Origin of the sequence: Corynebacterium sp. HFH0082 (assembly GCF_000411235.1) — a bacterium.
In the GTDB taxonomy this organism is placed as follows: domain Bacteria; phylum Actinomycetota; class Actinomycetes; order Mycobacteriales; family Mycobacteriaceae; genus Corynebacterium; species Corynebacterium jeikeium_D.
This window is the reverse complement of the sequence record NZ_KE150404.1, coordinates 485,098-542,159: the sequence shown is the minus strand read 5'-3', so window position 1 is coordinate 542,159 and position 57,062 is coordinate 485,098. Positions and strand designations below refer to the sequence as shown.

Below are 57,062 nucleotides of genomic sequence, written 5' to 3'. Positions count from 1 at the left end.
AGCGCGTCGCCGTCATCGGCGCTGGTGTGGCCGGACTCGCTTTCGCGGAAGCCGCAGCTCAGCGCGGTCACCACCCGGAGATCTTCGAGGCCGCCGACCAGATTGGTGGCCAGTTCAAGCTCGCCGCAAAGATTCCGGGCAAGGAGGACTATGGCGAGACGCTGAAGTACTTCTCCCGCCGTCTGGAGGTACTCGAAGTTCCGGTTCACCTGAACACGCGTGCCGACGTCGACGAGCTCAAGGCCAAGTTCGACCACGTGATTGTGGCCACGGGTGTTGCACCGCGTATCCCGGGCATTGACGGTATCGACCACGAGAAGGTCATTCGTTACGACGAACTGCTCTCGGGTGCGAAGCAGGCCGGTAACAAGGTGGCCGTCATCGGTGCTGGTGGTATCGGTGTGGACGTGTGTGAGTACCTCACTCGCAAGCCGAACCAGACCATCGAAGCCTGGAAGGACGCCTGGGGCGTCGGTGACCCTGCGGAATTCCGCGCGGGTCTGACCAAGCCGGGCACGGTCTCTGGCGCGGCTGAGGAGTTTGAGGTTGAGCGCGAGGTGCACCTGCTGCAGCGCAAGACCTCCCGCATCGGTAAGGCCCTGGGCAAGACCACTGGTTGGGTTCACCGTGCGGAGATCAAGAAGGCCGGTGTCAAGCAGTACACCGGCGTGACCTACAACCGTATCGATGACGAGGGCCTGCACATCACCATCGACGAAAAGCCACAGGTCATCGCGGTTGACAGCGTGATTGTCTGTACTGGTCAGGTATCCAATCTGGACTGCCTGGGCGGAAAGGATCGCGAGAGCGTCACCGGCGATAACTCCAATGTCACCATCATCGGCGGCGCGGACGTGGCCGCTGAGCTGGACGCAAAGCGTGCCATCCGCCAGGCCGTTGAGGTAGCGCTCGCGCTGTAGGGCTAGGGCTGCTACGCCTCGTAGCGGTCGGTGTAGGCGCGCTGCTCGAACTCGAAACGGCCCGGGTGAGCCGGGAACTCACCCGGGACACCGATGGCCAGCAACAGCGCTACCGCCACATCGGTGTCACCGGCACCGATAGCTTCCTTGACCTTCTGCTCACTAAAGCCCGTCATCGGGGAGCTAGCCCAACCAAAGGCGCTGGCAGTGACCATAGCGAAAGAAGCGGCAATCATGGCGTCGCGGATTGCGAACTCGCGGGAGAGACCCTTTTCCTCGCGGACCTTATGGAAGGAGGTCATCGAGGCTTCCCGCTCGGCAGCGGCAACTTCGTCCCACAGGCCAGTCGCCTTGTTGGCCTCAACCAGGCGCGGAATACCGCGCTTCCAGCCGGTCGGCTCACCAATGAAAGCGAGTAGCAGCGGCGCATTGGCAACCTGCTTCTGACCGCCGGCAGCTTCCACTACCTGCTGGCGCACCTCAGGGTCCTCGATACGCACAATCGCGCGGGACTGGATGTTAAAGGCGCTGGGAGCTTCCAAAGATAGCTCCAGGAGGCGGCGCACGTCAGCGTCGTCAAGAGGTTCGTCAGCATAGACGCGTGTGGCACGACGGTTGCGGACGATGTTCTCAAATTCGGTGGCGAACTGGTCGCGCGGAGAATGTGAAGTCATGCATTAGAGATTAGCGGGTGGCCAACCTTCGAGTTCGAGTAGCCAGCGCTTCATTTCCCGACCGCCGGCATAAGATCCGAAAGAGCCCGCTCCCCCACTGGCGGGAACGACGCGGTGACAGGGAATCAGAATACCCAGCGGATTGGTGGCACAGGCCGACCCGGCAGCCCTGGCGGCACGGGGTGAGCCGGCCATCTCGGCGAGCTCGCCGTAGGTGACGACCTGGCCATACGGCACATCGCGCAGTGAGGTCAGTGCACGAGCGCGGAAAGAATCCTGGGTGAATACGTCGCAGTCCAGCGGCAGCGCAAACTCACGGCGCTGCCCGGCAAAATACTCGCGGAACTGCTGCGCCGCCAGTTCCGCCACCGCCTGCGCTTCGTGGTCGGCGGCGCTGGGGTCGTCGTCAAGCACGGGACCTAAGAGATTGACTTCGACGACCCCGCGAGCGGAGGTGGCGATTCCAAGCGCGCCGAAGGGCGTTTCCACCTTGGCAATCGCCATGAAACCTCCTACTTAGTCCTTGTTGGTCTGGAACCAGTCCAGCAGCTCGTCCCACTCCTTCTCGTGACCGGAGCGGAAGTAACCACCGTACCCCACACCCTTGCCGCCAGCCGGCTGAGCCTGACGCTTTTCAATCTTTTCAGCAGAGCTCATCACATTGGTAATCAGGTCTGCCGAGGACTCCTCAGTCCAGTAATCATCCGGAACGCGGATGGACAGGAACGGCTGCGGAGCCTTGGAGAAGCGATTAGCGAAGTCGAACTCGGAATCGTCGAAGAAGTAGCCTTCCTTGCGAGCCCAGCGCGCCCACTGACGCATGACACCGTTCGGTGGCTCAACAGCCAGACGCCACGCCGACGCCGGAATGTGGCCAGTAATGAAACCGCTTATCGGGCCCAGAATGTTAAAGATGAAGAATGCGCGGACCTTGCCCGCCACGGACGGCACCTTGGAAATACGCATACCGCGGCAGTTGACCAGCGCTGCTGCGTCATAGGTGCCCTCGGAGCCGGCGTAGGCGATGCCGTGACCACCAACCGCGTGGCCGACAGCGAAGTGCGGCACGTCCGGGTAGGTCTCCTTGGCCCACTCGATCACACCCGGAATATCCTTGGTAATCCAGTCCGACATCCGGATGTCTTCATTGTTCTGGTCAGTCTTCAGAGCGGACTGGCCAATTCCGCGGTAGTCATAGGTGATAACGCCGTAGCCCTTTTCTGCCACGGTCTCAGCGAAACGGTGGTAGAAACCCTGCGGCACACCGGTACCGGAGTGAACGGTGATGATGCCGTTGGGAATGTTCTCTGGGTTCTCCTTCGGGCGGAACATGGTTCCGCGCAGCAGGACGCGGTCATTAGCCGGGATAATGATGTCCTGCCGAGGGCACGGCTCCGGCAACTTCGGGCTCTTCGCGGAAAAACGGCTATCCCCAGTGGAAGTGGTTGAGGCTTCGGAGGTCATTTATGCAGTTCCTTCGAGTGGACTTAAACAGTGCATGATTTTGTATTCACAATCTTAAAGTGTAAGGCTCATCACTTTCAGCGCTTTCGTGGAATTTGGCCCACTTTGGGTACTGCGCGTTCTTTTAGCCTCTAACGAGCTGCCTCACGCGCGTTACAACTGCACATCCCCATAGGCGCGTTCGTCCTCGATCGGCTCCAGATGCGAGGAAATATGCACACCCGGGAAGCGCTCCCGCAGCTCATCCTCCATCGCAGTGAGCACATCGTGGCCGCGCTCGACGCTCCACGCGCCCGGCACCAGCACATGGAACTCAATGAACTGCTGATGCCCCGACACACGAGTGCGAATCTCGTGAACGTCAATGCCCCGACTCCGATTGCGGTGCGAGGCCAAAATCTCGTCCACCGCCACGCGGTCCTCGCCCTCCATGGCCTTGTCCATCAGGCCGTTACCGGAATCGCGCAGCAGCTTGAAACCGGTGACCAGGATGTTTACGGCCACCGCCAGCGCGATAATCGGGTCGAGCCACCACAGGCCAGTAATCCACACCAGAGCCACACCCGCCAGAACACCGGCGGAGGTCCACACATCGGTCATAAGATGCTTGCCGTCGGCGGTCAGCGCCAGGGAGTTATGCTGGCGCCCGGCTCTAAGCAGAATCAGCGCCACCGCACCATTAACCACCGAGGCAATCACGGTCACGATGAGGCCCAGGCCGATCTGCTCAATCGGCTGCGGGTGCACCAAACGCTCGATAGAGACATAAATAATCGCCGCCGCCGCCACGAAGATCATGGCCCCTTCCAGCCCGGCCGAGAAGTACTCTGCCTTGGAATGGCCGAACTCATGGTCGCGGTCCGCGGGCCGCGCGATAACCTTGAGCACAATAATTGCGACAACTGCCGCAACCAGATTGACAATCGACTCCGTCGCGTCGGAAAGCAGGCCCACCGATCCGGTCAGAGTGTAGCCCCAAAACTTCAGCGCGATGGTGACGACCGCCGCCCCCACTGAAAGCCAACCAAAACGAGATAAGTCCTGCATATGCGGGCACTTTACCCGCCTGTCCGGAGTTACTACCAGTTCTATGAGCACCGATTTCCAGTTCAATTTGCAGAACATTTCTGCAGGCCTGCCGTTCGCATCGCAGCTCGCCTCGCTTGCCGACGCCGTGCGCGACCACGACGTAGTAGTCCAGGCCCCACCGGGTACCGGCAAGACCACTTTGGTTCCGCCGGCGGTAGCCAACACCCTGGGCGGCCGCATTGTGGTCACGGCTCCCCGGCGTGTGGCGGTGCGCTCGGCAGCGCGGCGGTTGGCGCAGTTGTCGGGCACGAAGCTCGGTGGGGAAGTTGGTTACTCGGTGCGTGGCGACGCCAAAGTCTCCCGCGCCACCCGCGTGGAGTTTGTCACTCCCGGTGTGCTGCTGCGTCGACTGCTGCGCGACGGCGACGTGGATGCCAGCGCGGTGCTCATCGACGAGGTGCACGAGCGCGGCTTGGACACCGACCTGGTGTTGGCGATGGTGCGCGACTTGCGGGATATCCGCGATGACCTGCGCCTTGTCGCTATGTCTGCGACGGTGGACGCACCGAAGTTCGCGGCCTTGCTCGGTGGCTCCACCCCGGCTCCCATTGTGGCGGCGGAGGCGGCAATCCACCCGCTGGATATTCGCTACTCGCCCTTCCCACAGCGGCTGGATGCGCGCGGTGTGACCGACGATTTCCTGCAGCACGTGGCAGCGCAGACCAGGACAATGGTGGAGGAAGCCGCCGGTGATGTGCTGGTTTTCCTCCCCGGCGTCCGCGAGGTGGAACGCTGCGCGGGTTATATCGCGGATTCCTCGGAGGTGGCGGTGCTGACGCTGCACGGCCAGCAGAGCTCCGAGGAGCAGGACCGCGTGTTTCGTCGGCAAGCGGATGGTAGACGCGTAATTGTGTCCACCGCGATTGCGGAATCATCCGTGACTGTGCCGGGCGTGCGCGCCGTTGTCGACGCCTGCCTCGCACGCGGACCGCGACTCGACATTGCGCGTGGCTTCTCCGGCCTGGTCACCAGCTCGTGTGCGCAGTCCTCCGCGAACCAGCGCGCTGGCCGAGCGGGACGTGAGGGCCCGGGCATCGTGGTGCGTTGTGTCTCCCAGTCGGAGTTCGCGTCCCTCCCAGCCTGGCCCGCGCCGGAAATCGAGGTCGCCGACCTGACACAGGCACTCCTCGACGCCGCCGCGTGGGGCACGCCTGGGATGCAGGGACTGAAGCTTCTCGACGCCCCACCACCCCACCACGCGGAGGTCGCAAACCGCATTCTGGCTGGCCTGGGCGCTGTTGATGAGGCCGGTGACATCACGGAACTCGGCCGCACCCTGGCTACCCTGCCGGTGCATCCGCGCATGGGACGCGCGCTGCTGACCGCCACGGCCATGATGCCGCAGCACGCGGACGCGGTCGCACGCGCGGTGGAGAAACTCACCGACGCCCGCGGCTTGGCCAAGCAGGTGCGCCGCATTGAGCTGGATACTGAAGCCCCCGCCAACCTGCTGTCCTCGGACATCCCCGCGCTGGTCACGGCCCTGGCCTGGCCGGATTTCATCGGGCGACGGCGCAGTGTGAACTCCGACGAGTACCTCTTCACCGGCGGCACCGCAGCGGAACTCGCCCGCGGTTCTGACTTGCACGGCCACGAGTGGATCGCGGCCGCCGACATCTCGCGGCTCTCCCACGGTCGTGCGCTAATCCGCGACGGCGAGGCAATCGACCTGGAAATCGCCATGCTCGCCGCCGGCCACCTCGTCCGCACGGAGACCACGGCGCGCGTCGAACAGGGCCGCGTTCGCGCCCGTGAGCGCGACCTGCTCGGCGCCATCGAGCTGTCCTCCCGCCAGGTCTCCCCGACGCCCGAGCAGTGCATTGCCGCCAACTCCGCCTGGCTTGCCGGCACGCTTGCCGACGCCAGCCCCAACCTCGACCGCGACACCGAACAGCTCCGCCGCCGCATGGCCTTTCTCCACACTCATCGCGGTGCCCCATGGCCGGATGTCTCCCCCGCAGGGCTTGCGGCCCAGGCCGAGCTCCTCTTCGCTGGCGAGCTGGACCGCCCGACCCCTCCGACTTTGGATGCCGAGCACCTCCGCCGCCTGCTGCCCTGGCCGGAGGCCACGGACTTCGACCGGCTGGTACCCGAACGCCTGGAGGTCCCATCCGGTTCGAAGATTCGCCTGGAGTACCCGGAGGACCCCACCGACGAAGAGGCGCAGATTGTCCTGGCTGTGAAGTTGCAGGAGTGCTTTGGCCTGGCGGAGACCCCGCAGGTATTGGAAAAGCCGGTGACAATGCATTTGCTGTCACCGGCTCAGCGACCACTCGCGGTCACTGGAGACTTGGAAAGTTTCTGGAATGGCGCCTACGCACAGGTTCGCTCCGAGATGCGGGGCCGTTACCCCAAGCATCCGTGGCCGGAGAACCCGTGGGAGGAGCAGGCTACTGCGAGAACGAAGCGCCGTCGTTAAGCAGGCTCGTCGTTAAGCAGCTGCCTGCGCCCGCACGCGACTGGGTTTGTACCAGAGGTAGATTGCGTAGCCCAGGCAGGTGAAGAAGAGCACGCCGCCCATGATTCCCTGCATGTTGCCGTAGAACCACTGCCCCACGCCCGCAGCATGGCCGAAGTCGTTGCCCACGAAGACCTTGTACGGCGCCCACCAATGGGCGATCATGAACAAGGTGCCGACAACGATGTTCCCGATCTCGCGGACGAAGAGCACCAGCGGCACAAAGACCATGACAATCGACCAGTGGTGGCTGACCGCGTACGGTCCAGCAAAGCTGACCGCCAGCGCGACGAAACCGAGGGCTGCGACCTCATAGCCATCGCGATGGTAGACCCACGCCACGAAAGCGGCAGCGATGGCGCCAAAGAGGAAGAAACCGTAGATGCCAATATCGAGCGCAGTGCCCTCCACCCCGGCGCGGGCGAGCAGACCACTGAACGCCTGGTTGGCCTCGTAAGCCGGGGCGCCACCGCGGTTGCCGGCGAAGAACTCATCGGTCCAGAAGTAAATCGACTCTTTAAAGCGCACGGCGAAACCAATGGCGACGGTCACCAGGAACCAGCAGAAGCTCTTGGCCACGGCCGCAAAGTCACGGCGCATGAGGAACACCAGCGCATATGCCGCAGGGGTGATCTTGATACCCGCCGCGATACCCACGCCCAATCCACGTAGCTTCTTGGGCAAAAAGCCCAACACATCGGAGACCACCAGCAGCGCGAGGAAGACGTTGATCTGCCCGAAGAGCACGTTAGCGCGCAGCGGGTCGAGCAGCATCACCACCCCGAGCAGGCAGGTAGCCATCAGCTTCGGACACTCAGAGCCGAGACGAGTGAAGACCATCCACAGCATCGCCCACACCGCCGCCAGCGTGGCGAACGTCCAGATGATTTGCAGGGTAACCGGCCCCGCCCAGGTCAGCGGGTAAAATAGCAGCGCTGCAAAGGGTGGGTAGATGAAGCGGAAACCCGATCTGGTGGGAAACTCTGGTGAGTAGAGATCCTGGTCTCGTCGTAGCGCCCAGCCGGCGTCTTGGAAGACCTCGAGGTCCATCATGTAGGCAGTTGCCGCATGATAGATGAAGTCGATGACAACGACCAGCGACACCAGCCCAAATACAATTGCCAAGATCCGTCGCTGCATGACGGAAAGCGTCGAGAGTCTGTCCATGAGCATGATTCGACACTACCGCACTGTTCTTCCTACTCAGGCCTTAGAGTGGGAGGTATGTTCGTGGAAAACTATCGCAAGGTTCGCTCCGAGATCGACGACGCTTGCCGACGAGCCGGGCGCCAGCCCTCCGAGGTCCGTCTGCTGCCCGTCAGCAAGACTGTGCCTGTCGACGCCCTGGTGGAATCCTGGCCGGAGCTCGCGGCAGCCGGCTGCGCTGGCCTGGCGGAAAACCGCGTCCAGGAAGCGGTGGCCAAGGCGGAGGTATTCCGGGAGGCCTTTGGCGAGAAAGCACCACATATGGCCATCATTGGTCCACTGCAGACGAATAAGGCCGGCCATTTAGTCAGCTGTGCTGATGAGTTTCAGGCGCTGGATCGCCCGAAGGTGGCCGGGGCGCTACAGCGCCGCTTGGCCGATTCCGAGCGCACACTTGATGTGCTGATTCAGGTCAATGTCTCCCGCGAGCCGCAGAAGTCGGGCCTGGCGCCGAGCCACGCAGCGGAGTTTGTCCGCATGTTCGGCCCCGATGGCGAGTACCCGAACCTGCGCCTGCGCGGGTTTATGACCATCGCGGCCCAGAATGACCCGAATGTCCGCGAGACCTTCGCGGAGCTGCGCGATCTGCGCGACAGTCTGCTCGGGGATTTGCCGGAGGGTGTCAGCCTCGACGAACTGTCGATGGGTATGTCCGGCGACTACCGCGAAGCCATCGCCGAGGGGGCGACCACCGTGCGTGTGGGACGCGCTATCTTCGGTGAACGCTCGTATAAAAAATAAAAGTAATCAAATGAAGGTAATCTCAGTGCCATGAGTTCTGATGTCTCCCCGTGCTCCCGTCGTCGTTTCCTCCTGGGAACTGCCGCCACTGCAGCTGGCGCACTCGTAGCCGCTTGTGCACCAAAGTCTGCGGTGGAGAAGGTTGACGCTGCCGACATTCCGGTTGGCGGCGGTGTGGTTATCGGCAATTACGTCGTCACGCAGCCGGAGGAGGGCAAGTTCGCCGCTTTCTCCAGTTCGTGCCCGCACCAGAATGGTCGCATCACTGAGGTCAGCAATGGTGTGATGATTTGCCCGAACCACAACTCCCACTTTGATATTGCTACTGGTCAGGTTGTTTCTGGCCCCTCACGTAAGCCCGCTGGCCAGGCTCCGCTGTCGGCCGATGGCACTGAGCTGATTGTGGGTCAGAAGTAGATTCCGGAAGCAGATTCATGGTCGGCGGGTTCAAGGCCTAAGAGATCTAGTCCCGCCGGTGCCAGCTGGAATCGCAGCGGGCGGCGGCTCGTGGGCATTGCCAATCCTGCCGCCTCTAACTCGGCGAGATACTTTCGCGCTGTCCGCTTTTCCTTGCCGACGGTGTCAGCGACGTGTTCGAGCTTGATTCCATATTCGGGCCCGAACAACCGAACCTGTGCCAGGACGTATAGCGTGCCAATCTCGTTTCCTGTAAGCGACACAGGCAGCACCCGCTCGGGCGAGTTAGATAGCTCAGCTATCCGCTGTTCAAGCCTTTCGCACTGGTAAGACTTCATCTGCAGCTCTTCCAGCAAATACTGCTGTGCATTCAGAATGACATCAGCCATCGCCTCGACGAAGAAAGTGACTTCTCCCCGGTTCATTGGGTCTTCCGTAGTGGTAAAAGCCTTGTAATACTTCGCTTTATCCTCAGCGAGTTGGCGGGAAATAGTCAGCGCAGTTGAGGTCGAGAGTGCCTCCCGCAAAGCCACGGACAGTAGAAAACGTCCCATCCGGCCGTTGCCGTCATAAAACGGGTGAACGAATTCGAACATGAAATGGCTTGCCAAGATTCGAATCAGCCGATTGTCCTCTGCGGAATTCACCGTTGCCAGGAACTCATTGAGGAGTTGGTGAATGGCAGCTTCGCTTTCAACACCTCGATGAACCTGTTGTTGCCCATCGGTAATCGTGACCGTTGTTGCCCTGAAGAGTTCACCGTCTAACTCATCTTCGGCGGCAATCTCATCGCCGAGAAGCTGATCGTACTGCTGACGGATTTCTGTGAGCGTTGTCGGAAACTCAATCCGCTCATCGTTGGCCAACCGGAAATAGAGCTGACTGAATTCATGGAAGCGCTTGTGCTGGGTTCCCGAAGTGTTGTCCAACGCCTCCGCGACTTCTCGCCGTGTGGAGTGAATTCCCTCAATTTCATTGGTGGCTACCACCTCGGTCAGGAGCAGATTGAAAAGATAGTGAGTCCGCGCGGCATCCGGCAGGCGATTCCACAACTGTGAGATCTGTAGCTCTAGAGACAGAATCTTTTCAATCTTGGCCGCGAGATCGCTTGTAATGCAGCAAAAGAGCGGCCACTGCCCCAGCGGAAAGTGCCACTGAATCGTCGACGGGGAGTCTTTGCGTGACTGGTATTCGCCTTCCACTGTCTGTTCCGCATCATGTGCGGACATGTGGAAGATCCTCTTAAGCGGATAGTGCTTCACGGCGAGCTCCCTTCTTTCCCCGGCGTTCTTTACATGATGCTTTTTACATATAGTGCCCTAAAAACTAACCCTTAATGTAAAAAATCACTGTTTTTTACATTAAGGGTTCTTTACGCGGTGCCTAAATGCGCTATGTTGCCGATATTGCCCCTACCGCCGCGGCTTCAGCCCCGCCACAGCACACGCGCCCGCGACGAAGGACAGCGCCACCAGCCACGGAATCAGCCCTGCCCACTCAAAGCGGCTGAACACCATCCCGGATACCCAACCGACAATGGACGAACCCGCATAGTAGCTGAACAGGTACATCGATGATGCCTCGGCGCGGTCGCGCTGCGCCACCAGCCCCACGCCGGACGAGGACAGCGAGTGCGCCACGAAGAACGAGGCCGTGAAAATCAGCACGCCCACAATCAGTGCGGGCAGCCACGGCAGCAGCGCCAGCCCCAGGCCCACGCACGCGGCCAGAGTCGCAATGGCGATGAGGCGACGGCGGCTCACCGTCTTCGCCCACACGCCCGCGCGTGCCGACGACCACGTACCCGACAGGTAGAGAATAAATACGAACCCTGCCAGTGCCGGAGAGAGCCCGAACTTATCGCCCAGTCGGAAGCCCAGGTAGTTGTACAGAGAGACAAACGACCCCATAAACAGGAACGCCAGGGCGCACAGCGCGAGAATGCGCGGGTCGCGCAAGTGCCGCGCTATGGCCTGCCCCTCCCCTGCAAACGACAGCTGCTTCGGCTGGAACCTACGCTGTTGCGGCAGGAAGTACCAGGTCAGAATGGCGAAAACAAACGCCACCGTCGCCGAGACCGCAATCGCCATCCGCCAAGAGGCGAACTCCAACACAATGGACGGAATGATACGGCCGAGCAGGCCACCGACTGTCGTGCCCGAGATATACAGCCCCATCACGCGACTGACATGGTCGGCGTGGACTTCCTCACTGACATAGGCCATGGCCACTGCGGGAACACCGGCAATGACAATGCCCTGCAGCAGGCGCAGAGCAATCATCGAACCGATGCCCGGCGCGATTGACACCACGAGCCCCAGTAGCGTTGCCACAAATGCGCTGATGACGATCACGCGTCTGCGTCCAAAGCGTTCCGACAAAATGGACACCGGGATAATCGCACAGGCCAAGCCGCCGGTGGTGGCGGATACCGTCAGCGCGGCGGTGGCGGGGTCGACCGATAGCTCGTCGGAAAGCGTGGGCAGCAGCGCCTGCGTTGCGTAGAGCGCTTGGAACGATGCCAGGCCGGCGAAGAGCACAGCGATAAGCGCGCGGCGGAATCCGGGATCTTCTGGCCGTAGTCCTTCGATCTGTTCGGGGTTTTCGTTAGCGCTAGTCACTTGTCCTACGTTAGCCCTCCCGCCAAACCCATCGCTGAATACACGGATCTAGAAAAACCTTTTTAATTCGCGCGCGGTATCGCGTTCGTTTTATTAGTTTCGTAGGCATGACTACTTTTTCCGCACAGCCACAGGGTCGCAATCACGACCGCGAGTACGACATCGTCGTCTACGGCGCCACGGGTTTCGTAGGCCGCTTGATTGTGGACTATCTGGCTAAACACGCCGGTCAGACGAAGGTGGCGCTCGCAGGCAGGAACGCCCAGAAGCTTGCCGACGTCGCGGAGAACGCAGGCGTATCGGACTGGCCGGTCATTGTTGCGGATGCCGCCGACCAACAGGCGGTGGCTCAGCTTGCAGCCAGCACGAAGGTGGTGTTGACCGTTGTGGGGCCGTACGCGAAGTACGGTCGCACCCTGGTGGCCGAGTGTGCCAAGGTCGGTACTCACTACGTCGACCTGTGTGGCGAAGTGCTGTTCGTCCACGACTCCATTGCAAACAACCACGAGGTAGCGCAGCAGACCGGAGCGAAGATTATTCACTCCTGCGGCTTCGACTCAATTCCCTCCGATGTCGCTGTCCGTGAGCTCCACGAGGCGGCCCACACCAAGCTCGGTGAGACAACCCTGCTGTTCAAGCATGTCAAGGGTGGTGTCTCCGGCGGCACTATCGATTCGGTCCGCGTTCAGCTTGAACAGGCCAAGAAGGATCCCAAGCTGCGTCGCATCATCGCCGATCAGTACGCGCTGGCTGAGCCGGGACCCGACCAGGGTAAGTTCGGCGTCGACCTGCGTCCGGCGCGCTTCCGCCGCCACTGGCGAGCCCCCTTCTTCATGTCGCCTTTCAACACCCGCATTGTTCAGCGCTCGGCGATGCTGGCGGATTACGGTGATTCCTTCCGCTACCGCGAGCTACTCAATGTCGGCCGCGGTCCGAAGGCTTTCGTGCGCGCAAATATTTTCGCGGCTGTCTGCAGGTTGGCGCTGGCGGCGATGGCATTTGGGCCGACGGCCAAGCTCATTGATAAAAAACTACCGAAGCCGGGCGAGGGCCCGAGCGCTGAAGCACAGGCCGAAGGCCGCTTCACCATCGAGGCCTACACCGTCGATACCTCCGGCATTCACTGGCGTTCCAAGGTGTCCCTTGAGGAAGACCCAGGGTACGCAGGCACCGCGATTATGATTTCCAGCGCCGCCCTCGCGCTCGTCCACGACGATCTGCCGGACACCACCGGCGTGCTCACTCCTACTGTCGCGCTTGGCGACGCCCTGTCCCGCCGTCTCCGCGCTGGCGGCATGACCATTGAGGCGGTGCAAGCTCGATGATTGGTGGCCTGACCGGTGCTTTTGCGAATCTCACCCGCGGACCGAAGCTGCCGAGTGTAGGTGGTGGCCGTGCGTTAGTGACCGGCGCTTCCTCCGGCATCGGTTGGGCATGTGCGGAGGCACTGGTCAAGGCCGGTTTCGAGGTCGTTGGCACGTCCCGCAGAGGCACCGATGCGCCGCACCCCGAGGGCGTGCAGATGGTGGCGCTCGACATGTCCAGCGCTGACGATATCGCCGCTGTGGTCGCTCACGGGCCTTACGACGTCGTCGTTGCCAATGCCGGCGAGAGTCAGTCGGGCGCTTTCGAGGAGCTACCCCGCGAGGCACTTGAGCGTCTCTTCCAAGTCAATGTTCTAGGACAGGTGGAGCTGTTACAGCAGCTGCTGCCCGGCATGCGCGAGGCTGGTCGTGGCCGAATTGTGCTGGTGGGCTCGATGCTCGGCGGGTTGCCGCTGTCCTACCGTTCTTCCTACGTGGCGACGAAGGCCGCTATCCGCGGCTTTGGGCTTTCGTTGCGGGGTGAAGTCGCGCAGTTCGGTATTGGGGTTACGGTTGTCGAGCCGGGCGCCATCAACACGGGGATTTCCTCACGTCGGACGACGTATGGCGATGAGGGTTCTGTTTACGCTGCCGATGTCCACCGCATGCTGACAAAGTTGAACGCCAATGAGGAACGTGGCATTCCCGCTTCTGACATTGCTGAGGTGGTTATGCACGAGGTGGCCGCCGAGCGACCCTTGGCCCTGGTGGCGCGGGGGTCGTCGGCAAGCGTGGCGGTGCCCTTCATGCGGCGAATCCCGACGCAAGCGATGTTGACCATCATGCGCCGGGTGCACGGGCTGCGGTGAGTAAATCGGCGTGCTATTCAGCGATGGCGCGCACCTCGACGGCCTGCGCACACGCCTCCGCGGCTTCGTGGGCTAGGTTGATGGCCTCTTGCTCATCTGCGACTTGGACAATCCAAAAAGCCGACGGGAACGTCATCGCGTTGTAATACGGCAAATCGCTATGTGAACCATCCGGCAGCACCGTCATGGCATCCTCTGGTGGAACCAGCCCGCCGGACATAACCCAGTGGCCTTCGTCCTGGAGCTTCTGATTGAAGCGTCCAATCCGTTCAAAGGCAGCGTGCATTTCCTCATCAGAGTCATACGCGTTGATATCTCTGCGGCCATGGACCGTGAAAAAGTACTGCACACCAAGCTCCTGAGTTTCGTTTTGCTAAGTGTAACAGATTCGGTGGGGTTGGAACCGGGATGTTTTGGGGAATTTTGGCAATGGCAGCTGCCCGCGAAGGAGTCTCGCTCAATACTTACGTAGCGCAGACACTCGCAGGCGCTGCATAGGTTTTGACTGGGCGTTTTGCGGGCAGAGCCTAGTTTCACTCTGTTGCCAATTCCTGTTTCGCGGCGGTGGCTCGCTGTGCCCTGATCTCCGCTACCTGCTGCTTGCGGGTATTGAACCCCATGCGCCACGGGGTGGCTAGACCTGACTCGGGGGCATACGGGTTATCGCGCCAAGATTTGCCCTCGTTGTAGGCCTGCGCACCCTCACGGTATGCGGCAGATTGCTCGGCAAAGGTTGGGTACGGCTGTTCAGCAGCCTGTCTGGCCTGCGCACCGACAGCTTTCATTTTCGCGCGCAGTTCCTTGATTTTGTCCTGAATCTTTTTGTTGTAGCGTCCCTGCTGCTCTGCAATATCGACGAGTGCCTGCTGCTCGGTGATGGGGTCGAACGAGTCTTGGCCTGCCTTGTCGTAGGCTTCCTTAGCGCGCGGGGTGCGCTCCCAATCACGCAAAGACGGATTATAAACGCACCAGTCTTCCTGGCCGTCGTCTTTGTAGATACTGCCGTTGTGATCCCAGTACTTCGTCATGCGCTTACCCTTCTGAGTGTTTCTGTGGGTCTTACTACGCCGTTAGGTACAGGGAACCCGAAGGCGATAGAACCTACACTAACCTCTCCGGAGCTTCCGCCAGGCCCAATCAATAATCACGAAGCCAACAAGCGTCACACCGAACAGTGGCGCAACTACCGAGTAGGCAATCAACAGCGCCACAACAGCCGCTGCAACACCCGGGCGAATATCTCGCCAGCGCGTTGGCGCCGGGAGCCTACCAGGACGACCACCTCGACCGCGTCCAAACCACATGGCGTACCCGCGCACAATCATCGCCAGCAGAGCAACACCGATCAGTGCCAGAACCAGCTGATTCACCCACCCGAACAGGATGCCCATGTGCGCGTTAATCAGCCACTCGGTCAGCTTCGCCGGCAGCGGCCAGTCCGCAAAATGGATCCGATCAACCATCGCTCCGGTCGACCCGTCAACGGTGACGGTCTCAATGCCCATCCGCCATTCCTCGCGAGCTTCCTTGGCCATCCACACGGTGCCGGCTTCCGGTGGTGTCAGTTCGACTTTCCCGGACAGGCCCTCGGCACGCGCGAGGTTCATAACACTATCTGCCTCTGACCAGTCATAATTCGCTGGCGCAGTCGCAGTCATGGCTGGTTTCGGCGCGTACCAGTCCATCGTCTCGCGCAGCTTAGCAATACCCGTTCCAGCCACCCACGACCACGTCAGGCCGGTGACGGTCAGGAACAAAAGTCCAACGCTGATCGCCACACCAACATTCGCGTGACGACGCATATGATGCGCCCTCTTACTTGTTCCCTGTGTCCGCTTGCGGCGCGAACGGTCCCACCAGAGCCAAAGGCCACCAATAGCCAGTGCGCCCATCCAGGATGCTGCCGTCTCGGAGTAGAGGCGACCAAAGTTGCTATCAATCCAAAGCCTGCGGTGCCCTTCCGAGATCCACGCCCGCAGTGGCAGCGCCGCCGAGGAACCGTATTGCACCAGGTCACCCTTGATGCTCAAGTCGCCTGGGTCGACGAACACCGCATGTCGGTAGGACTCCGACTTCAACTGCTCATCGTTGAACATAACTCGCGTTGTCTGTCCTGGCTTTTCCGGGACCTGCACTGCAGTCACCGGCAGCTCAGGATGCACGCGCTGCGCGACCTCAACCTGCTTTTCCAGAGGCTGTGCGGGAAGGCTTGAAGTTGCAGTTAGTTCTTCGTGGTAAACCACCTTTTCTATGCTCGGGGCGAGGGCATACGCCACGCCTGTGACAGCTGCAATAACGAGTAGCGGCGCAACGAGGATGCCTGCAACGACATGGATTCGGTGCAGTAATGCTCGTGGCCCACCATTTTTCTGAGTCTGTGCGACGGGGTTTGCGGCTGGCGTTCCAGCGGCATCGCCTGTGGCTAGTGAAGTCATGCTCTATTAGTCGGACGAATCGCCTCACTTGTTCCCCAGCAAGCTCACTTTTATTAACTTCCAGGGGTAACCATTTGGCCACGCGCCCCGTTGAAGGCCACCTCGTGCGCAACTATTCGTCGTAAAGCCCGCGTACCCTCGAACACATGGCTTATCCAGACGTGTACCACGCCAATGACAACCGCTATGAAACGATGCCGTACAACCGCTCCGGCGACACGGGACTAAAGCTTCCAGCCATTACGCTGGGACTTTGGCATAACTTTGGTGATGACCGGCCGCTCGAGACGCAGCGTGAAATCCTGCGCACCGCGTTCGACCACGGCGTCACGCACTTCGATCTCGCCAACAATTACGGCCCACCACAGGGCTCTGCGGAGGCGAATTTCGGTCGCATCATGGCCAAGGATTTCGCTCCCTACCGCGATGAAATGATCATTTCCTCCAAGGCCGGTTGGTACATGCAGGATGGCCCCTACGGCTTCGGCGGCTCGCGGAAATACCTCGTGGCCAGCTGCGATGCCTCGCTGAAGCGCATGGGCCTGGATTATGTGGACATTTTCTACCACCACCGGCCCGACCCGGATACGCCTATCGAGGAAACCGTCGCCGCCCTCGACTTCCTCGTCCGCTCGGGACGCGCGCTCTACGTCGGCGTGAGCTCCTACTCCCCCGAGCTCACTCGCCGTGCGCAGAAAATCGCGCGTGAGCTGGGCACTCCGTTGACTATTCACCAGCCGAGCTACTCCATGTTCAACCGTTGGATCGAGGACGAATTGCTGGAGACCTGCGCCGACGAAGGCATGGGCGTCATCGCCTTTTCCGCGCTTGCGCAGGGTCTTCTCACCGACCGATATCTGGATGGCGTGCCGGAGTCCTCGCGTCTCGGCGCGCACAAGATGAACTCGGGGTTCCTCAACGACGACACGCTCACCGCCATCCGTGAGCTCAACGCCATTGCTTTACGACGAGGCCAGTCCCTGGCACAGATGGCCATCTCGTGGGTTCTCCGCCGTGACGAAGTGACCTCCGCCCTAATTGGGGCATCGTCGGTGGAACAGCTGAAAAACAGCCTCGGCGCCCTGGACGCTGCGCCGTTTAGCGATGAAGAACTCGCGGAGATCGACAAGTGGGCCGTCGACCGCGGAATCAATCAGTGGCAGGGCGCTACGGAGTCTGTATAGCCGGCAGCACATACTCAATCAGCTCATCAATCTGTTCTTCCGCATCCCGTTTAGAGGTGCGGAAGTTGATGCTGACGTGATTGATGCCGAGCTGTCGCTGGGAGTGCAGCAGTTCGATGAGCTTGTTGCGGCCAAGGCGGTACCCGAAGTGGCCACCCTGCGCGAGCGCGTCGGGGTCTTCATGCAGGTCGATCCACAGTGATTCCAGGAAGGGTTTGAACACGTCCTCACCACACTCTTGTGCCACCGCTTCCTGCCAGTTGGCGATGTTCTTCTTCTGCATTTCCAAACCCTTGTGGTACATGAACCACCCGTCGGTATGCGCGGCCTTCCACTCCAGGCTCTGCTGACAGGAGCCGGTGGCCAACAGCGGAACTCGGCGTGCCAGCGGCTTGGGCACCACATCGGATCCGCCCATCTTGCCCTCGGACCACCGGATAGGCCGGTCACTGGTGCTGAGGGCCTTTTCATAGACCTCGATATGCTCGCGGAAACGCTCACCGCGCTTGCCTTTGTCCTGGTTAAAGGCGGGGAACTCCTCGGGTCGATCGCCGGTGGCAACGCCGAAGAGGAAACGGCCGTCGGAAAGCCTGTCCAGCGTGGCCGCGCGCTTAGCCATCACCAACGGATGCTGAAAAGGCACAACGATTGCGCCGGTGCCGAGCGCTATGTCGGTGGTGTGTGCGGCGATGTAGCTGAGGTACATCCAGGGGTCGTAGACCTGGCCGACGTCGCCGAATGTTTCCACACGCAGCGGGATGTCGCGCGCCCACACTGCCGCGATGCCTGCGCGTTCGGCTTTCTGAATCAGCCGAATCTGATTGCTCAGCACGTCCTTGGGTTCGGCTTCGGCGTCCTGTTCGATGGGCAGGCTGAGACCCACAGTGAGTCGGCCCGGCGCGAATGTGCGCTGGTAACCGGGTAGTTCGTCAATGGGCTTGTCCGAAAGATCAAACAGCGAGCTCATGGTGTTTAACGGTAGTACAGCTTGAGCCACGGCACTCGCAGTTAAACTGGGACCATGCTTGAGGATGCCATCATCGTCGGAGGCGGCCAAGCTGCCCTCGCTACCGCCTACTACCTGCACAAACACGACATTGATCCGCTCATTCTGGACAATCAGTCGGCTCCCGGCGGCTCCTGGCGCAATGTCTGGCCCTCAATGACGCTCTTTTCCACCCCGGGTTTCTCCAACCTTCCGGGCATCCAGATGCCCGATTATGACGGCTTCCCGCCCGCTTCCCATGTGATTGATTACCTCAGCTCCTACGAAAAGCGCTACGAACTGCGCGTTCAGCGCCCGGTTAACGTTACCCACGTCACCCACGACGGCACCTTCCACCTCACCAGCGATGCCGGAGACTTCGAGTCCCACCAACTCATCGCCGCCACCGGCAACCGCCCCTTCGTCCCCCACTACCCCGGCACGACCTCCGCAAAGCAGTGGCATTCGGCCAACTACCCAGGCCCCGAACCCTTCGAAGGCTCCCGCGTTGCCGTTGTCGGCGCGGCGAACTCCGGCGCCCAAATCGCCGCTGAACTGATACTTTCCGGTATCGACACCACCTGGTTCACCCGCCACGAACCGCGCTGGATGCCCGACGACGTCGACGGTCGCGTCCTGTTCAAACGCTACCGCCAGGGCTCCACCGACAGCATCGGCGACATCGTCGTCCTGCCGCCCGTCCGCAAAGCCCGCGACTCCGGCGCACTCACCTGGACGCCCATGTTCTCCTCGCTTGACGACGTCCACGCGGACCACCTCATCTGGTGCACCGGTTTCCGCCCAGCGCTCGGCCCTTTCCGCAGCATCGACTCTGACCTCATCGAGTTCGTCGGCTACGGCGACTGGGTTGGCCCCGGTGCCGCCACGATTATGGGCGTTGGCCCCTTCGCTAAGCGCGCGGCCGAGCGGGTGGCTGCCCGTCTGTCAGCATGACCTGCATCAACAGCATGTCCAACCATCGCCCGTTCTTCGTCCCCACCTGCGGCAGTAGCCCAACACGCTGAAAGCCATACTTTTTGTGCAGCGCAATCGACCCCTCGTTACTGCCTTCAATCGCCGCAACCAGAACGTGCTTTCCCGCCTCCCGGGCAGCATTAATGGTCTTGTTCAATAGTGCGCCACCAATTCCCCGGCCTTGAAAGTTCGGATGCACGTAGATGGAGTTTTCCACCGTGTACTGAAACCCGTCGAAGTCACGGAAATCGCTAAAGGTGGCATACCCAGCGACTTCGTCGTCAAGCGTGGCGACGAAAACCGGGTAGCCCTTGTCCCAGTGCGCCTCCATCCATGCGATGCGATTCTCCGCACTGACAGTGTCATCATTCCAGATGGCGACGGTGTTGATTACGGCTTCGTTGTAGATCTCCGCGATTGCCGCGGCATCGTCCCGCGTTGCGTGCCGGATGATCACGGTTTTGCTCCCCATTGTCTGCGCTGGTTATCTGCACTCTGCTTTTATGAAAGCGAGATTACCAAGCTTCTACGTTCGAACGGGTGTTTTAGTTTTGTTTTCCGTCCGCTAGCTCGCATACAGCTCACACTACCCCCTCAAATATGCAGCTAGATAGCGCTTTACCGCCTCCACCGACCACCTTCGAAAACTCCTCAAAATTCTCTTTCATTCCTCTTTACAAGCCAGAAAAGCGCCCGTACGATAGCAAGTAAGTTCGAAAGAAAACCGACAACCATTGGAGCACCAGGGGGATCCAATGAAGTCCGAACAAGTACCCGAACCATATTGGGCTCATGAGAATTCTGAAGATGAGCTCTCAGCACTCGCGCGGGCTACCAACCGCGCCCAACTTGAGTTGATTGAAGCCTGCTGCCCTGCAGGTGATGATGACGTTGAAAACCATGCCGCTCGCATCAGCGTTCGGTTGGGAATCACTCGCAGTGAGGCACTGCGTATCTGTGACATTGGCCTGTTGCTGGAGAAAATGCCACAGTTGGCGGAATATGCCCGGGAAAGCTGCGCATTATCCATGCGGCAACTCGGCATCATTGCACATGGCGTAGTCGGCATCGAGCCTGATCAAATACCCGATGCAGAGAAGAAGATTCTGGCATTGGTTACGCCACGGAAGCGTCGTCAAGCAATGATTGGTCCTCGCACGCTCACCACCAAAATTGGTGATATTGCTGCGGATTTGGATGACCGCGCTCGTGCCGACGGCACAATTCCCACCATCACCGATACGGAATCGGTGACTCTGGTGGAACGTCCCGACAGCTACTCCCAAATCATTCTCACACTGCGGCCGGACCGCGCCTATTTTGCCATGTGCGCGATTGAAACGGTTTTCCGCGCGAATGAGGAAATGACGCAGGCGGATGCATTTGTGGAACTCATCCACCAGCGCACCAATGCGGAAGTTGTGCTCAATGTTTTCCGCGAGCCCCACAGTGATGATGCCTGGCTGGACGGCGCCGGCTGGCTTGGCGCGCTGGTCACGGAAGAGTGGATGCAAAAGGTGACGCATGTCCGCCTCTCAGCAGACAGCGCCACCAATGGTTACCGTCCAACTCCAGCGCAGGTCGCCCGCGTCCACGGTCGCGACGGCACGTGTCGCTTCCCCGGCTGCGAAGTCCCAGCATATAAGTGCGATATTGACCATATCGCGCCGTACAACCAGGAAGCCCCCGAAGCCGGTGGCCCCACCGACACACAGAATCTGCACTGCCTATGCAGGAAGCACCACAACCTGAAAACCCACAAGCTCTGGGATATCACCGCTTATGAGGACGGCTCAGAGGTGTGGTCCTCTGCCGACGGTATTACCGCGGCGACCGTCCCGGCCGGACCATTAGCCGGGTTCGGGCGACAGACTTTTGACAAACGCGCTACTCAGAAGACGAAAGCACGCCATGACCACTACATGAAGTGGTGGCTGTCATTCGCGGCTGTGCCAGATCTGGTCTTTGATGATGGGGAGGATTAACCCAGCGGACCACCGCAGTTCGGCCATGCGCCAGCACCCTGGGAGGCAAGCACGCGCTCGCCAATCTCAATCTGCTGCTCCTTAGTGGCCTGGTCAGCCGTCGGTGCGTACTGGTCACCGCCGTGGCCACTCCAGGTCTGCTGCGAGAACTGCAGTCCGCCGTAGTAGCCGTTACCGGTATTGGTCTGCCAATTTCCGCCGGACTCACAAGCCGCAACCTGATCCCAGGCGCTAACTGATGCAGCGTTAGCGGCCGCGGTCGGGGCAGCAATCATGCCTGCTGCCACAGCGGCGGATGCGATGAACTTACCGGAAAAACGCATAAAAAGAGAACACTCCTAAAGGGTTGACTTTTCTCTTGGGCGACCAACCTACGCGCACCCTCCCCCGTCCTGTCAACCCGTATCCTGGAAAGCATGTCCGTGGCAGATGTCGTCCGCAAGACCGAGAGAAGGATCAACGCGCTGGCCGCCAAGCGTTCCAAAAACGCTGGTTGGGAACCGGAAATCATCGGTTTCACCGGGTACGGAAGTGCAGAGCGCGTTCGCGTATTCGGCCGTGTCCTCCTGAAGGATCCGGCCAAAAAACGAGACGAAGAACGAAACAAAAAACGCGGTTTTTGGCAGTTCTTTACCGTCGAACTCGCGGACTTTCCCGTCACCATCACTGCCGGCGACCGCACGGTGGAAACCACCACGGATAGCAACGGCTATATCGAGGTACTAATCAGGAATCACGGCCTCGAACCCGGCTGGCACGAAATTACCATCAACGACACTCCTGCAGAGGTCCTCATCCTCTCCCCGGAGACCAAATACGGCATCGTCTCCGATATTGATGACACCGTGTTGGTCACCATGCTGCCGCGCGCCCTCATCGCCGCCTACAACTCCTGGGTCAAGGAGACAGACGAGCGCAAGGCCGTCGCTGGCTTCAGCGAGTTCTATGCGCAACTTCGCCGTCGTTACGCGAGCAAAACCGACGAGGACACGGACGTTCCCGTCATCTATCTCTCCACCGGAGCGTGGAACACCTTCAGCACACTAAAAAAGTTCCTACACCGCAACAACCTGCCGAAGGGCCCACTGCTGCTCACCGACTGGGGGCCAACGCCCACCGGCCTGTTCCGCTCGGGCAAGGAACACAAGAAGGTGCGACTTCGCGACCTGTTTATTGACTTCCCCGAAATCAACTGGATTCTCGTCGGCGATGATGGCCAGTACGACCCGCTCATCTACGGCACGGCCGCGGCGGAGCATCCGGACAAGGTCGCGGCCATCGCAATCCGCAACCTCACTCCCAGCGAGCACGTGCTCTCTCACGGCACGGCGGTGCCAATTGAAAAGTTGGAGAACAAGGAGGTCCCGTTCATCGAGGGCACAGACGGCTATGAACTGCTCAAACAGATCGACCAGCTGCCGCAACCATGATCTACCTCCGCCATGCCCGTATTCACGATGATGCCGAGCTCCCGGCGTACGTCGTAAAGCTCGCCCTGCCCTTCCCCATGGCCTTCACCACGCCGATTACCATCCTGACCGGCGAAAACGGCAAGGGAAAGTCGACAGTGCTGGAGGCGTTGGCATCGGCGATGGGTGTCGATACGGACGGCGGCTCGCGGTACAAGACGCAGGAGCGCACCTCCCCAGTCCCCCTGGCGCTGACCAGGCGCAATCCCCCGGATACGTTTTTCTTTCGCGGCGACGCGCACCTGAACCTCGCGCGCTATTACGAGTCGCTTGGGCTGCTACCAGGTGGCAGAGAAATGGCAGACCTCACCCAGATGAGCCACGGCCAATCCATCATGACGCTGGCCGAACGCCGCTTCAGTCCCGAATCACTGATTTTCCTTGACGAACCCGAGTCCGGACTGTCGGTCCTACGCCAACTGGAGCTCCTCGGCCGCCTCGGCGCGCTCGCGGAAGCCGGCGCACAAATCATCATGGCGACGCATTCCCCTATCCTGCTCGCCGCACCGGAAGCAACAATCATTTCGCTTGACGACGCCGACACCACCCACTTCGAAGACACCCTCGCGGTACGGGCAACCAGGGATTTCCTAGCCGATCCCGTCGGCATCGCGGACTACATGGTGGAGCGTTTTACTTCGGATTCTTAAGCCCCAGCGCCGCCACGACACCCAGGGCCGACAGTGCCACCGGCAACCACATCGCGTCACTCATGGCGGTGGTGAAGTCGCCACGGCTGCTGCTGAGCGCCGCGGCCATGACGGTGGCAATCAGCGCGCTGCCCAGCACACTGCCGATCTGGCGGATGGTGTTGTACACACCGGAGGCGGCACCGGCGAGGGACGGGTCGATGTTGCGGGTGGCAGCCGTCGACAGCGTGCCCCAAATAAACGCGTTTGCCACACCGAATGCGGCGCCCGGCAGCAGCAGCCACAGCACAGAGAGGTCCTCGTGGATGAGGTAGTGGAACCCGAGCATGCCCACCAGCGAGGACCCAAAACCAATCAGCGCGAACTCGCGGAACTTCAGCCGGTCCAGCATTCGCCCAGTCCACGGTGCCATGACACCGGAAATGACCGCCTGCGGCACGAGCAGTAGTGAGGCCTGGATGGTCGATAGGTCGCGAGCATTCTGGGCGAAGAGGATGATTGGGAAACCAACCGCGACCACCAGCGCCCCCGTCACAGCAATCGCCAGCGAGGAGATGGTGAAGTTGCGATCCTTAAAAAGGGACAGCGGCATCAGCGGTTCGGCCGTGGTCTTGGCCTCCCACGCGGTGAATAGTCCAAGAACCACCGCACCAGCGACAATCAGCGCCCAGATCCAGCCTGCCCAACCGGCGCTCTCACCTTCCTGAATGCCGAAGACCAGCAGGAACATACCAATCGCGCTGAGTACAACACCGAGATAATCAATCTTGTTGCGGTGCGTCTCAAATGTCGGCAGATAGCGGAACGCAAAAACGAGCCCGATCAGCCCAATCGGCACATTAATAAGGAAAATCCAGCGCCAACTCAGCAGCTCAATCAACACGCCTCCGGCCAGCGGCCCCGTCAGCGAGGCAATTCCGGCCGCCGCACCCCACAGCCCCATCGCCGCACCGCGATGTGCCGGCGGAAACATCTGCGTAATCAGCGCCATCGTCTGCGGCGTCAGCAGCGCGGCCCCCAGTCCCTGCACCACGCGGGCAATGATCAGCATGCTTAACGACGGCGCCAACCCACACGCCAGCGACGCCAACACGAAGATAACCAGGCCCGCTACATAGGTGTGCTTGACTCCCCAGAGATCACCGAGCCTGCCGGTAATAAGCAACGGCACAGCATAGGCCAGCAGATAACCACTGGTCACCCACATGACCTGGTTGAGCTCACCGCCCAGTTCATGCTGGATGGTGTTGATACCAACGGTGACAATGGTGGCGTCGACCAGGATCATGAAGAAGCCGAGCAAAACGGTCCACAGCGCTGGCCACGCCTTTTTGGGATCAAACTGAGTATTCAAATCTGTAGCCACTCGGAGTCATGTTAGTTGATGGCACGGTTGTTAGTTGATGGCACAGTAAAATCCAGACCATGGCTGTTCAGCATATGACCGACGAAACCATCGCCGAGTTCTTCGCCGACCACCTCTCGCGCGTAGATGATGACACGCAGCGCGCTGTCGCTCTCGAGGTGCTGGAATGGGTTCACGAAAAGTACCCGGAACTGGGCGTTCGCATCGCTTGGAATCAGCCGATGTTCACGCTCGATGGCACTTTTATCATCGGTTTCTCCTACGCCAAGAAACACATGGCGATTGCCCCGGAACGCGCAGGTATTGAAAAGTTCGCCGACGACTTCGATGCCCGTGGCCTCTCCTACGGAAAAATGATGGTCCGTTTCCCCTGGCCAAAGGACGGCAAGGCCGAGTCCATGCCGCTGGACCTGCTGGCCAAGATGATTGAGTTCAACATGGAGGACAAGCGCGGGATGACCAAGTTTTGGCGATAGGCCGGGGTTGATTACCAGACCTGGAAGCTGCCAAGCATTTAATGAGCATTCCTTTCCTCAGCGAGATTGCGGAGGAATGCGTCTTTGTCGTCGCAGTAAATCTCAATCGAGAAAACGGTCATTAGCCCCTTGTAAAGATCTTCTGCCACGACTTGCGAATCCACTTCTAATCTGACGTTCACTTCACTCAAAACAGGCACCCTGAGATTGCCGTCCTCGTCAATTGCTATGTCCCCTCCTTCACCTGCCGTTACGGAGCTCGCATGACGTAACTGTGACCACGGAATTTCGCAAATAAGCCTTCGCCCATTTCGCAGTACGAGTCCTTGCGGTGTCATTAGATGTGGATGATCCCGAACAGTTACGTAAAATCCAGATAAAAGAACTACGGCATAAACACTAATTACCAGCAATAAATATCGCCAAAACGCATTAGAAATAGCAAAATGCACTATGCTTATTTCTGCAACGCTCAGCGCCAGTATCATAAAAACAACAGTTCGAAGGTTTCTATATGCTGTGAAGGATCTGACTTCACTGTCGACATTTCTCTGAGGCTTAAAAAAGGTGAAAGCAGCTAGCAGCGAACCAACTTCCGAAACGAGTAACGCTAGTATTTTTCGAGGTACGCCAAATTTCTTTGACGTCTCGGACAGCGAAGAAGCCCATGACCTGCCATTTCTGAGATAGTCTTGCCACATACCTCTAAACAGTAAGAGAAAAGCCGCAACCACCACGGCAAGTGGTAACAGGAATACCCAACCCGGCAAACCAGATACCACATTCATAAGAAGGAAAAGAACTCCTTCAAAAATAATTGCGGCACCCAGCATTGCTCTAAATACAATTTTCATGTTTGCCTTCCGACTATGAATTGGCAGGTTTTCCTCGGAAGAAGATTACTCACCAAACGGGCTCTCTCTTAATACTTCTTACACATTCTTGAGTTGCCTTTTCACGATATGAACAGGTACCAAATGGTCGTTAAAATATGGCCGTAAGCCAAGCTCATGACTGAACACCGCTATATCAATGCCCCAGATGAGGGCCGACTGCCCTCATGCACATCTCAAAACTATTCAAGTTTTCTTCTACTTTCAATACAAAATGAGTTGTGAGATTTCTACATTTCTTCTCGTGAGCCGTTGCAATGCTAGCTGGCCGACGCATCCGACGACTTATGGCCACGCTATTCACCTATCGATGCGCTACAGCGTGTCCACAAGTGAATAGCGCATCGACAAGTGAGAGAGCCTGGCTCACAGCGTGCGCATAAGTGCCGAAAAACCATCGATAAGTCAGGGGAATACATCGACAAGTCCCCGAAACCTGGCCATAAGTGCCGGACAGGGTTAAAGGAGAGTTAAAGGACAAGCCAACAACGTCAGCTCAGCATCTGCTTCTGCTTCAACCCAGGGTTAAGTAAAGAAAAGTGTGTCCGCATGCCACCATAACCCCAGACCACACACCACAAATCACCAAAGAATAGCTCCCCGAAAGCTATTACCCACACCATCCCGCACCTCCGGCCACATTTGTGCTAACCGCACACCGGTTGGATTAAAGGATGACCACCAACCGCCCCAGCTGCCCACTATGCGGCAACAACACAAAGAAAAACGGCACCACCAGCAAATCAACCACCCGTTGGCGCTGCACCCACTGCGGACACTCCTTTACCCGCAACACCCAAACCCACAACAAAAACACCGCCACCATGGCTTTGTTCATCCAATGGGCCACCGGCACCCAATCTCTAACCACCTTCGCCGCACACCATGGCGTAACCAGGCAAACCATGCACCACCGATTCCGATGGTGCTGGTGGATCATCCCCACACCCACCATCGACTCATTCCGCATCCATGACCAAATCTTCCTCGACGCGACCTATCTAAAGTCCGGATGCCTCCTGATCGCAGCCAGTAAAACCCACGTCATCAACTGGACCTGGGCCAGACACGAAACCACCGCCGCCTACACCGAACTCCTACGCCCCATTGCCGCACCACTAATCGCAGTCACAGACGGCGGACAAGGTGCCCAATCAGCCATCCACCACTGCTGGCCAACAACACGCATCCAACGCTGCCTCGTCCACGCCCAACGAACAGTCCGCCGCCACACCACCAGCAACCCCCGCACCGATGCCGGCAAAACCCTCTACCGCCTAGCCCTGAAACTCACTCGCATCACCGACCTTGACCAAGCATCCACATGGGTCGCCCACCTGCACGAATTCGACCACACCTACCGGGAATGGATGAACGAGAAAACCACCATCAAAGACCCTGCTACCGGCGCCTACACCAAGGTCTACACCCACCAACGCGTCCGAGCGGCCTATCAATCATTGCTATCTCTGCACCGCAGAGACCTGCTGTTTACCTACCTGCAACCCCCACCAACAACCATCGACCCCGACAACCTTGCAGCAACAACAAACAGCCTCGAAGGTGGCATCAACGCCCCCATAAAAGAACTAGCCCGCAGACACCGCGGACTATCACTACCGCATCAACGCACAGTGATGGATTGGTGGCTGTATCTACATACAGAAGTCCCTGACGATCCGGTCAAGATCGCCAGGGACCAACGATGGGGTCAAGACGCACTTTCCACAGCAACAGACCTGATCACCCACAACACCACAGCCACTACCAATGACATCGGTGCACCAGCAGAATACGACACCGCCATCGACACCAGCTACCAACACAACCTCGGCATCCAAAAAGGCTGGATCAAATAACCGCAACACGCCCGGAAAAGACACACTTTTCTTTACTTAACCCTCAACCCAAACCCCAACCCCAGAAACAAAAAATCCTCGGAAGCTTTTACACTTCCGAGGATCTTCGCTGTGGGCGAAGGGGGACTTGAACCCCCACGTCCGTAAAGGACACTGGCACCTGAAGCCAGCGCGTCTGCCATTCCGCCACTCGCCCGTGGGAACGAATAGAACTATAACACCCCGCGCTAATACACCACCAAATCCCCAGGCCAGCGCACGTTTTCCATCACTTTTCAGCACTTAGCAATAGCAACTTCCTCCACAACCGTCGTCACTATTTGATAAACCTCAGTAGTTCCTAGCCCTTAACTGAAGGTGTAGGGCTCTATACTGTTGCTTAAGTATCGATAATTTTTGTGCACATTTTTTTCACGTAACCCGCCGCGGTTTGGCGGGAGAAGGCGAATTTCTTTAGTCAGATGGATTTCCTAGGACGCATCCGCAAGCTCGATAGCTCGCTTCAGCGCGGGCTCGATAACAGCTTTGCGCGCGTGTTCGGCGGCAAGGTTGTCCCGAATGAGTTAGAAGAATGCCTGAAGCAGGAAATTGAAGACTTCCTGATGCAGGACGCCAACGGTCAGTACTTGGCACCCAATGATTTCCGCATTGGCATCAGCGCTGCCGACTACAAGAACCTCTCTGCGTCCGAGCCCAACCTGCCGAATCAGTTGGCTGACCGCATGACACGCTACTGCCGCAACAACGGCTGGGGTTTCACCGGTTCCATTAGCGTCCACCTGCAGGCAGTGGAGTCGCTCCATACCGGCCAGTTGAAGACGGCCAGCACTTTCACCGAGGACACCGTGGGCACCTCGGAGTTCGTCCCATTCGAGGACAGTGCCGATGATGCCAACACTGACGCAGCCCCGTCGCAAAGCGATGATGAACCCCAAGCTGCAGAGACCTCTGCCGCCTACCACCCGCAGCCGGAAGCTGAGCAGTTCCCCACCGCTTCTCGCCCCATCCCCGCGGTCGACCCAGAGGCTGCAACTGAGCTGAGCAGCGCGACCGTGGGCGAAGACCAGCCCCAGGAAAAGACCGTCACCCTGCTGTTACAGGACGGCTCCTCGCGCGTATTTGAGGTGCGCCATGGTTCGAACATCATCGGCCGCGGCACCGCTTCCGACTTCCGCCTCCCGGATACTGGTGTTTCCCGCCAGCATGCCGAGATCACGTGGGATGGCCAGGACGCTGTGCTCGTCGATTTGCATTCGACCAACGGCACCATTGTCAATGGCGAACCCATTGAGAACTGGCTGCTGGCCGACGGCGACGAAATCTCGTTGGGACATTCTGTTCTCGAAGTTCAGATTCGCTGATTCAGATCCGCTAAGTAGTGAGGTTCACCAGGTTCACATGCCACTGCCCTAGGTTTGCCGACACATTCCTGGAATAATTACGTCCGTGTGTTCGGTTTGCGGACCCACCAGCTCTACATAAGGAGGTTCCTCGGACGTGGAAGCTATCGTTTTTCTGCTTTCGCGCATCGGCGTGCTGGTCGTCCTGTGGTTTTTCATTTGGATGACGCTTCGCACCCTGCGTACAGAAACAACAGGCTCGGCTCCGCTGCGCCCACTTCGGCAGGCCAGCAGTGCTCCGGCCAAGCGTTTCCAGCGCTCGCAGACTCCACATCAGCTCCTTGTCACCTCCGGGCCGCTGGCGGGTTCGCGCATGAACCTAAACAACCAACGCGACATCACTATTGGCCGTTCAGAGTCGAATGCCTTCGTCCTCAACGATGACTTCGCCTCGGGCCAGCACGCTCGCGTCATCAACCGCGACGGCATCTGGTACTTGGAGGATCTGGACTCCCGCAATGGCACATTCCTCAATGGCCAGCGCGTGGAACAGCCGGAACGCCTGGCTTCGGGTATGGAATTTCGTATTGGCCGTACAACTTTGAGGTTGCAACCATGAGTCTTGCTCTGAATTACACGGCCCGCTCTGACCGCGGCCTCATCCGACAGAACAACGAGGACTCCGCCTATGCGGGTTCGCGTCTGCTCGCGCTTGCCGACGGCATGGGTGGCCACGCCGCCGGAGAAATCGCATCTCAGCTGATGATTGCGGCCGTCTCTCGGCTGGACAATGATCAGCCCGGCCCCGATTTGCTCGAGTCCCTGCGCAGCGCCTGCATGGAGGGCAATAACTCCATTGCGGATGAAATTGAGCAGAACCCCTCTACGCAAGGCATGGGCACTACGCTGACTGCTCTGCTTTTCGACGGCACCCGCCTGGGCATGTGCCATGTCGGTGACTCGCGTGGCTATCTGCTGCGCGACGGGGAGCTCATCCGCATTACCCGGGATGACACCTATGTGCAGTCCCTGGTGGATGAGGGCAATCTCACCGAAGAAGAAGCGGCAATTCACCCTCAGCGCTCACTGATTTTGAAGGCTCTCACCGGTCGCCCGGTGGAGCCTACTTTGTCTTATCGCGATGTTCACGAGGGCGATCGCTACCTGCTGTGCTCGGATGGTCTATCCGATCCAGTGTCCGCGGACACCATCAAGGATGTGCTCTCGGAGGGCACTCCGGACGAGGCCGCTACCAAGCTCATTGACTACGCGTTGAAGTCCGGTGGTCCGGATAACATCACCGTGGTGGTTGCCGATGTTGTCGATTCGTCGGCACGCACGCCTTACGAGCCCGCCCTGGCCGGTGCCCTACAGAGTGCGGAGGAGGAACTCCCCCGCCCCAATACGTCAGCGGGACGCGCGGCGGCACTCCGCCCGCGGAAGTCGCAGGAAATTGCAGTGACTTCGGCGCCGGAGAAGAAAGCTTCCAAGGGCAAGTGGCTAGTTATTTCTGTGGTGCTGGTGCTGGTGGCCGGGTTGGTCGGCCTTGGTATTTGGGGCTGGCAGAAGAAGGAGTCGATGTACCATCTCGCGGTGGTCGACGGGCAGGTGCAGCTGATGCACGGCGTGCCCGGCAGTTTGCTGGGCTTCGATCTGCAAGAGCCACATCAGTTCATCTGTTTGACCGATGACAATAAAGTTCAGCTTCCTCCGGCTGGGACGCCGAAGGAGAAGGTCGACTGCCACATCATGACGCCGGAAGATCTCTCGCCGGCGGCACGCAATTCGCTGGAAGGTCTGCCGGCTGATTCCTACGACGGTGTCAGCGACCAGATTGGCCGTTTGGCGGAGTCGGCACTGCCGGTATGTCTGTCCGTTTCCGACGATGACAAGAAGGATGAAAAGCTGGGCTCGAAGCCAGGAGTCAACTGTAGGCAGGTGCGAAAATGAGTGAAACTACCACGAAGCGACAGCTTCGGATGAAGGAAATGCTCCTGCTGCTGCTGTCGGCAGGATTGTTGCTTTTGGCACTAATTTCGCTGGAACTGGCTCAGGGCAACTCTCTGACCGCAGATGTCTTTTACATCATTGGCGGATTCTTTGTGATCTTTGCAGTGGCGCATATCGCGCTGACCTTTGTGGCGCCCAACGCCGATCAGGTGATGCTGCCGGTTGCAGCAACGCTCAATGCCTTGGGGCTGGTGATGATTCACCGCCTCGACCTGGCCAATGACACCTCGTTGGTGCGCAACCAGATCATGTGGACCGTACTCAGTGTCGCACTGTTTATCGGCGTGATCGTCCTGCTGCGCAACCATCACTCGCTGTCGCAGTACTCGTATCTGCTGGGTCTCGGCGGCTTGATTCTGTTGGCGCTACCGCTGGTGTGGCCGTCGTCGATTAATGCTGATGCCCGCATCTGGATTTCCATCGGCCCGTTCTCCATGCAGCCGGGTGAGTTTGCCAAGGTCATGCTGCTGATCTTCTTTGCTCAGCTGCTGGTGAATAAGCGCTCGCTGTTCAATGTGGCGGGCAAGCGTTTCCTGGGCATTGATTTCCCGCGTGTTCGCGACCTGGGTCCGATTCTGCTGATCTGGGGCATCGCTACCGTCATCATGGCTCTGCAGAATGACTTTGGCCCGGCGCTGGTGCTCTTCGGCACTGTGCTGGCAATGCTCTACGCTGCCACCGGTCGTGGTTCCTGGCTGATCATCGGCATGGTGCTGGTGACCGTCGGCGTTGTCGGTGTCTACATGGTTTCGGACAAGATTCAGGCGCGAGTCACGCATTTCCTGGATCCGTTGGGCTCCTACGACGAGGGTGGCTACCAGCTCTCCCAGGGTCTGTTCGGCATGAGCTGGGGTGGCATCGGTGGCACCGGTCTGGGCCAGGGCTACCCACAGAACATTCCGGTGGCACACTCTGACTTCATCCTCTCGGCCTTTGGTGAGGAGCTCGGTTTTACCGGCCTGAGTGCCATCATCCTGCTGTTCGCGATTCTGATTTCCCGCGGTATTTCGGCGAGCTTGGCGGTACGTGATTCCTTTGGCAAGCTGCTGGCGGCCGGTGTCGCATTCTCGATGGCCATTCAGCTGTTCGTGGTTGCAGCCGGTGTTTCCAAGCTGATGCCGCTGACCGGTCTGACTACTCCGTTCATGTCAGCCGGTGGTTCCTCACTGCTGGCCAGCTACATCATGTTGGCCATCGTGCTGCGCGTCTCTGACGAGGCCAACCGCCCCTGGGGTATTCCAAGCAACCCTTCGGGCCTCAACGACAATGCCACCGCATCTCAGGAGGTGAACCAGTAGATGAATAAAACCATTCGCCAAATCTTTGTTGTCGTTCTCGGACTCTTCGTTCTTCTACTGGCGAACCTGACCTACATCCAGGGCTTCCAGCAGGATAAGTACGCCCACAATCCGCTGAATAGCCGCCAGTTCCTGGAGGAAAAGTCCAAACCTCGCGGCCAAATCACCACTGACGGCGACATTCTGGCCCACTCGGTCAAGGGCGAGAGCGGCTTCTATGACCGCAGCTACGACACCGACCCGGAGGCATATGCCGCGGTGGTCGGATACCTGTCGGACATCTACGGCTCCGCCGGTATCGAACGCTCTCAGAACGAGATCTTGAACGGCAGCGACCCTTCGCTGTTTACCTCCCGCGCCCTCGACATGGTCACGGGCAAGGAACCCTCTGGGGCCTCCACGGAGCTGACGCTGTTGCCGAACGCTCAGCGGACTGCGTACCAACAACTCGCTGAACGCGGCTACGTCGGCTCCGCCGTCGCCATTCGCCCATCGACGGGTGAAATTCTCGCGATGGCCTCCACACCGTCGTTCAACCCGAATGACATCGCCGCCGGCGACGAGAGTACCTGGCAGTCCCTCAATAACAATGAGGGCGCACCGCTGCTCAACCACGCCACTCAGCGTCCGCTGCCGCCGGGTTCCACTTTCAAGGTGTTGACCACGGTCACGGCACTGGAGCAAGGCGCTTCCCCGGACACCTCGGTCACTGGCGCACCGCAGATTACGCTGCCGGATACCACCACTACGTTGGAGAACTACGGTGGCTCGACCTGTGGTGGGGCTACTACAACTCTCCGCCAGGCTTTCGCGCAGTCCTGTAATACGGCATTCGCTGAGCTCGGTATGCAGTACGGGGCCGATGCGCTCAAGGACGTCGCTAAGCGATTCGGCATCGGTGAGACCCACGATGACGCGGGCCTGCCGATTCAGCCCTCCGCTGTCGGTGATATTCCGGATCAGTCCTCGCTGGGTCAGACCTCCATTGGTCAGCGCGACGTGTCTTTCACGCCGCTGGACAACGCCATCATCGCCGCCACGATTGCCAACGGCGGCGTGCGCATGGAACCCCAGATCATCAAATCGGTGCGCGGTGCCGACCTCTCCGAAATCAAGTCCTTTAAGCCGATTGAAGCCGGCGAGGCGATTTCGCCGGAGGTCGCGGAGACCGTAACTGAGCTGATGCGCGGCTCCGAGTCGCACTCGGGCGGTAACGGTTCGCGTATTGCCTCCAAGACCGGTACCGCGGAACACGGTGCTGTCCGCGGCGAGTACGCACCGCACGTCTGGTACATCGCCTTCGCGCCGGACTCCGATGTCGCCGTGGCTGTCGTCGTGGAAAACGGTGGCGGCCAGGGCCAGGGCGCTACCGGCGCCTCCGTTGCTGCCCCGATTGGCCGTGCACTCATTGACGCGGTCGAACAGGCGGGTCGATAAGCATGGATGCCCACCAAGTTCAAGACATCGTTGGCGACCGATATCACGTTCGCCGTCTGCTCGGCCGTGGCGGCATGTCCACAGTCTGGCTTGCCGACGACGCCACCAGCGGCGAACTGGTTGCAATCAAACTTCTGAACCAGGAGTACTCGGACAACTACGAGTTCCGGCAGCGTTTCCAGAACGAAGCCGCCGCTGCGCGCAGCGTCAACAGCCCAAACGTGGTGAAGATTGTCACCTACGAGGAAGGCGACATCGGCAGCCACGGCGCGTGTTACATCGTCATGGAGTACATCCGTGGCGAATCTCTGTCGCAGGTGCTGCAGCGACGTCGCACCCTGCCAGAGCACCTGATGCTCGACGTGCTGGAGCAGACTGCACACGGCCTGTCGGCAATTCACGCTGCGAACCTTGTCCACCGCGACATTAAGCCGGGCAACCTCCTGGTGACGCCGGAGGGCACCGTGAAGATTACCGACTTTGGCATTGCCAAAGCCGCTGAAGCGGTGCCTCTGACGCGTACCGGCATGGTCGTCGGTACCGCGCAGTATGTCTCACCGGAGCAGGCGCAGGGCAAACAGGTGAGTCCGGCGACTGACATCTACTCGCTTGGCTGTGTCGCCTACGAAATGGTGGCCGGCGCCCGGCCCTTCCAGGGCGACTCCACCGTCGCGGTTGCCGTGGCACACATCAACGAGGCTCCGCCTGCGTTGGCGCCGACGGTCAATCCGCATATCCGCGAACTTATCGGCATTATGCTGCGCAAGGATCCGCAGCGTCGCTATGCCGATGGCCGTGAGCTGGCACAGGCTGTTTTGCGAGTGCGCGCGGGGCACCGCCCACCGCAGCCGCGTGGTGTGACCCCAACGGTGCACCGTCAATCCAACGCTGCCAACCCGGCGACCACCGAACTCGGTGCCATGACGCGACCGCCCATGCCGGTGTCGCAGCCACAGCAGCAACCGCAGCGGCCACCGCAGCGACCCGCCCGACAGCGTAAGCCGGCAAAGAAGCGCAGCGGCTGCGGTTGTGGCTGCGGCAGCATTGCGCTGTTGGTGCTGCTAGTGTTGCTGGCCGGTGCTATCGCAGTCGTCTATTCGCTGTCGACTACCGGTTCACTGCCAACCATTCCGAACTTGGAGCAGTACATTCCGAACCAGTCACAGCAGCAAACCACAGAGGAAAACACCGACCCCAACGACGGTTCTGGTTACGGTTGGTCGGGAGACAATTCCGGTAACTGGGGAAATAACGACGGCGGCAACAATGACGGTGCCTCTGACAGCTCCACTGAGCCGGACACCAGCGAGACCGCTCCGGAAACGTCCGAACCGACTCAGGATTCGGGCAACGACAGTGGCGACAACAGTGGCGACGACTCCAGCGGCGGTGGTCTGCCCGGTATTCAATTGCCCCTAGGAAATGACTCCGGTAATACCTTGGGGACTCCAGATGCACAGTAATATTCAGGTACAAGATGTTTTGGTGGAAATCCTTCCGAAGGGACTGACGAACAATGTCTGGCAATGACGATCTCCTCTCCGGCCGTTATCGGCTCGGCGAGCTCATTGGCGTTGGCGGCATGTCCGATGTCTACCGCGCTGAAGATACTGTTCTCGGTCGCTCTGTCGCGGTCAAGATGATGAGGGCCGACCTTGCCAGGGATGAGAACTTCCTCGCAAGGTTCCGTCGTGAAGCGAAAAACTCAGCGCTGCTGAATCACCCGTCGATCGTGTCGGTGTACGACACCGGCGAGACGGATAGCCCGATGGGGCGCGTGCCTTTCATTGTCATGGAGCTGATTCAGGGCGAGACCCTGCGTGATCTTGTTCGTCGTGAGGGGCGGCTCGACCCGAAGAAGGCCGCATCGATCATGGCATCGGTGTGTGATGCGCTGACGGCATCCCACCATGCGGGCATTATTCACCGTGACATCAAGCCAGCGAACATCATGCTGACCAACACCGGCAAGGTGAAGGTGATGGACTTCGGCATCGCTCGCGCGCTCGGTGATTCCACCACGATGACGCAAACTGCGGCGGTGCTGGGTACCGCGCAATACCTCTCGCCGGAGCAGGCGCGCGGTAAGACCGCCGATGCCCGTTCCGATATTTACGCTGTCGGCTGCGTACTTTTCGAGGCCGTCACGGGCGCCCCGCCATTCACCGGTGAAACCCCTCTTTCTGTCGCTTACCAGCACGTTCAGGACCAGCCGCCGCGACCTTCGGGGAAGCTCAACACCGACCCAAACACGGCTCAGGCCCTCGACGCGGTGCTGCTGACCGCGATGGCCAAGGACCCGATGGAGCGCTACGACTCCGCAGAGGACTTCGCCCAGGATTTGCGTCGTCTTGCACGCGGCGAGGATCCGTTGGCGCTGGCGCACCACGGCGCGCATGACGACGACGCGACGACCACCGAATTCCTTCCGGCAACTCCATCGGATGCTGAGACCCGGGTGACCCCTGCGCAGCAGGAAACTCCGGCCGCTGTCCCTGCTCCGGCTCCGGCTCCGGAACCGAAAGAAGCAGCTGCCCAGCCGGAAGCCCCTGCTCAGATCGCTAACACTGACGAGCCTGAGAAAAAGAAGGGTGGCGCAGGAAAGACTGTCGCACTGGCGGCTGCTGCGCTGGTCGCTCTCGGCGGTGTCGGCTACGGTGCCTACCAGCTTTTCAACTCGTCCACCGAGGTCGAGACCGTTGCCATTCCGCAGGTCGAGGGTCTAAATGTCAATGAGGCAACGCAGGTTCTCGAGCAGGCTGGTTTCGTGGTCAACCGCGTCGACGAGCCGAACCCAGATGTGCCCCGAGACACGGTGATTGCCACCGAACCGGGCGTCGGATCGGGGTTGCCGCAGGGATCTCGTATCAAGCTGCGCGTATCTTCGGGCCCAGAGTTGACCAATGTGCCGGATGTACGCGACAAACAGGCCGAGGAAGCTCGCCGCCTACTCGAGGAGGCGGGGCTTGTCGTCAATCCGAAGCTGCAAGAGGAACCGAGTGAGGACGTTCCGCGCGGCAATGTCATCGAGCAGTCTCCAGCTGCCGGTTCTCAGGTGTCGAAGGGAACCCGTGTAACTTTGACTGTCTCCTCCGGTATCGAGACCAAGACTGTTCCGGATGTCACTGGTCAGAGGTTGGATTCCGCCCGCACGACCCTCGAGTCCGCTGGTTTCGTTGTCGAGGTGGTGGAGGTTGACTCCACTGAGGAACAGGGAACCGTTGTTGAGGTTCCCCAGAAGGGCACGGAGCTCACCGTCGGAACGACTGTCGAGCTGCACGTTTCGCGCGGCAACCAAATTAAGATGCCACGAGTTGAGAGCCAGACTCTCCGCGATGCGGAGAAGGCACTCACCGATGCCGGCTTCGAGGGAACTATCCGCACCGAGGAAGTCACCACGCTGGATCTGTCCAAGGTCGACCACGTGGAGAAAGCCAACCCGTCGGCCGGATCCAAGCTCAACAAGGACGGCGAGGTCACCCTACGCGTCTACCGGCTGGGGGTCGCCCCGGAGAGCTCTTCAGAGGAACGGCCTGCTCCGGAACCTCCCATAAGGCTGCCGGATCTGCTGCCTAACTAGCGGCTAGTGTGCCAGCACGTCTGAGAAGGCGCGCTGGTACACCGCCTGCTGCTCTTCCAACTCCGCCAGGAGTTCCTCGGTGTACTCGCCGCCGGCCACTCGCAGCCAATTGACCAGCATGCGGTGCCCGTACTGGGTGAGTACCGACTCCGGGTGGTACTGCACGCCGTGAATCGGCAGGTCGCGGTGGCGCATCGCCATCAGCATGCCCGAATCGGTGAATGCCGTGGCAATGAGTTCCTCCGGCAACGTCTTCGGATCCACCGTCAACGAGTGGTAGCGCGTGGCAATAAAAGGACTGGGCACATCGGCCAGAACACCCGTGCCGTCATGAGTGACCGGGGAGGTCTTGCCGTGCAACAGCTCGTCGGCACGCACGACCTGCGCACCAAAGACCTCACCAATCGCCTGGTGACCCAAGCACACACCCAACACCGGTGTCGGCTCGTCCTGCCTGCTCACCGCGCGAATAATGTCCTCTGTCCACCCCGCATTAGACGGCTCACCGGGACCGGGCGACAGTAGGATTGCATCAAATTGCTTTACGACGTCGTCAACATCGCGGAGACGCGCATCATCATTGCGCCAGACAGTAACCGTTTCGCCGAGCTGGCCTATGTACTGGACCAGATTGAATACGAAGCTGTCATAGTTATCGACGACGAGAATCTGCATAACTGGGAATTCTACTGCCTGCGAAGTTCACTGGTAAGTTCGGATGCAAAGTTTACAATTATGCATATACCGCGGGAGTGTAGATACCGCGCTGATCGCAACCTGCTGACCACAACCTAAGGAGTTTAAAGCGCTATGCCTAAGGCAAAGATCGAAAGCACTAATTCACCACAATCCGGTGGCTCCTCCGTCAGCCGTACCCCGGTCAAAATCAACAGCACTCAGACGCCGGTGTGGTACAAGGTGCTGATGTTCGGGTTCATGCTGATTGGTTTGGGCTGGCTGCTGGTCAACTACATCGCGGGTCCGCATATTCCGTTCATGGTGACTTTGAACGCATGGAACTACGTCATCGGCTTTGGTCTTTTCATTGTTGGTCTGCTGATGACTATGGGTTGGCGTTAGTCAGCTCTAATACATCGCACCCCCTCAGGCGCATCCACTTTTGGATGCGCCTTTTTTTCATACCTAAAAACCCAGGTCAATTCACCCCCGTCAATACACCCGTTTCCCACACGTTTTTCGACGAATGAGGATTTCCCTCCTACTGATCGCGCAAAAAAGTTATCCACAGAAACCTGTGTAACAATCATGTAATTTGTGGATAACTGTGGAGAGATTTCGTCCCAAATTTCTCACGGGTTACGTGACAGAAACCGTAAAGCATGACAACTTTGGTTCTATCCCCTGTGTCCACAGTATCCACAGCCTGTGGATAACTCTGTGAACAAGTAACATAGTTGCAAGTCAAGTTGTGCGTAACTCCAATATTCTGCGGAGTTCGACCACTTTCGAACGCTGGTTCGTAAATTACAAGAATGGAATTATCCACACATGTGCACAAGTCTGTGGACAACTGTGAATTGTTGTAATTTGTGAAAATTGGAACCCGTAACGTGCTTCTTGGCCCGTGTTCACCTAGGTGAACAGTGGAGTATTTTTTCCACAGGGCTGTGGACATGTGGAGAATCAACACGATGTGCTACTACCCCCACTACCCCTAAACACAACATTGAAGTTACGGGCCGTCGTAAAGCGAAAATGGGCATGAAAAAACCCGCCCGGAACAACCGGACGGGTTAGAAAGCGTAGAAGCTAGTGGATTACTTCTCGATGTCGATGGAGGTAATCACGACCGGCTCCAGCGGGCGATCCCAGTGATCCGTAGCCACACGAGCGATCTCGTCGACAACCTTCTTCGAGGCGTCATCAGCGACCTCACCGAAGATGGTGTGAGCGCCATTGAGGTGCGGGGTCGGAACAACGGTGATGAAGAACTGGGAACCGTTGGTACCACGGCCGCCGCGCTTGCCGGCGTTTGCCATAGCGAGCAGGTACGGACGATCGAACTGGAGCTCCGGGTGAATCTCATCGTCGAACATGTAGCCCGGGCCGCCGGTGCCGGTGCCCAGCGGGTCACCACCCTGAATCATGAATCCAGCGATGATGCGGTGGAAGATGGCCTCATCGTAGAACGGGCCGGACTCGGTGCCAGAGGCGTTCTGCCCCTTGTACTCCTTGGTGCCTTCTGCCAGGCCGATGAAGTTGTCGACGGTATTCGGCGCGTGGTTGCCGAACAGGTCAATCACGATATCGCCATGGTTGGTGTGCACAGTTGCAGTAGCAGTCTTAATAGTCACGTTCCTTAGGATACCGACCTTGGTGGCCAATTGCTCCTACTGGTGAGTTTCTCCGTGGCAGAAACCAGCGAAAATGTTTCTCAAGATAAGGAAAAGAGTTCTTCGTCGACCCCCATGGAGGCCAAATAGTGCCTAAGCTGGAATGTGAGCCTGCTGCAAATATTTCGGCGCTAGGCCTAACTGGGCCCTAGCTCTTGGACTTAGAAGCATCTTGGTCTCAGAGGCACTGGCGCCGCAGCAGTATTAATCATTGATTGAGAATTAAAGGCGATGCCTGTTGGCGACGCACTAATAAAGGAGAGTCATGAACCCCAACGCAATCTCGCTGGCTGTCAAGGGACTGAAGTCCGCTTACGACAGCTACTCGGATTACCGGGACAAGAAGGCTGCAGAGCTCTACGACACGATGCAGGAGGCTAAGAAGGTGGCAGCTGCACAGAACGAGGCAGCAAAGGACGCAGCAACCAATTGGGCGGAAGACGTTAAGGAAAAGGTTTCCGACGCCCGCGATCAGCTCGCTGAGCAGGCCGAAGAACTGACCGGCAAGGTTGAGAAGAAGTCCAAGGAGACCAAGAAGCAGGCTAAGAAGGCTGCGAAGCAGGCCGAGAAGGACGCTAAGCGCAAGGGCAAGAAGACCCGTTGCAAGGCTCGCTGCGAGGCTAAGAAGGCTGAAAAGAAGGCCAAGAAGGCTCGCAAGGACCTCGAGGTGCGTACCCAGAAGGCTATCGACAAGGTAACCGGTAAGGAAGAGCAGCGCGCCAAGAACGGTCGCATCGCAACCGCTTCCCTGGTCTTCGCTGTTGTTGCAGCAATCGTCGGTGTCATCGTTTGGAAGCTGCGCAAGGACGACAAGCTCCCGGTTGACCCAGCTCCGTACCAGCAGAAGGCCCAGGAAGTTAAGCACAAGGTCGAAGAGAAGGCCGCAGAGGTCAAGGAGACCGTTGAAGAGAAGGCTTCTGAGGCTAAGGACAAGGCTGAAGAGGTAAAGGGCAAGGCAGCCGACAAGGCCGACGAGGCCAAGGACAAGGCTGCTGAGGCCAAGGAGACCACTGAGGAGAAGGCCGCAGAGGCTTCCAAGCAGGCTCAAATCAAGGTCGACGAGGTCAAGACCGAGAAGAAGAACGCTGACGACGCTAAGAAGATCTCTTCCAAGCCGTCCAAGCCGGCTCCGAAGCCGGGTCAGGCTCGCAAGAAGTAAATAGGCGGCTAGATAGCCAAAAGCCTTTTCACGCCCGATTGTTCTGTGCAGTTGATGCGCAGGCGGTCGGGCGTTTTTGGTTAAGCAGCAAACCTGACAACTTCAGAAAGACGGGCTGCAAATGTGAAACTGTGCAAGTTTATGACAGTTTCAAGCCATTTTTCACGCCATTTTTGTCATAAACGCAGTCAGTAACTCGGCGTTCTTGCCCCCTCCCCTTCTACGGGTTAAGTGACAAAAAGTGTGTCTGATTTTCAGCCTATTTGCTGGTCAGGCCGCATAAAACGGGCTTATATAAGGTTCCAGACCTTATTCAGGCCCGTTTCTTGCTCAATCCACCGGAATGGCTCCTGCATGTGGTAACAGGGGCCTGGTTGTCTTTCTGGGTGACTCTAAACAGACCCCGATGCCCTATATGCGCTGGGCAAATGAAGAAAAACGGCACCACAACCAAAGGGACAACCAGGTGGCGATGCAAAAACCCTGACTGCGGATGCTCAACAACACGACACCGCCCCGATCAGACCCACACCCGGGATTTCAAAGCGTTTCACACCTACGTCACCGGCACTGCTTCTTTAACCAAGGTGGCCGACACCTTGAATGTCTCCCGGCGCACACTCGACCGCCGGTTCACCTCATTGTGGCTTATCGATGTCCCTAACACCCCCGATCCCAACCGGGTCTACGACCAAATCTTCATCGACGGCACCTACACCGACGCTGGCTGCTTACTTGTGGCAGCCAGCCACGACCACGTCATCGCATGGCACTGGACACAACGCGAAACCGCCCACGCCTACACCCAACTACTCAAAAACATCGCCCCACCACTATGCGTTGTCCTCGACGGTGGCCAAGGCGCCTACTCAGCAATCAAAACCTGCTGGCCAACCACCCGCATCCAACGCTGCCTTGTCCATGCCCAACGCGTGGTCCGTCGCTACACCACCAGCCGTCCACGCACCGACGCAGGCAAAGCTATCTACGCCCTGGCGTTGAAACTGACCCGTATCGCCACACTCGACCAGGCACGGGAGTGGACGCTGCGCCTGCATGACTTCGGACAGGTATTCAAAGCATTCCTCAACGAAAAAACACCCCTCCCCAAAGAACGCCGCACCCTCAACAACCAGTGGGAATGGACCCACCTGCGAGTTCGCAAGGCATACAACTCACTGCTGCACCTATCGCGCAATAACTGGCTGTTTACCTACCTGCAGCCACCACCAGAAGCACTCGAACCACAGCGCTGGGCATCAACAACCAACAGTCTGGAAGGCGGCGTCAACGCCCAGCTCAAACGCATCGCCGACGCGCATCGCGGCAGGTCCGGGGAGCGCCAACGCAATATGCTCGAGTGGTACCTGCACTCGAAAACGCAGCTGCCTGACGACCCGCTAAAGATCGCCAGGCAGTGCAATTACGGACAAGATCAACTCGCCAAAGTCAACGATCTTGTCCCAGAAGACCACAACAAAGCCGACCACGAAACAGGACGACCAGCCTTCTACGACAACGCTATCCCAACCGAATACCAACACAACATAGGAATCCGGAAAGGGCCCATGAGATAAAAAGGGCCCACCCGGGGGTTAAGTAAAGAAAAGTGTGTCCGCATCCCACCATAACCCCAGACCACACACCACAAATCACCAAAGAATAGCTCCCCGAAAGCTATTACCCACACCATCCCGCACCTCCGGCCACATTTGTGCTAACCGCACACCGGTTGGATTAAAGGATGACCACCAACCGCCCCAGCTGCCCACTATGCGGCAACAACACAAAGAAAAACGGCACCACCAGCAAATCAACCACCCGTTGGCGCTGCACCCACTGCGGACACTCCTTTACCCGCAACACCCAAACCCACAACAAAAACACCGCCACCATGGCTTTGTTCATCCAATGGGCCACCGGCACCCAATCTCTAACCACCTTCGCCGCACACCATGGCGTAACCAGGCAAACCATGCACCACCGATTCCGATGGTGCTGGTGGATCATCCCCACACCCACCATCGACTCATTCCGCATCCATGACCAAATCTTCCTCGACGCGACCTATCTAAAGTCCGGATGCCTCCTGATCGCAGCCAGTAAAACCCACGTCATCAACTGGACCTGGGCCAGACACGAAACCACCGCCGCCTACACCGAACTCCTACGCCCCATTGCCGCACCACTAATCGCAGTCACAGACGGCGGACAAGGTGCCCAATCAGCCATCCACCACTGCTGGCCAACAACACGCATCCAACGCTGCCTCGTCCACGCCCAACGAACAGTCCGCCGCCACACCACCAGCAACCCCCGCACCGATGCCGGCAAAACCCTCTACCGCCTAGCCCTGAAACTCACTCGCATCACCGACCTTGACCAAGCATCCACATGGGTCGCCCACCTGCACGAATTCGACCACACCTACCGGGAATGGATGAACGAGAAAACCACCATCAAAGACCCTGCTACCGGCGCCTACACCAAGGTCTACACCCACCAACGCGTCCGAGCGGCCTATCAATCATTGCTATCTCTGCACCGCAGAGACCTGCTGTTTACCTACCTGCAACCCCCACCAACAACCATCGACCCCGACAACCTTGCAGCAACAACAAACAGCCTCGAAGGTGGCATCAACGCCCCCATAAAAGAACTAGCCCGCAGACACCGCGGACTATCACTACCGCATCAACGCACAGTGATGGATTGGTGGCTGTATCTACATACAGAAGTCCCTGACGATCCGGTCAAGATCGCCAGGGACCAACGATGGGGTCAAGACGCACTTTCCACAGCAACAGACCTGATCACCCACAACACCACAGCCACTACCAATGACATCGGTGCACCAGCAGAATACGACACCGCCATCGACACCAGCTACCAACACAACCTCGGCATCCAAAAAGGCTGGATCAAATAACCGCAACACGCCCGGAAAAGACACACTTTTCTTTACTTAACCCCCACCCGGCGACACACCGAGCGGACACACTTTTTGTCACTTAACCCCCTTCTACATCCCCAAAACGCAAAAATCCCCCGGCCTTACGACCGGGGGATTTTGTTCCTTGTGGAGCTTAGGGGAATCGAACCCCTGACCTCCTGCTTGCAAAGCAGGTGCTCTACCAATTGAGCTAAAGCCCCGTACACCGAGCAATTATACCTTGTTCGGCAGTGGGCCTAGGAGGACTTGAACCTCCGACCCCTTCGTTATCAGCGAAGTGCTCTAACCGCCTGAGCTATAGGCCCCGTGGAACGAGATATAACTTAACCCGTAACCATGACACTTCACAAATCGCCTGGTCAGCGGCCTAAATATTGAGTTAAAAAGCAGTCATTAAGTAGTCATTACGGCTACTCCATAACCAGATCACTGAAAACACCTCTGAACCAACGCGGCCCCGGGGCCACCGAACGGGGGTGACACCGGGGCCAGCGGGAGGCTAGGCAGCCTAGTCGTCGTCGGCAAGCGAAATCTTGAGACCTCCGACGAGACCGCCGCAAGCGTTGTAGATGACCGCGCCGAGGGCCATGAGCCCAATCGACAGCACCCACCACAGCGCTCCTACAGCGGCCGCCAGGCCAAGGACGAGACCCGCGCTGATGGAATCCTCCCCGCCGACCATTTCACTAATCGGAGCGAGCAATCCCATCCCGGAGAGCAAGAGGTAGAGCAGGCCAACCGCGGCAAGCCAGACGAGGAAGCAAATGAAACCAGTGGCCGCCGTAATGCGCATGGCGGACCAGGGGCTCACCTTGTCGACTACCAAGTTAGTTTCGGCCATGCGCTTACTCCTTCTCCGCCTCCGAGTCACCGGACTCGGCAGCACCGGTGCTCTTGGTGGCGCCGGTGCGCTTCGGGACTACGTCCAAGGTTCCGGCCTCAGAGACCTTAGAAGCGGTCTCTTCGCCCTCATCCTCGACGTTGCGGTCGATAGCCAGCAGTTCCACGCCGTCAGCGAGGTTGACCAGGCGCACGCCCTTAGTGGCACGCGAGGTGGCGCGAATCTCGTTGACGTTGGTGCGGATGATGTCGCCGGCGGAGGTGACAGCGAAGATTTCGTCGTCGTTGTCCACCACCAGGGCGCCCATCAGCGGACCACGCTTCGGGTCGTACTTGAGCGTCAGCACGCCCATACCGCCGCGGTTCTGCGGGGTGTACTCGCTGAGCTTGGTCTTCTTGCCGAAGCCGCCGGTCGTTGCGACCAGCAGGTTGTGCTCTTCCTCGACCACGACCATGCTGAGCAGCTTGTCGTCGCCCTTGAAGCGCATGCCCTGGACACCGGCAGTGGCGCGGCCCATCGGGCGCAGCGCGTCGTCGGAGGCGGTGAAGCGGATAGCCTGGCCGCGCTCGGAGACGAGCAGCAGGTCATCGTCAGCAGAGCACAGACGGGCACCGATGAGGGAGTCGCCTTCGCGCAGGTTGATGGCAATCAGGCCAGCGGAACGAGCGGACTCGTAGTCCTCCAAACGGGACTTCTTTACCTTGCCCTCGCTGGTGGCCAGCACCAGGTACGGGCTGTCCTGGTAGCTCTGAATCTGCAGCACCTCGGCGATGCGCTCCTCCGGCTGGAACTCCAGCAGATTGGCGACATGCTGGCCGCGGGCGGCGCGAGTGGCCTCCGGCAGTTCGTAGGCCTTGAGTCGGTAGACGCGACCCTTGTTGGTGAAGAACAGAATCCAGTCGTGCGTGGAGCAGACGAAGAAGTGGCGGACAATGTCGTCCTGCTTCAGGTCCGCACCGCGCACGCCCTTGCCACCACGGCGCTGGGCCTTGTAGGCATCGACCTTGGTGCGCTTGGCGTAGCCCGTGGAAGTAATGGTCACAACCACGTTTTCGCGGGCGATGAGGTCCTCTTCGGTGACGTCGCCCTCAGCGGCCACAATCTGGGTACGACGGTCATCGCCGTACTTCTCCACGACCTCGCCCAGCTCTTCCTTAACGATGGCGCGCTGACGCTCCGGCTTGGCCAGGATGTCCTTCAGGTCGGCGATCTCGAGCTCGATCTCAGCCAACTCGTCAATGATCTTCTGGCGCTCCAGAGCAGCCAGACGACGCAGCTGCATCGCCAAAATGGCGTCAGCCTGAATCTCGTCGATTTCGAGCAGACCCATCAGGCCCGTGCGCGCGGTATCAACCGTGGCAGACCGGCGAATCAGAGCGATGACCTCGTCCAACATATCCAGGGCCTTGACCAGGCCGCGCAGGATATGGGCGCGCTTTTCCTTCTCGTCCAGGCGGAACTGGGTCCGTCGAACAATGACCTCAATCTGGTGGGCGACATACAGCGTCACCATCTGGTCAATGCGCAGCGTACGCGGCACACCGTCGACGATGGCGAGCATGTTCGCACCGAAGCTGGTCTGCAGCTGGGAGTGCTTGTACAGGTTGTTCAGCACCACACGCGGTACGGCGTCGCGCTTGAGCTTGACGACGATACGCATGCCCCACTTCAGGTCAGATTCGTCATCAATCGAGGCAATGCCCTGCAGACGCCCGTCCTTGACCTGATCCGCGATGTTGGCAATCATGCGGTCCGGGTTGACCTGGTACGGCAGCTCAGTGATGACAATCGACTGACGAGTGCCCTCCTGCTCAATCGAGGTCACACCGCGCATGCGAATCGAACCACGGCCGGTGGTGTAGGCCTCCTTGATGCCCTTATCGCCGACAATTTGGGCGGCAGTTGGGAAATCCGGGCCCTTGATGCGCTCCATGACCGCATCCAGCGTGGTCTTTTCATCCGCTTCCGGGTTGTCCAGGCACCAGTTGATGGCATCCGCGACCTCACGCAGGTTGTGCGGTGGGATATTGGTGGCCATACCGACGGCAATACCGCCGGAGCCGTTCATCAACAGCTGCGGGACACGCGACGGCAGAATAACCGGCTCTGTCGTACGACCGTCGTAGTTCGGCTGGAAATCGACGGTGTTTTCGCGAATGTCGCGCACCATTTCCATGGCCAACGGCGTCAGACGGGCCTCGGTGTAACGCATAGCTGCGGGGCCGTCGTCACCGCGGGAGCCGAAGTTACCCTGACCGTCGACAAGCGGATAGCGCATGGACCACGGCTGCGCCATGCGCACCATGGTGTCGTAAATAGCGATGTCGCCGTGCGGGTGGTAGTTACCCATCGTGTCCGAAACCGGCTTTGCGGACTTCACATAGCCGCGCTCCGGGCGGTAGCCGTTGTCGAACATGGCGTAGAGAATGCGGCGGTGCACCGGCTTGAGACCATCACGGATCTCCGGCAGCGCACGGCCAACAATCACGCTCATGGCGTAGTCGATATAGCTCGACTGCATCTCTTCATTGATGTCGATCGGGCGAACCTGGTGGCCCAATACTCCACTTCCGAAAGATGAGCCGTCGTTGTTGTTATCGTCGCTCAATGACTGCTTCCTTTACTTAAAAGAGGTTCGCATCCATTCTACAGGGCTTTAGAGCCCGCTTTACGACGCCGTGTGCAACTTTTCGATACCATTGTGGTATCAAATCTGGGTTTTAGGCCTAGTAGAGACGAATAAGACGGCACAAGCTAGGCAGCAAGGAGCAAATGCGATGGCGATGACCTTGAGACTCACGAAAGAACAGGACACCGCTCTGGCGCTGCTGGCGCACATGGAGGGCGTGTCTAAACACGAGGCCACCATTCGCGCCATCGAATCCGCCGCAGCGAGAGCCCTTCAGCAAGGTCAGGCTCGGGAAATTACGGCAAGCGTAATTGATACTGACATGGCGCTGCTGCGAAAGTTGAGCTCCCCAAGGCCCCGGGGAGCACAGGAATGAGCACGCCCCAGATTCAGCCTCTCAGCGAGGCCGCTATCCTGGCGGCCACCGATGAACTGGTGGCCACAGTGCCGGAATTGGTCGACGCTACACTTGCGAGGCCGTGGACAATCAGCGCTATTGTCGCTGCCAGCTCAGGAGTCATTGCTGGTCACCGTAGCTTTCCCGCGATTTCTGCGGCAGCGCAGGCGGTCGCTTACGCAACGTTTCACGTGAAACCACTAAGTTTTGGCAACACCGCACTGGGCGCACTACTTGCACACATACTCCTCACCACCAACGGCGAAGAGCTGTCATTCGCAGAGACGTGGGATCTGGTCAAAGGCGGCACTTAGCCGGGGACAGGGCCTAGTCACTCTTTCGGGTAAACGGGCTGGTCGGAATGCGATTGCCGGACTCCAGCCGGCCCGTGTAATACGCCGTGGCCTCACCTTCAGCCAGCTCAACCTCGTACCAACCATCACGGACATAATCAGCCGTCCGGTCCTGCCCGCCAACTAGAACACGTCCCGCCGCGTGCTCCAAAGTGACCTCCGGCAACTCTTTCGCCGTCTTGCTGAATACACGCAGGAAGCGGTCCGGGCCGCACACGGTAAGTTCGCGCTCCAGGAGTCCAATTCGCAGCTCTAACGTACCGAGCACCGTGTGATGCTCCACCTTATTGCCACTGTAAACAGCGAAAACAGCCTCACGGGAACCGTCATTGACCAGTACAAGATTGCCGTCTTTGAGGTAGACGTGCAGCCGGTACGGTGTCGGCAGCGCGGTCGCCTGCTCGGACTCCTGCACCGGATAGTCACCGGCCGGCTCCGCCTCCCAGCGCTTCACAAACTCTGGCGCTGGTCCCGGCTGCTCTGGAAGCTGCATTCCCGCAGATGCCGAGAAGTCGAGTGTGGATACCAAATCACCACATACCCGACGACGCCAATCAGTGATATTTCCGCAGCTCACGCCGGTGACTTGCTCCAGGAAACGGATCACCGAAGTGTGATCGAAGACCTCTGAGGACACCAAACCACCCACCGACCACGGTGAAATGACAGTCATCGGGACACGGAACCCGAGCCCCTTCGGCTTGCCCAGGTACCACTCCCCCGGCTCATTCTTCGGCGGCAGCGGCGGCACCACATGGTCGAAGTAACCATCAAACTCGTCAAAGTTAATCAGGAAGACGGTCTTGGCCCACACCTCCGGGTTGGAGGCCAACGCATCCAACAGGCGGTAAGTGATATTCGCCGACTGAATCGGCGAGGACGCTCCCGGGTGCTCGCTTTCCGCGGCCGAAGGCACAATCCAGGACACCTTTGGCAGCTCCCCAGATTCAACATCCCGTCGGAAAGCATCAGCGAGCGTGCCCGGCTGGCGACGGTGCAGCGCGCGATCATAGAGATCCCGTTCCGCCTCAGGCAGCTTCTCCACGGCCGCATTCAGTCGATCAATCATGTCCTGCTGCTCAGCTGTCGGCGGCGTGCCATCACCCATCGCCCCAAGCAACTCATAAAAGCCAGTCAGATCGAGCCCTGGCAGTCCGGCCTCGCGGATGACCTTGCGGCCAATATCCCTAAACGAGGCAAAGAAATCCAGATTGTTATCCGTATAGTTATCCCACTCCTGGTAGACGCGCCACGAAATTCCAGCCTCCGTGAGCTCCTCAGCGTAGGTGCGCCACTTATATCCTGAGTGCATCGGTGCGTACGCGGCATTGCCCACTGCGCCGGTGCCCCCGGGTTCTTTCTTGGTATCACCCGAGAAGAGGTAGTTACGGTTCGGGCTTGTCGACGTAGGCATTGAAGAAAAGTAGCCATCACAGATAGTGAATGTCTCTGCGAGTGCGAATTGGAACGCGATGTCCTGACGGTCATAGCAGGCCATCGTGCCTTTGCCCTTAGCCTCAATCCAGCCGTTGCAGCGTCCACCGTTTAGTGCAATCTGCCCGTCCTCCCAACCGTGCGGAAGGCTTGCAATGTACTCCACCGAAAGATCACCGCGATTCGCAGCGTTTCGAATTAGGTACGGGCTAATCCCACTCTGGTTAAAAACACCCGGCAAAGCGGAATTGTCGTTGTACCCCCGCACACCTCGGAGAGTGCCGAAGTAGTGATCAAAAGAGCGGTTTTCCTGCATCAACACGACAACGTGCTCAACCTGGTCGAGGGAGCCAGCCGGTCGGGGCTGCGCGAGTGCATGGCGCAATGATGGCGGCAGCAGCGTGCTCGCAGCGGTGACGGCACCGACTCCTGCGGCAGTCTGCAGGAAATGTCGACGGGAAAACTCAGATATATTTTTAGGTGAAGTTGCCATAGGCATCTACGTTAAGAAGCGCAGATTACCAGCCGGCGAACTGCCGCTTAATTCTCCTCGATAAATCGCTCGAAACGGTCAACCACAGCCTGCGGCTCACGCGCCCAGCGATTGTGGCCCAGCCGCTGCTCAATGAACTCGTACTTTGCCGAATTCGGCAGCATCCGTGCCAGCGCCTGTGCGGAGGCCTCCGGGCAGTCACGGTCACCACCACAGTTCAGCAGCAGCGCCGGGGTGGTCACCTTAGGCAACTCAGCGGCATAGTCGATATCCGCACCGCGCGGTCGCAGAAAGCCCGTGCGCGAGAACCGCGCCCACTCCACCACATGGTTACGAGCCTGGCGGCCATAGCCGGCCAAATCAAGCCTGCCCGCTGGCCAATAGCCCAGGATCTGGGACATCACCTGCATAAACGGTGCGCCGTAGCGAAGCCGCTTGTACTCCTTGCCAGTAAAACACCTATAGTGCGGGGTGCCGGATCCGACCATCACCACGCCGGCCACATCCGCTTCCGGTCGGGCCAAATACAGAGAAGCAATCTGGCCGCCCATGGAATGACACAGCAAGTAGACGGGTAGCTTCTCCCCTGCCGCGAGGTGGTCAAACTCCTTGCGGGCACGCGCCACGGCCAGCGGGTAATCCACCGATGCGAGATCCTGGTAGCCCCAATTGTGACGGCGGGTGGCCACCGCAGTCTGGTTACCCTGGCCGCGCAACTCCGAGGTCAGGACGCAAAAACCTCGACGCTGTAACTCTTGGGCAATCGGCCGGTAGTAGCGAGCACCCATGCCAAAGCCCGGCCAAATAACGACAATGCCCCGAGGCGAACCTTCGGGAAACCGAAGCGCCATCGGGGTCACGGAGCCATCTGGCAATGTCTCCTGCACAATACGTGGCTCGACTGGCGGTTCCCCGTTGACCATGCTTCCCCGAGTATCTTCCATTTCATAAACATTAATGGCTGAACGGAGGTTTTGTCAGGGGAACCGACAAGCCGATAACCAGACTTGGTATCGGCTTAGACGTCGAGGAAGCGAACGTCCTTCGCATTACGGGTAATGAACGAACGTCGTGAAGCGACGTCATCGCCCATCAGAATGGTGAACAGTTCGTCCGCCTTCTGCGCGTCCTCAAGAGCGACCTTACGCAGCACGCGGTGATCCGGATCCATGGTGGTATCCCACAGCTCAGCAGCGTTCATCTCACCGAGACCCTTGTAACGCTGGACACCGTCGTCCTTGTTGATCTTGCGGTTGGCGGCCAACCCCTCTTCCAGCAGCTGGTCGCGCTCAGCATCGGAGTAGGCGTAGCCCGGCTCACCCTTGGCCCACTTGAGCTTGTACAGCGGCGGTTGGGCAAGGTAGACGTGCCCTTCATCAATCAGTGGACGCATCAGGCGGAACAGCAGCGTCAGTAGCAGCGTGGCAATGTGCTGACCATCGACATCGGCGTCGGCCATCAGCACAATCTTGTGGTAGCGCAGCTTCTCGATGTCGAACTCGTCGTGAATACCGGTGCCCAGCGCCGTAATAATGGCCTGGACCTCGTTATTCTTCAGCGTCTTATCCAGGCGCGCCTTCTCGACGTTCAAAATCTTACCGCGCAGCGGCAAAATGGCCTGGAACAGCGAGTTTCGGCCTGCCTTCGCAGAACCACCTGCGGAGTCACCCTCCACGATGAACAGCTCGGACTGCTTCGGATCCTTCGAACGGCAGTCCGCCAACTTACCCGGAAGACCGCCAAGATCGGTCGCGGACTTACGACGTACCAGGTCACGGGCCTTACGAGCCGCCTGACGGGCATGCGCCGAAGCAATGGCCTTGTTAACAATGGCCTTGGCCTCAGCCGGATTGGCCTCCAGCCAGTGACCGATGTGCTCATTAGTCATGCGCTGGACGAAGGAACGCACCTCGGTGTTACCAAGCTTCGTCTTCGTCTGGCCCTCGAACTGCGGATCGGCGACCTTCACCGAAATCACGGCAGCGAGACCTTCACGGCAGTCCTCGCCGGAGAGGTTGTTTTCCTTCTCCTTCAACAGGCGGTGCTCACGCGCATAGCGGTTCATCAGCGATGTCAACGCAGAACGGAAGCCCTCTTCGTGCGTGCCACCCTCAATGGTGTTAATGGTGTTGGCGAAGGTGTGCACCGACTCGGAGTAACCCGAGTTCCACTGCATGGCAATCTCGACCTCATGGCCGTCACCTGCAGCATCGAAGGAAATGATGGTCGGGTGGATGATGTTCTTCGACTTGTTCAGAGTCTCGACATAGTCCCGCAGACCATTCGGGTAGTGGAAGACCTTGCGGCGCTCCTTCGGCTTGGTGGTCTTCTCTGCCTTCTCCTTCTGCTCCTCAACCGCATCCTTGGCGATTTCAGCGGATTCGGTCTCCGCCTGCTCCGCCAGAGCCTCAGCCTCGAGCTCCTCCTCGGAGACACGCTTGTCCACCAACGTGATGGTCAGGCCCTTGTTCAAAAACGCCATCTCGCGCAGGCGGCGAGAAATGGTGTCGAACTTGAAATCGGTGGTCTCAAAAATCTCCGGGTCCGGCCAGAAACGCTGTGTGGTGCCCGAACCACGAGTCTTCTTACCTCGGATAATCTCTTCCGGAACGGCCTGGTCGAAGTTCTGGTACCAGGTGTAGCCATCGCGGATGACCTCGGTTTCCATACGCGTCGACAGCGCGTTAACCACCGAAATACCCACGCCGTGCAGACCACCGGAAACAGCGTAGGACTCGGAGTCAAACTTGCCGCCGGCGTGCAGTTGAGTCATAACCACCTGCACCGTCGGCATGCCCGACGGGTGCATTTCGACAGGAATACCACGGCCGTTATCGCGGACCTGAACGCCGCCGTCTTCCAGCAGAGTGACCTCAACATCGGTGGCGTAACCCGCCATCGCCTCGTCGACGGAGTTGTCTACAACCTCCCACACCAGGTGGTGCAAGCCACGCTCACCAGTCGAGCCAATGTACATACCCGGCCGCTTACGCACGGCCTCGAGGCCCTCGAGGATGGTAATCGATGAGGCGTCATATTGATGTTCGGTAGCAGCCACGGTTCGGCGCGTCTCCTATTCTTGGTTCTCTCCCCGCGCAACATTCGTCAGCGCGCGAAAAATAGGCCGGCGGTCAAGCGCTATCGGCGCCAGCCAGAACTACATAGAACTACTAAATAGGTCTGGCTAGTTTGGATGTCGATAACGTCTCAAGAACCGCCTGCCGGTATTCTCCTGCCCATCTTACCCCAACGTAGTCCCCTACTGTGGATATAGCCGATGCGCTCAAAGGACCAAATTTCGCAGTTTTACGCATACCGACGCCTATTCGTAGACCGTTTACCGACCTTTACCCGTAAGTATCACGCGGTCCTCGGCCCTCGATGTGCAATTTGCCCTTGCGCCAATTCGGCGCTTTCGGCCCCAGCACCTTAATTTCCTCAACCACTCCATCCCCGACGCGTTCCGCGATCGACTTCAAAACCTGTCGCTGTGCTAGCCGCAGCTGTGTTGCCCATGCTGTCGATTGGCACTCGACCACCAAAGTGCCGTCCTTGAACTCCGTGACCTGGGAGTGTTCCGCGACAACTTTGCCGACCATCGAATCCCACTCCGTCATGATCACACCGTGGGCAATATGAATCTGCCAACCGCGATCAACTACTGCTTTATTCAGCACCGCACCAATCGGCGCAGGTCGACGGTCATATTTCCGGTACAGCCGAATCCCCGCCTCCTTCAACAGGCTCGGCGAAATTACCGTACCGGCACGATCTCGCACCACTGCTTGCGCTGCCCGCTGCTTATCGACGTCCGCAACAATCCCCTCCGCGGCCTTCACAGGCACACGGCTATCGAGGCCAGACCACGAGCCCTTCTTCTTCGGTGGCCGCTGGAGATTCGGTAACTTGTGACCGCCCTCCTTAGCGGCATCGCGCATGCGGAAGAAAGCGTCGCTGATCAGGTCCTTTTCTTCTTCCGGTGAGTTATCCGGCTCCATGTTCTCGACCATACCCGTCACTCTTCCGCGACTGGGTTTTCATCCAGCAGTGAGATTCGTCCCTGCTCAGTCTGCGCCACCGTCACCGTGTGATGAGTCACCGAAGAATCCTCGACCAGTGCCTGAGGCAACTCCTCTCCCACCGCCGAGGTGATCAACACCTGCTCAGCCTGCTGCGCGATTTCCATGAGAGCTTCCCGACGATGCCGGTCGAGCTCCGCAAACACGTCGTCAAGCACCAAAATCGGGTCGGGCCCATCGGCACGGAGCAAAAAGTACGCGCCGAGGCGCAGTGCGAGTGCAAAAGACCAGGTCTCACCGTGGCTAGCAAAGCCCTTGGCGGGGTCATTGCCGAGAATGAGGTCGAGATCGTCGCGATGCGGACCAACGAGACAGGAACCGCGCTCAATCTCCGCGGTGCGGCGCTCCGCCATCTTCGTCAGCAGCAATGCCTCGAGCAGCTCCGGTTCGCTGGGCAATGGCCCACCATCCAGGCTGTCGACCTTCGGCGCATAGGCGATTGTGGCTGGGCGCGAGTGCGGGGCAAGCGTGGCATAGGCCTCGCTGACATGCCCGGAGAGCTCGGCAATCAAATCCATGCGCGCAGCCATCAACGCCGCTCCCACCTGCGCCAATTGCGCATCCCAGGTATCCAGCGTGCTCAGTGCGGCCTGCCCCTCCGAGGAAGAATAGCCACGGCGCAGCGTCGAACCCGCCGACTTCAGCAGCGCATTCTTCTGACGCAAAATCTTGTCATATTGAATGCGGATACCGGCGGACAGTGGCCGTCGTAAAGCGAGCAAATCATCGATGTAGCGGCGACGAGAAGCGGGCTCACCCTTGACCAGCGTGAGATCCTCGGGCGAGAAAAAGACCGACTTGACGATCCCCAGCAGCTCCCGCGGGGACTTCAGCCGCGTGCGATTAATCTGCGCCTGATTCGCGCGATGCGGATTGATGAGCAGATGCGCCGTCAGCTCGCGGCCATCATTGACCGCCGTCGCCGAAATGCGTGCCGACGGGGTCCCCGAACGAACCAGTGGAGCATCCGTAGAAACTCGATGCGAGCCGAGCGTGGAGAGATACCCAACGGCCTCGACGATATTGGTCTTGCCGTAGCCATTTTGCCCGGTAAATACGGTAATTCCAGGCGTGAACTCGACTTCCAACTCCGGCCAGGAGCGGAAGTCCCGCAAGGACAAATACCGAATGTGCATAGCCGCAGACTAGCCCGGCAGGCGCACAGGCATCAGCAGGTAAGTGAAGTCGGTCTCCGGCGTTGGGTAGAAGCCGTCCTCACCGAGCTCCGGGATGGCTTCCGGCTCCGGAATGAGAATCGCGGGACGCGACGGCTGCGTAAAGCCCAGCAGAACGCGGTGGGAGCGAACAGCGCTGAGCCCCTCGAGCAGATACTGCGGGTTGAAGGCAATCAGAAGTGGTTCACCATAGAAGTTGCAGGCCACAGTCTCTTCTGCGTGACCAACCTCGTCGCCATGAGCGGAAAGGACAACCTGACCGTCGGAGAAGTCCATACGAATCTGCGCACCGTGATCCGCCATCAGAGACACACGACGGATGGCATCCTGCAGCTGGTCAACACGAGCAACAGCCATGGAGGAATGCTGCTTCGGCAGCAGCGGACGGAACTTCGGGAACTCGGCGTCCAGCAGTCGCGTGGTAGTGCGACGGGGATCCGCGAGGATAGCCAGCAGACCTTCGGAGCCGACCTCACGATCATCGGATCCGTCGCCGAATGCCAAGGTCACTGGCTCGCTTGAAGTTGTATCGAGAGTGCGGGCAGTCTCCGCGAAGGTCTTAGCCGGGATGAGCAGCTTGGTCTCACCCTCCGGGATCTGCTCCCACTCGAAACTACGAACCGCCAGGCGGAAACGGTCGGTGGCAGCGAGAGTGACCTCGTTACCTTCGGTTTCCATCCGGATGCCGGTCAGCATCGGCAGCGACTCATCCTTGCCGGCAGCGACAGCGACCTGACCAATAGCCTCAGCCAGCAGAGCGGCATCGACAGTACCGGTAGCAGCCGGAGCTTCTGGTAGCTGCGGGTAATCCTCCAAGGTCAGACTTGGCAGCTCGAAGCGGGAAGAACCACAGCGAACGATGACCTTCGTGCCATCAAAATGCATCTCTACCTGCTTATTCGGCAGCTTAGAGACAATGTCAGAAACCAACTTGCCATTGACGGCGAAGCGACCGGGCTCATCGACCTCTGCGCTAATACGAATCTGAGTGGAGACCTCGTAGTCATAGCCAGCGAGCTGCAGACCATTGTCATCCGCGAGAAAAATCATGCCACGCAGAATCGGCTGAGTCGGGCGTGCAGGCAGGTTACGAGCAACCCAGCTCACCGCACCCGCGAGATCGTCCTTAGCCGCGCGAATACGGACTTCGGTCTGCTCCATCGTTCCTCCACCGGTATTGGATGTCTGTTATTAGCCGTCTTTTGTGTTGTCAGCACGCTATGTCAGCGCACATGACTGGAGTTACAAAGATTCCATCGTACAACTCTACTGCAGACTGCCAAAGACCTCACTGGGATTCTTGTAGTCCGTCTAGTGCTTAATCGTAGTTCCTACTCGTTCTTGGCATTTTCGAAGTTGTGCGCCAGAGGTTGTTTGCCCGAGGTTGTGCGCAGGCCCCCTTTTATCTAGAAGTTTCTAGAGATTTTTAAAGTCGGGAGTAGTAATAGGGGGTGTGCACATTGTGAAATTACATGATTCTCGCTGGTCTT

General features: G+C 59.0%; 52 protein-coding genes and 3 tRNA genes (1 of these 55 running past the window's edge). 27 read left to right on the top strand and 28 right to left on the bottom strand.

The genetic code is table 11. From position 1 onward, the window contains the following. Positions 1-920, top strand: partial view of an FAD-dependent oxidoreductase gene (locus tag HMPREF1206_RS02275; protein ID WP_016421785.1) — the 3' portion only. Its footprint begins 1,141 nt before the window's first position; only the last 920 of its 2,061 coding nucleotides appear in the window; its start codon lies beyond the left edge, outside the window; the stop codon is at positions 918-920. A gap of 11 nt (positions 921-931) precedes the next feature. On the opposite strand, the gene HMPREF1206_RS02270 is transcribed toward HMPREF1206_RS02275, so the two are convergent. From HMPREF1206_RS02270 to HMPREF1206_RS02255, 4 genes are all read right to left on the bottom strand, one after another. Then, positions 932-1,594 (bottom strand): nitroreductase family protein, encoded by a 663-nt coding sequence (locus HMPREF1206_RS02270; protein ID WP_016421784.1) that lies wholly within the window; start codon positions 1,592-1,594, stop codon positions 932-934. Between the two features lie 3 nt (positions 1,595-1,597). Then, positions 1,598-2,083, bottom strand: coding sequence for a methylated-DNA--[protein]-cysteine S-methyltransferase (locus HMPREF1206_RS02265; protein WP_231367163.1), 486 nt, complete (start codon positions 2,081-2,083; stop codon positions 1,598-1,600). Positions 2,084-2,110: 27 nt separating this feature from the next. Then, a complete protein-coding gene (locus HMPREF1206_RS02260; protein WP_016421782.1) occupies positions 2,111-3,058 on the bottom strand; it encodes an alpha/beta fold hydrolase in 948 nt (315 codons plus the stop codon). Between the two features lie 153 nt (positions 3,059-3,211). Beyond that, positions 3,212-4,105 (bottom strand): cation diffusion facilitator family transporter, encoded by an 894-nt coding sequence (locus HMPREF1206_RS02255; RefSeq protein WP_016421781.1) that lies wholly within the window; start codon positions 4,103-4,105, stop codon positions 3,212-3,214. Positions 4,106-4,148: 43 nt separating this feature from the next. On the opposite strand from HMPREF1206_RS02255, the gene HMPREF1206_RS02250 reads away from it, so the two are divergent. Beyond that, positions 4,149-6,566, top strand: coding sequence for an ATP-dependent RNA helicase (locus HMPREF1206_RS02250; RefSeq protein WP_016421780.1), 2,418 nt, complete (start codon positions 4,149-4,151; stop codon positions 6,564-6,566). A gap of 12 nt (positions 6,567-6,578) precedes the next feature. Here HMPREF1206_RS02250 and HMPREF1206_RS02245 read toward each other — a convergent pair whose 3' ends face one another. Continuing rightward, entirely contained in the window at positions 6,579-7,778 is a 1,200-nt protein-coding gene (locus HMPREF1206_RS02245; protein WP_016421779.1) for a glycosyltransferase 87 family protein, read from the bottom strand. 51 nt (positions 7,779-7,829) lie between these two features. On the opposite strand from HMPREF1206_RS02245, the gene HMPREF1206_RS02240 reads away from it, so the two are divergent. Both HMPREF1206_RS02240 and HMPREF1206_RS02235 read left to right on the top strand, forming a co-directional pair. Further along, entirely contained in the window at positions 7,830-8,552 is a 723-nt protein-coding gene (locus tag HMPREF1206_RS02240) for a YggS family pyridoxal phosphate-dependent enzyme (protein WP_042388304.1), read from the top strand. Between the two features lie 30 nt (positions 8,553-8,582). Continuing rightward, complete coding sequence (locus HMPREF1206_RS02235) at positions 8,583-8,969, top strand: Rieske (2Fe-2S) protein (protein ID WP_016421777.1); 387 nt, start codon at positions 8,583-8,585, stop codon at positions 8,967-8,969. On the opposite strand, the gene HMPREF1206_RS02230 is transcribed toward HMPREF1206_RS02235, so the two are convergent. Both HMPREF1206_RS02230 and HMPREF1206_RS02225 read right to left on the bottom strand, forming a co-directional pair. After that, positions 8,960-10,231: a Fic family protein gene (locus tag HMPREF1206_RS02230; protein WP_016421776.1), complete on the bottom strand. Its 1,272-nt coding sequence runs from the start codon at positions 10,229-10,231 to the stop codon at positions 8,960-8,962. The genes HMPREF1206_RS02235 and HMPREF1206_RS02230 overlap by 10 nt on opposite strands. A gap of 150 nt (positions 10,232-10,381) precedes the next feature. Next, positions 10,382-11,590 carry an MFS transporter gene (locus HMPREF1206_RS02225; protein ID WP_016421775.1) on the bottom strand — a complete coding sequence of 403 codons (1,209 nt, stop codon included), beginning with the start codon at positions 11,588-11,590 and terminating at the stop codon, positions 10,382-10,384. Positions 11,591-11,697: 107 nt separating this feature from the next. Here HMPREF1206_RS02225 and HMPREF1206_RS02220 point away from each other — a divergent pair, with 107 nt between their 5' ends. Together HMPREF1206_RS02220 and HMPREF1206_RS02215 are read left to right on the top strand one after the other, a co-directional pair. Beyond that, a complete protein-coding gene (locus HMPREF1206_RS02220) occupies positions 11,698-12,915 on the top strand; it encodes a trans-acting enoyl reductase family protein (protein ID WP_016421774.1) in 1,218 nt (405 codons plus the stop codon). Next, positions 12,912-13,763 (top strand): SDR family NAD(P)-dependent oxidoreductase, encoded by an 852-nt coding sequence (locus HMPREF1206_RS02215; protein WP_016421773.1) that lies wholly within the window; start codon positions 12,912-12,914, stop codon positions 13,761-13,763. Before HMPREF1206_RS02220 ends, HMPREF1206_RS02215 begins: the two co-directional genes overlap by 4 nt. Positions 13,764-13,776: 13 nt before the next feature. Here HMPREF1206_RS02215 and HMPREF1206_RS02210 read toward each other — a convergent pair whose 3' ends face one another. Next, on the bottom strand, positions 13,777-14,112 hold the full coding sequence (locus HMPREF1206_RS02210; protein WP_005510918.1) for a YciI family protein: 336 nt from the start codon (positions 14,110-14,112) through the stop codon (positions 13,777-13,779). A gap of 59 nt (positions 14,113-14,171) precedes the next feature. Between HMPREF1206_RS02210 and HMPREF1206_RS11080 the strand changes: the two genes are divergently transcribed. After that, complete coding sequence (locus HMPREF1206_RS11080; RefSeq protein ID WP_255348478.1) at positions 14,172-14,261, top strand: toxin-antitoxin system HicB family antitoxin; 90 nt, start codon at positions 14,172-14,174, stop codon at positions 14,259-14,261. A gap of 35 nt (positions 14,262-14,296) precedes the next feature. Here HMPREF1206_RS11080 and HMPREF1206_RS02205 read toward each other — a convergent pair whose 3' ends face one another. Both HMPREF1206_RS02205 and HMPREF1206_RS02200 read right to left on the bottom strand, forming a co-directional pair. Continuing rightward, a complete protein-coding gene (locus HMPREF1206_RS02205) occupies positions 14,297-14,791 on the bottom strand; it encodes a hypothetical protein (RefSeq protein WP_016421772.1) in 495 nt (164 codons plus the stop codon). 78 nt (positions 14,792-14,869) lie between these two features. Further along, entirely contained in the window at positions 14,870-16,198 is a 1,329-nt protein-coding gene (locus HMPREF1206_RS02200) for a PepSY domain-containing protein (protein WP_016421771.1), read from the bottom strand. Positions 16,199-16,344: 146 nt separating this feature from the next. Between HMPREF1206_RS02200 and HMPREF1206_RS02195 the strand changes: the two genes are divergently transcribed. Continuing rightward, positions 16,345-17,382, top strand: a complete 1,038-nt coding sequence (locus HMPREF1206_RS02195; protein WP_016421770.1) for an aldo/keto reductase — start codon at positions 16,345-16,347, stop codon at positions 17,380-17,382. On the opposite strand, the gene HMPREF1206_RS02190 is transcribed toward HMPREF1206_RS02195, so the two are convergent. Next, positions 17,366-18,349: an LLM class oxidoreductase gene (locus HMPREF1206_RS02190; protein WP_016421769.1), complete on the bottom strand. Its 984-nt coding sequence runs from the start codon at positions 18,347-18,349 to the stop codon at positions 17,366-17,368. The genes HMPREF1206_RS02195 and HMPREF1206_RS02190 overlap by 17 nt on opposite strands. Before the next feature lie 54 nt (positions 18,350-18,403). Between HMPREF1206_RS02190 and HMPREF1206_RS02185 the strand changes: the two genes are divergently transcribed. Further along, positions 18,404-19,321 (top strand): NAD(P)-binding domain-containing protein, encoded by a 918-nt coding sequence (locus HMPREF1206_RS02185; protein ID WP_016421768.1) that lies wholly within the window; start codon positions 18,404-18,406, stop codon positions 19,319-19,321. On the opposite strand, the gene HMPREF1206_RS02180 is transcribed toward HMPREF1206_RS02185, so the two are convergent. Next, positions 19,278-19,799 (bottom strand): GNAT family N-acetyltransferase, encoded by a 522-nt coding sequence (locus HMPREF1206_RS02180; protein ID WP_016421767.1) that lies wholly within the window; start codon positions 19,797-19,799, stop codon positions 19,278-19,280. The genes HMPREF1206_RS02185 and HMPREF1206_RS02180 overlap by 44 nt on opposite strands. 298 nt (positions 19,800-20,097) lie before the next feature. Between HMPREF1206_RS02180 and HMPREF1206_RS02175 the strand changes: the two genes are divergently transcribed. Then, positions 20,098-21,327, top strand: coding sequence for an HNH endonuclease signature motif containing protein (locus HMPREF1206_RS02175; RefSeq protein ID WP_016421766.1), 1,230 nt, complete (start codon positions 20,098-20,100; stop codon positions 21,325-21,327). On the opposite strand, the gene HMPREF1206_RS02170 is transcribed toward HMPREF1206_RS02175, so the two are convergent. After that, positions 21,324-21,650 carry a transglycosylase family protein gene (locus HMPREF1206_RS02170; protein WP_005511827.1) on the bottom strand — a complete coding sequence of 109 codons (327 nt, stop codon included), beginning with the start codon at positions 21,648-21,650 and terminating at the stop codon, positions 21,324-21,326. The two genes, HMPREF1206_RS02175 and HMPREF1206_RS02170, sit on opposite strands and share 4 nt — an antisense overlap. Before the next feature lie 93 nt (positions 21,651-21,743). Here HMPREF1206_RS02170 and HMPREF1206_RS02165 point away from each other — a divergent pair, with 93 nt between their 5' ends. Next, complete coding sequence (locus tag HMPREF1206_RS02165; protein WP_016421765.1) at positions 21,744-22,757, top strand: App1 family protein; 1,014 nt, start codon at positions 21,744-21,746, stop codon at positions 22,755-22,757. Continuing rightward, a complete protein-coding gene (locus HMPREF1206_RS02160) occupies positions 22,754-23,446 on the top strand; it encodes an AAA family ATPase (RefSeq protein ID WP_016421764.1) in 693 nt (230 codons plus the stop codon). The genes HMPREF1206_RS02165 and HMPREF1206_RS02160 overlap by 4 nt, the downstream gene beginning before the upstream one ends. Here HMPREF1206_RS02160 and HMPREF1206_RS02155 read toward each other — a convergent pair. Next, positions 23,430-24,812, bottom strand: coding sequence for a DHA2 family efflux MFS transporter permease subunit (locus tag HMPREF1206_RS02155; RefSeq protein ID WP_016421763.1), 1,383 nt, complete (start codon positions 24,810-24,812; stop codon positions 23,430-23,432). The genes HMPREF1206_RS02160 and HMPREF1206_RS02155 overlap by 17 nt on opposite strands. 59 nt (positions 24,813-24,871) lie before the next feature. Between HMPREF1206_RS02155 and HMPREF1206_RS02150 the strand changes: the two genes are divergently transcribed. Next, positions 24,872-25,288 carry an iron chaperone gene (locus HMPREF1206_RS02150; RefSeq protein WP_016421762.1) on the top strand — a complete coding sequence of 139 codons (417 nt, stop codon included), beginning with the start codon at positions 24,872-24,874 and terminating at the stop codon, positions 25,286-25,288. A 38-nt stretch (positions 25,289-25,326) separates the two neighbouring features. Here HMPREF1206_RS02150 and HMPREF1206_RS02145 read toward each other — a convergent pair whose 3' ends face one another. Then, positions 25,327-26,142: a hypothetical protein gene (locus HMPREF1206_RS02145; protein ID WP_016421761.1), complete on the bottom strand. Its 816-nt coding sequence runs from the start codon at positions 26,140-26,142 to the stop codon at positions 25,327-25,329. A gap of 713 nt (positions 26,143-26,855) precedes the next feature. Here HMPREF1206_RS02145 and HMPREF1206_RS02140 point away from each other — a divergent pair. Next, positions 26,856-28,040 (top strand): IS256-like element IS3503 family transposase, encoded by a 1,185-nt coding sequence (locus HMPREF1206_RS02140; protein ID WP_011018353.1) that lies wholly within the window; start codon positions 26,856-26,858, stop codon positions 28,038-28,040. A 112-nt stretch (positions 28,041-28,152) separates the two neighbouring features. Here the strand turns inward: HMPREF1206_RS02140 and HMPREF1206_RS02135 are convergent. Further along, positions 28,153-28,236: transfer RNA gene (locus HMPREF1206_RS02135), tRNA-Leu, on the bottom strand. A gap of 265 nt (positions 28,237-28,501) precedes the next feature. Between HMPREF1206_RS02135 and HMPREF1206_RS02130 the strand changes: the two genes are divergently transcribed. From HMPREF1206_RS02130 to pknB, 7 genes are all read left to right on the top strand, one after another. Further along, on the top strand, positions 28,502-29,401 hold the full coding sequence (locus tag HMPREF1206_RS02130; RefSeq protein WP_016421759.1) for a DUF3662 and FHA domain-containing protein: 900 nt from the start codon (positions 28,502-28,504) through the stop codon (positions 29,399-29,401). A gap of 136 nt (positions 29,402-29,537) precedes the next feature. Beyond that, complete coding sequence (locus tag HMPREF1206_RS02125) at positions 29,538-29,999, top strand: FHA domain-containing protein (protein WP_016421758.1); 462 nt, start codon at positions 29,538-29,540, stop codon at positions 29,997-29,999. After that, positions 29,996-31,330 carry a PP2C family serine/threonine-protein phosphatase gene (locus HMPREF1206_RS02120; RefSeq protein ID WP_016421757.1) on the top strand — a complete coding sequence of 445 codons (1,335 nt, stop codon included), beginning with the start codon at positions 29,996-29,998 and terminating at the stop codon, positions 31,328-31,330. Before HMPREF1206_RS02125 ends, HMPREF1206_RS02120 begins: the two co-directional genes overlap by 4 nt. Beyond that, positions 31,327-32,688, top strand: coding sequence for an FtsW/RodA/SpoVE family cell cycle protein (locus tag HMPREF1206_RS02115; protein WP_016421756.1), 1,362 nt, complete (start codon positions 31,327-31,329; stop codon positions 32,686-32,688). Before HMPREF1206_RS02120 ends, HMPREF1206_RS02115 begins: the two co-directional genes overlap by 4 nt. Continuing rightward, positions 32,689-34,125, top strand: coding sequence for a penicillin-binding transpeptidase domain-containing protein (locus HMPREF1206_RS02110; protein ID WP_016421755.1), 1,437 nt, complete (start codon positions 32,689-32,691; stop codon positions 34,123-34,125). A 2-nt stretch (positions 34,126-34,127) separates the two neighbouring features. Next, positions 34,128-35,588 carry a serine/threonine-protein kinase gene (locus tag HMPREF1206_RS02105; RefSeq protein ID WP_016421754.1) on the top strand — a complete coding sequence of 487 codons (1,461 nt, stop codon included), beginning with the start codon at positions 34,128-34,130 and terminating at the stop codon, positions 35,586-35,588. A 53-nt stretch (positions 35,589-35,641) separates the two neighbouring features. Next, positions 35,642-37,705 carry a Stk1 family PASTA domain-containing Ser/Thr kinase gene (gene pknB, locus HMPREF1206_RS02100; protein WP_016421753.1) on the top strand — a complete coding sequence of 688 codons (2,064 nt, stop codon included), beginning with the start codon at positions 35,642-35,644 and terminating at the stop codon, positions 37,703-37,705. A gap of 3 nt (positions 37,706-37,708) precedes the next feature. Here the strand turns inward: pknB and HMPREF1206_RS02095 are convergent, their stop codons facing one another. After that, positions 37,709-38,380: an aminodeoxychorismate/anthranilate synthase component II gene (locus HMPREF1206_RS02095; protein WP_016421752.1), complete on the bottom strand. Its 672-nt coding sequence runs from the start codon at positions 38,378-38,380 to the stop codon at positions 37,709-37,711. Between the two features lie 135 nt (positions 38,381-38,515). Between HMPREF1206_RS02095 and crgA the strand changes: the two genes are divergently transcribed. Further along, positions 38,516-38,785, top strand: a complete 270-nt coding sequence (crgA, locus tag HMPREF1206_RS02090; protein WP_005511903.1) for a cell division protein CrgA — start codon at positions 38,516-38,518, stop codon at positions 38,783-38,785. 698 nt (positions 38,786-39,483) lie between these two features. On the opposite strand, the gene HMPREF1206_RS02085 is transcribed toward crgA, so the two are convergent. Beyond that, complete coding sequence (locus HMPREF1206_RS02085) at positions 39,484-40,020, bottom strand: peptidylprolyl isomerase (protein ID WP_369707163.1); 537 nt, start codon at positions 40,018-40,020, stop codon at positions 39,484-39,486. 304 nt (positions 40,021-40,324) lie between these two features. Between HMPREF1206_RS02085 and HMPREF1206_RS02080 the strand changes: the two genes are divergently transcribed. From HMPREF1206_RS02080 to HMPREF1206_RS02070, 3 genes are all read left to right on the top strand, one after another. Then, positions 40,325-41,218: a hypothetical protein gene (locus tag HMPREF1206_RS02080; RefSeq protein ID WP_016421751.1), complete on the top strand. Its 894-nt coding sequence runs from the start codon at positions 40,325-40,327 to the stop codon at positions 41,216-41,218. A 386-nt stretch (positions 41,219-41,604) separates the two neighbouring features. Beyond that, positions 41,605-42,795: an IS1249 family transposase gene (locus tag HMPREF1206_RS02075; protein ID WP_172620246.1), complete on the top strand. Its 1,191-nt coding sequence runs from the start codon at positions 41,605-41,607 to the stop codon at positions 42,793-42,795. Between the two features lie 167 nt (positions 42,796-42,962). Beyond that, entirely contained in the window at positions 42,963-44,147 is a 1,185-nt protein-coding gene (locus tag HMPREF1206_RS02070; protein WP_011018353.1) for an IS256-like element IS3503 family transposase, read from the top strand. A gap of 151 nt (positions 44,148-44,298) precedes the next feature. On the opposite strand, the gene HMPREF1206_RS02065 is transcribed toward HMPREF1206_RS02070, so the two are convergent. The 4 genes from HMPREF1206_RS02065 to gyrA form a co-directional block, all read right to left on the bottom strand. Beyond that, positions 44,299-44,371: transfer RNA gene (locus HMPREF1206_RS02065), tRNA-Ala, on the bottom strand. Positions 44,372-44,402: 31 nt separating this feature from the next. Then, a tRNA-Ile gene (locus tag HMPREF1206_RS02060) sits at positions 44,403-44,476 on the bottom strand. A 203-nt stretch (positions 44,477-44,679) separates the two neighbouring features. Further along, complete coding sequence (locus HMPREF1206_RS02055; protein ID WP_016421749.1) at positions 44,680-45,012, bottom strand: DUF3566 domain-containing protein; 333 nt, start codon at positions 45,010-45,012, stop codon at positions 44,680-44,682. A 4-nt stretch (positions 45,013-45,016) separates the two neighbouring features. Beyond that, a complete protein-coding gene (gene gyrA, locus HMPREF1206_RS02050) occupies positions 45,017-47,533 on the bottom strand; it encodes a DNA gyrase subunit A (protein ID WP_231367213.1) in 2,517 nt (838 codons plus the stop codon). 256 nt (positions 47,534-47,789) lie between these two features. Here gyrA and HMPREF1206_RS02045 point away from each other — a divergent pair, with 256 nt between their 5' ends. Continuing rightward, complete coding sequence (locus HMPREF1206_RS02045; protein ID WP_016421747.1) at positions 47,790-48,017, top strand: hypothetical protein; 228 nt, start codon at positions 47,790-47,792, stop codon at positions 48,015-48,017. After that, positions 48,014-48,352, top strand: a complete 339-nt coding sequence (locus HMPREF1206_RS02040; protein ID WP_016421746.1) for a hypothetical protein — start codon at positions 48,014-48,016, stop codon at positions 48,350-48,352. The genes HMPREF1206_RS02045 and HMPREF1206_RS02040 overlap by 4 nt, the downstream gene beginning before the upstream one ends. Positions 48,353-48,365: 13 nt before the next feature. Here HMPREF1206_RS02040 and HMPREF1206_RS02035 read toward each other — a convergent pair whose 3' ends face one another. The 6 genes from HMPREF1206_RS02035 to dnaN form a co-directional block, all read right to left on the bottom strand. Further along, the gene (locus tag HMPREF1206_RS02035; RefSeq protein ID WP_016421745.1) at positions 48,366-50,318 is read right to left on the bottom strand and encodes an alkaline phosphatase family protein; all 1,953 of its coding nucleotides are present in this window, start codon (positions 50,316-50,318) and stop codon (positions 48,366-48,368) included. Between the two features lie 47 nt (positions 50,319-50,365). Beyond that, the gene (locus HMPREF1206_RS02030) at positions 50,366-51,241 is read right to left on the bottom strand and encodes an alpha/beta fold hydrolase (RefSeq protein WP_016421744.1); all 876 of its coding nucleotides are present in this window, start codon (positions 51,239-51,241) and stop codon (positions 50,366-50,368) included. A gap of 95 nt (positions 51,242-51,336) precedes the next feature. Next, positions 51,337-53,376 carry a DNA topoisomerase (ATP-hydrolyzing) subunit B gene (gyrB, locus tag HMPREF1206_RS02025; RefSeq protein WP_016421743.1) on the bottom strand — a complete coding sequence of 680 codons (2,040 nt, stop codon included), beginning with the start codon at positions 53,374-53,376 and terminating at the stop codon, positions 51,337-51,339. 289 nt (positions 53,377-53,665) lie between these two features. Further along, entirely contained in the window at positions 53,666-54,328 is a 663-nt protein-coding gene (locus HMPREF1206_RS02020; RefSeq protein ID WP_016421742.1) for a DUF721 domain-containing protein, read from the bottom strand. 5 nt (positions 54,329-54,333) lie between these two features. Further along, positions 54,334-55,533, bottom strand: a complete 1,200-nt coding sequence (gene recF, locus HMPREF1206_RS02015) for a DNA replication/repair protein RecF (RefSeq protein WP_016421741.1) — start codon at positions 55,531-55,533, stop codon at positions 54,334-54,336. A gap of 9 nt (positions 55,534-55,542) precedes the next feature. Beyond that, entirely contained in the window at positions 55,543-56,733 is a 1,191-nt protein-coding gene (dnaN, locus tag HMPREF1206_RS02010; protein ID WP_016421740.1) for a DNA polymerase III subunit beta, read from the bottom strand. Positions 56,734-57,062 lie beyond the last annotated feature (329 nt).

Excerpts from the sequence above, each read along its gene's own strand:
- HMPREF1206_RS02195 (WP_016421770.1), top strand. The coding sequence starts at position 16,345 with ATGGCTTATCCAGACGTGTACCACGCCAATGACAACCGCTATGAAACG.
- HMPREF1206_RS11080 (WP_255348478.1), top strand. The coding sequence starts at position 14,172 with ATGTTTTGGGGAATTTTGGCAATGGCAGCTGCCCGCGAAGGAGTCTCG.
- HMPREF1206_RS02240 (WP_042388304.1), top strand. The coding sequence starts at position 7,830 with ATGTTCGTGGAAAACTATCGCAAGGTTCGCTCCGAGATCGACGACGCT.
- HMPREF1206_RS02200 (WP_016421771.1), bottom strand. The coding sequence starts at position 16,198 with ATGACTTCACTAGCCACAGGCGATGCCGCTGGAACGCCAGCCGCAAAC.
- HMPREF1206_RS02040 (WP_016421746.1), top strand. The coding sequence starts at position 48,014 with ATGAGCACGCCCCAGATTCAGCCTCTCAGCGAGGCCGCTATCCTGGCG.
- HMPREF1206_RS02190 (WP_016421769.1), bottom strand. The coding sequence starts at position 18,349 with ATGAGCTCGCTGTTTGATCTTTCGGACAAGCCCATTGACGAACTACCC.
- HMPREF1206_RS02020 (WP_016421742.1), bottom strand. The coding sequence starts at position 54,328 with ATGGTCGAGAACATGGAGCCGGATAACTCACCGGAAGAAGAAAAGGAC.
- HMPREF1206_RS02260 (WP_016421782.1), bottom strand. The coding sequence starts at position 3,058 with ATGACCTCCGAAGCCTCAACCACTTCCACTGGGGATAGCCGTTTTTCC.
- HMPREF1206_RS02030 (WP_016421744.1), bottom strand. The coding sequence starts at position 51,241 with ATGGTCAACGGGGAACCGCCAGTCGAGCCACGTATTGTGCAGGAGACA.
- HMPREF1206_RS02205 (WP_016421772.1), bottom strand. The coding sequence starts at position 14,791 with ATGACGAAGTACTGGGATCACAACGGCAGTATCTACAAAGACGACGGC.
- HMPREF1206_RS02150 (WP_016421762.1), top strand. The coding sequence starts at position 24,872 with ATGGCTGTTCAGCATATGACCGACGAAACCATCGCCGAGTTCTTCGCC.
- HMPREF1206_RS02105 (WP_016421754.1), top strand. The coding sequence starts at position 34,128 with ATGGATGCCCACCAAGTTCAAGACATCGTTGGCGACCGATATCACGTT.
- HMPREF1206_RS02165 (WP_016421765.1), top strand. The coding sequence starts at position 21,744 with ATGTCCGTGGCAGATGTCGTCCGCAAGACCGAGAGAAGGATCAACGCG.
- HMPREF1206_RS02245 (WP_016421779.1), bottom strand. The coding sequence starts at position 7,778 with ATGCTCATGGACAGACTCTCGACGCTTTCCGTCATGCAGCGACGGATC.
- HMPREF1206_RS02160 (WP_016421764.1), top strand. The coding sequence starts at position 22,754 with ATGATCTACCTCCGCCATGCCCGTATTCACGATGATGCCGAGCTCCCG.
- HMPREF1206_RS02095 (WP_016421752.1), bottom strand. The coding sequence starts at position 38,380 with ATGCAGATTCTCGTCGTCGATAACTATGACAGCTTCGTATTCAATCTG.
- HMPREF1206_RS02255 (WP_016421781.1), bottom strand. The coding sequence starts at position 4,105 with ATGCAGGACTTATCTCGTTTTGGTTGGCTTTCAGTGGGGGCGGCGGTC.
- HMPREF1206_RS02055 (WP_016421749.1), bottom strand. The coding sequence starts at position 45,012 with ATGGCCGAAACTAACTTGGTAGTCGACAAGGTGAGCCCCTGGTCCGCC.
- HMPREF1206_RS02170 (WP_005511827.1), bottom strand. The coding sequence starts at position 21,650 with ATGCGTTTTTCCGGTAAGTTCATCGCATCCGCCGCTGTGGCAGCAGGC.
- HMPREF1206_RS02215 (WP_016421773.1), top strand. The coding sequence starts at position 12,912 with ATGATTGGTGGCCTGACCGGTGCTTTTGCGAATCTCACCCGCGGACCG.
- HMPREF1206_RS02120 (WP_016421757.1), top strand. The coding sequence starts at position 29,996 with ATGAGTCTTGCTCTGAATTACACGGCCCGCTCTGACCGCGGCCTCATC.
- crgA (WP_005511903.1), top strand. The coding sequence starts at position 38,516 with ATGCCTAAGGCAAAGATCGAAAGCACTAATTCACCACAATCCGGTGGC.
- gyrA (WP_231367213.1), bottom strand. The coding sequence starts at position 47,533 with ATGCAGTCGAGCTATATCGACTACGCCATGAGCGTGATTGTTGGCCGT.
- HMPREF1206_RS02270 (WP_016421784.1), bottom strand. The coding sequence starts at position 1,594 with ATGACTTCACATTCTCCGCGCGACCAGTTCGCCACCGAATTTGAGAAC.
- pknB (WP_016421753.1), top strand. The coding sequence starts at position 35,642 with ATGTCTGGCAATGACGATCTCCTCTCCGGCCGTTATCGGCTCGGCGAG.
- HMPREF1206_RS02045 (WP_016421747.1), top strand. The coding sequence starts at position 47,790 with ATGGCGATGACCTTGAGACTCACGAAAGAACAGGACACCGCTCTGGCG.
- HMPREF1206_RS02130 (WP_016421759.1), top strand. The coding sequence starts at position 28,502 with ATGGATTTCCTAGGACGCATCCGCAAGCTCGATAGCTCGCTTCAGCGC.
- recF (WP_016421741.1), bottom strand. The coding sequence starts at position 55,533 with ATGCACATTCGGTATTTGTCCTTGCGGGACTTCCGCTCCTGGCCGGAG.
- dnaN (WP_016421740.1), bottom strand. The coding sequence starts at position 56,733 with ATGGAGCAGACCGAAGTCCGTATTCGCGCGGCTAAGGACGATCTCGCG.
- HMPREF1206_RS02235 (WP_016421777.1), top strand. The coding sequence starts at position 8,583 with ATGAGTTCTGATGTCTCCCCGTGCTCCCGTCGTCGTTTCCTCCTGGGA.
- HMPREF1206_RS02145 (WP_016421761.1), bottom strand. The coding sequence starts at position 26,142 with ATGAAAATTGTATTTAGAGCAATGCTGGGTGCCGCAATTATTTTTGAA.
- HMPREF1206_RS02115 (WP_016421756.1), top strand. The coding sequence starts at position 31,327 with ATGAGTGAAACTACCACGAAGCGACAGCTTCGGATGAAGGAAATGCTC.
- HMPREF1206_RS02035 (WP_016421745.1), bottom strand. The coding sequence starts at position 50,318 with ATGGCAACTTCACCTAAAAATATATCTGAGTTTTCCCGTCGACATTTC.
- HMPREF1206_RS02070 (WP_011018353.1), top strand. The coding sequence starts at position 42,963 with ATGACCACCAACCGCCCCAGCTGCCCACTATGCGGCAACAACACAAAG.
- HMPREF1206_RS02220 (WP_016421774.1), top strand. The coding sequence starts at position 11,698 with ATGACTACTTTTTCCGCACAGCCACAGGGTCGCAATCACGACCGCGAG.
- HMPREF1206_RS02110 (WP_016421755.1), top strand. The coding sequence starts at position 32,689 with ATGAATAAAACCATTCGCCAAATCTTTGTTGTCGTTCTCGGACTCTTC.
- HMPREF1206_RS02080 (WP_016421751.1), top strand. The coding sequence starts at position 40,325 with ATGAACCCCAACGCAATCTCGCTGGCTGTCAAGGGACTGAAGTCCGCT.
- HMPREF1206_RS02250 (WP_016421780.1), top strand. The coding sequence starts at position 4,149 with ATGAGCACCGATTTCCAGTTCAATTTGCAGAACATTTCTGCAGGCCTG.
- HMPREF1206_RS02185 (WP_016421768.1), top strand. The coding sequence starts at position 18,404 with ATGCTTGAGGATGCCATCATCGTCGGAGGCGGCCAAGCTGCCCTCGCT.
- HMPREF1206_RS02175 (WP_016421766.1), top strand. The coding sequence starts at position 20,098 with ATGAAGTCCGAACAAGTACCCGAACCATATTGGGCTCATGAGAATTCT.
- HMPREF1206_RS02140 (WP_011018353.1), top strand. The coding sequence starts at position 26,856 with ATGACCACCAACCGCCCCAGCTGCCCACTATGCGGCAACAACACAAAG.